The sequence below is a fragment of the Herbaspirillum sp. 1173 genome (genome assembly GCF_031455335.1).
Lineage (GTDB): Bacteria > Pseudomonadota > Gammaproteobacteria > Burkholderiales > Burkholderiaceae_D > Herbaspirillum > Herbaspirillum huttiense.
The window spans coordinates 1-57671 of the sequence record NZ_JAVDSP010000010.1; the positions used below are offsets into that span (position 1 = coordinate 1).

The 57671-nt window shown below is 62.2% G+C and carries 48 protein-coding genes and 2 tRNA genes; 27 read left to right on the forward strand and 23 right to left on the reverse strand.

Annotated elements, in window-relative coordinates; all coding sequences use genetic code 11:
- Positions 1-561: 561 nt before the first annotated feature.
- Positions 562-1338, reverse strand: a complete 777-nt coding sequence (locus tag J2X56_RS23145) for an enoyl-CoA hydratase (RefSeq protein WP_121045845.1) — start codon at positions 1336-1338, stop codon at positions 562-564.
- Positions 1339-1552: 214 nt separating this feature from the next.
- Between J2X56_RS23145 and J2X56_RS23150 the strand changes: the two genes are divergently transcribed.
- On the forward strand, positions 1553-1990 hold the full coding sequence (locus J2X56_RS23150; RefSeq protein ID WP_039786852.1) for a universal stress protein: 438 nt from the start codon (positions 1553-1555) through the stop codon (positions 1988-1990).
- A gap of 89 nt (positions 1991-2079) precedes the next feature.
- Here the strand turns inward: J2X56_RS23150 and J2X56_RS23155 are convergent, their stop codons facing one another.
- Positions 2080-3312, reverse strand: a complete 1233-nt coding sequence (locus J2X56_RS23155) for a murein transglycosylase A (protein WP_088756147.1) — start codon at positions 3310-3312, stop codon at positions 2080-2082.
- Between J2X56_RS23155 and J2X56_RS23160 the strand changes: the two genes are divergently transcribed.
- Positions 3311-3490: a hypothetical protein gene (locus J2X56_RS23160; RefSeq protein ID WP_034340164.1), complete on the forward strand. Its 180-nt coding sequence runs from the start codon at positions 3311-3313 to the stop codon at positions 3488-3490. The two genes, J2X56_RS23155 and J2X56_RS23160, sit on opposite strands and share 2 nt — an antisense overlap.
- A 32-nt stretch (positions 3491-3522) precedes the next feature.
- Here J2X56_RS23160 and apaG read toward each other — a convergent pair whose 3' ends face one another.
- A complete protein-coding gene (gene apaG / locus J2X56_RS23165; protein WP_039786847.1) occupies positions 3523-3897 on the reverse strand; it encodes a Co2+/Mg2+ efflux protein ApaG in 375 nt (124 codons plus the stop codon).
- Between the two features lie 262 nt (positions 3898-4159).
- On the opposite strand from apaG, the gene rpe reads away from it, so the two are divergent.
- From rpe to trpC, 6 genes are all read left to right on the forward strand, one after another.
- A complete protein-coding gene (gene rpe, locus J2X56_RS23170; protein WP_034340160.1) occupies positions 4160-4825 on the forward strand; it encodes a ribulose-phosphate 3-epimerase in 666 nt (221 codons plus the stop codon).
- Positions 4826-4874: 49 nt separating this feature from the next.
- Positions 4875-5555 carry a phosphoglycolate phosphatase gene (locus tag J2X56_RS23175; RefSeq protein ID WP_034340158.1) on the forward strand — a complete coding sequence of 227 codons (681 nt, stop codon included), beginning with the start codon at positions 4875-4877 and terminating at the stop codon, positions 5553-5555.
- A gap of 352 nt (positions 5556-5907) precedes the next feature.
- Positions 5908-7404, forward strand: a complete 1497-nt coding sequence (gene trpE / locus J2X56_RS23180; RefSeq protein ID WP_034340156.1) for an anthranilate synthase component I — start codon at positions 5908-5910, stop codon at positions 7402-7404.
- Positions 7405-7980 carry an aminodeoxychorismate/anthranilate synthase component II gene (locus J2X56_RS23185; RefSeq protein WP_121045844.1) on the forward strand — a complete coding sequence of 192 codons (576 nt, stop codon included), beginning with the start codon at positions 7405-7407 and terminating at the stop codon, positions 7978-7980.
- A 26-nt stretch (positions 7981-8006) separates the two neighbouring features.
- Positions 8007-9044, forward strand: coding sequence for an anthranilate phosphoribosyltransferase (gene trpD / locus J2X56_RS23190; protein ID WP_034340151.1), 1038 nt, complete (start codon positions 8007-8009; stop codon positions 9042-9044).
- 37 nt (positions 9045-9081) lie between these two features.
- Entirely contained in the window at positions 9082-9882 is an 801-nt protein-coding gene (gene trpC, locus J2X56_RS23195; RefSeq protein WP_121045843.1) for an indole-3-glycerol phosphate synthase TrpC, read from the forward strand.
- A gap of 87 nt (positions 9883-9969) precedes the next feature.
- Here the strand turns inward: trpC and J2X56_RS23200 are convergent, their stop codons facing one another.
- Positions 9970-10749, reverse strand: coding sequence for a 3-oxoacyl-ACP reductase family protein (locus tag J2X56_RS23200; protein ID WP_121045842.1), 780 nt, complete (start codon positions 10747-10749; stop codon positions 9970-9972).
- Positions 10750-10904: 155 nt separating this feature from the next.
- Here J2X56_RS23200 and J2X56_RS23205 point away from each other — a divergent pair, with 155 nt between their 5' ends.
- Positions 10905-11831, forward strand: coding sequence for a LysR family transcriptional regulator (locus J2X56_RS23205; RefSeq protein ID WP_121045841.1), 927 nt, complete (start codon positions 10905-10907; stop codon positions 11829-11831).
- Between the two features lie 17 nt (positions 11832-11848).
- Here J2X56_RS23205 and J2X56_RS23210 read toward each other — a convergent pair whose 3' ends face one another.
- The 8 genes from J2X56_RS23210 to J2X56_RS23245 all read right to left on the reverse strand — a co-directional run bounded on the left by J2X56_RS23210 (position 11849) and on the right by J2X56_RS23245 (position 22707).
- Complete coding sequence (locus J2X56_RS23210) at positions 11849-13333, reverse strand: MFS transporter (protein ID WP_409025225.1); 1485 nt, start codon at positions 13331-13333, stop codon at positions 11849-11851.
- 128 nt (positions 13334-13461) lie between these two features.
- Complete coding sequence (gene ubiB, locus J2X56_RS23215) at positions 13462-15036, reverse strand: ubiquinone biosynthesis regulatory protein kinase UbiB (RefSeq protein WP_310163053.1); 1575 nt, start codon at positions 15034-15036, stop codon at positions 13462-13464.
- On the reverse strand, positions 15037-15651 hold the full coding sequence (locus tag J2X56_RS23220) for an SCP2 domain-containing protein (protein WP_199725157.1): 615 nt from the start codon (positions 15649-15651) through the stop codon (positions 15037-15039).
- Positions 15652-15830: 179 nt separating this feature from the next.
- Entirely contained in the window at positions 15831-16805 is a 975-nt protein-coding gene (locus tag J2X56_RS23225; RefSeq protein ID WP_121045838.1) for a Tim44 domain-containing protein, read from the reverse strand.
- A gap of 128 nt (positions 16806-16933) precedes the next feature.
- Complete coding sequence (ubiE, locus tag J2X56_RS23230) at positions 16934-17668, reverse strand: bifunctional demethylmenaquinone methyltransferase/2-methoxy-6-polyprenyl-1,4-benzoquinol methylase UbiE (RefSeq protein ID WP_039786819.1); 735 nt, start codon at positions 17666-17668, stop codon at positions 16934-16936.
- Positions 17669-17749: 81 nt separating this feature from the next.
- On the reverse strand, positions 17750-18172 hold the full coding sequence (locus J2X56_RS23235; protein WP_121045855.1) for a gamma-butyrobetaine hydroxylase-like domain-containing protein: 423 nt from the start codon (positions 18170-18172) through the stop codon (positions 17750-17752).
- A gap of 77 nt (positions 18173-18249) precedes the next feature.
- Entirely contained in the window at positions 18250-18702 is a 453-nt protein-coding gene (locus J2X56_RS23240) for an HIT family protein (RefSeq protein WP_121045837.1), read from the reverse strand.
- A gap of 3 nt (positions 18703-18705) precedes the next feature.
- The gene (locus tag J2X56_RS23245; RefSeq protein ID WP_121045836.1) at positions 18706-22707 is read right to left on the reverse strand and encodes an FAD/FMN-binding oxidoreductase; all 4002 of its coding nucleotides are present in this window, start codon (positions 22705-22707) and stop codon (positions 18706-18708) included.
- A 385-nt stretch (positions 22708-23092) separates the two neighbouring features.
- On the opposite strand from J2X56_RS23245, the gene J2X56_RS23250 reads away from it, so the two are divergent.
- A complete protein-coding gene (locus tag J2X56_RS23250) occupies positions 23093-23230 on the forward strand; it encodes a hypothetical protein (protein WP_166675521.1) in 138 nt (45 codons plus the stop codon).
- Positions 23231-23299: 69 nt separating this feature from the next.
- Here J2X56_RS23250 and J2X56_RS23255 read toward each other — a convergent pair whose 3' ends face one another.
- A complete protein-coding gene (locus tag J2X56_RS23255; RefSeq protein WP_121045834.1) occupies positions 23300-23791 on the reverse strand; it encodes a YqaA family protein in 492 nt (163 codons plus the stop codon).
- A 337-nt stretch (positions 23792-24128) separates the two neighbouring features.
- Here J2X56_RS23255 and ilvA point away from each other — a divergent pair, with 337 nt between their 5' ends.
- From ilvA to rapZ, 6 genes are all read left to right on the forward strand, one after another.
- Positions 24129-25664, forward strand: a complete 1536-nt coding sequence (gene ilvA, locus J2X56_RS23260; protein ID WP_310163069.1) for a threonine ammonia-lyase, biosynthetic — start codon at positions 24129-24131, stop codon at positions 25662-25664.
- An 84-nt stretch (positions 25665-25748) separates the two neighbouring features.
- Positions 25749-26624, forward strand: coding sequence for an NADPH-dependent 7-cyano-7-deazaguanine reductase QueF (gene queF, locus J2X56_RS23265; RefSeq protein ID WP_134134391.1), 876 nt, complete (start codon positions 25749-25751; stop codon positions 26622-26624).
- Between the two features lie 319 nt (positions 26625-26943).
- On the forward strand, positions 26944-27558 hold the full coding sequence (locus J2X56_RS23270) for a hypothetical protein (RefSeq protein WP_121045832.1): 615 nt from the start codon (positions 26944-26946) through the stop codon (positions 27556-27558).
- Positions 27559-27883: 325 nt separating this feature from the next.
- The gene (locus J2X56_RS23275) at positions 27884-28357 is read left to right on the forward strand and encodes a PTS sugar transporter subunit IIA (protein WP_034330862.1); all 474 of its coding nucleotides are present in this window, start codon (positions 27884-27886) and stop codon (positions 28355-28357) included.
- Between the two features lie 72 nt (positions 28358-28429).
- Positions 28430-29368: an HPr(Ser) kinase/phosphatase gene (gene hprK / locus J2X56_RS23280; RefSeq protein WP_034330851.1), complete on the forward strand. Its 939-nt coding sequence runs from the start codon at positions 28430-28432 to the stop codon at positions 29366-29368.
- Positions 29369-29475: 107 nt separating this feature from the next.
- Positions 29476-30342 (forward strand): RNase adapter RapZ, encoded by an 867-nt coding sequence (gene rapZ / locus J2X56_RS23285; RefSeq protein ID WP_034330860.1) that lies wholly within the window; start codon positions 29476-29478, stop codon positions 30340-30342.
- Positions 30343-30420: 78 nt separating this feature from the next.
- On the opposite strand, the gene mutY is transcribed toward rapZ, so the two are convergent.
- Positions 30421-31563, reverse strand: coding sequence for an A/G-specific adenine glycosylase (gene mutY, locus J2X56_RS23290; protein WP_310163082.1), 1143 nt, complete (start codon positions 31561-31563; stop codon positions 30421-30423).
- The gene (gene mutM / locus J2X56_RS23295) at positions 31560-32381 is read right to left on the reverse strand and encodes a bifunctional DNA-formamidopyrimidine glycosylase/DNA-(apurinic or apyrimidinic site) lyase (RefSeq protein WP_209584681.1); all 822 of its coding nucleotides are present in this window, start codon (positions 32379-32381) and stop codon (positions 31560-31562) included. The genes mutY and mutM overlap by 4 nt, the downstream gene beginning before the upstream one ends.
- Positions 32382-32604: 223 nt before the next feature.
- Here mutM and J2X56_RS23300 point away from each other — a divergent pair, with 223 nt between their 5' ends.
- From J2X56_RS23300 to J2X56_RS23325, 6 genes are all read left to right on the forward strand, one after another.
- Positions 32605-34407, forward strand: coding sequence for a tetratricopeptide repeat protein (locus J2X56_RS23300; protein WP_310163085.1), 1803 nt, complete (start codon positions 32605-32607; stop codon positions 34405-34407).
- Positions 34404-35027 carry a lipoprotein insertase outer membrane protein LolB gene (lolB, locus tag J2X56_RS23305; RefSeq protein WP_121045828.1) on the forward strand — a complete coding sequence of 208 codons (624 nt, stop codon included), beginning with the start codon at positions 34404-34406 and terminating at the stop codon, positions 35025-35027. Before J2X56_RS23300 ends, lolB begins: the two co-directional genes overlap by 4 nt.
- 63 nt (positions 35028-35090) lie before the next feature.
- Positions 35091-35960: a 4-(cytidine 5'-diphospho)-2-C-methyl-D-erythritol kinase gene (ispE, locus tag J2X56_RS23310; protein WP_209569220.1), complete on the forward strand. Its 870-nt coding sequence runs from the start codon at positions 35091-35093 to the stop codon at positions 35958-35960.
- A 79-nt stretch (positions 35961-36039) separates the two neighbouring features.
- Positions 36040-36116, forward strand: a tRNA-Gln gene (locus tag J2X56_RS23315).
- A gap of 130 nt (positions 36117-36246) precedes the next feature.
- On the forward strand, positions 36247-37197 hold the full coding sequence (locus J2X56_RS23320; RefSeq protein WP_008332043.1) for a ribose-phosphate pyrophosphokinase: 951 nt from the start codon (positions 36247-36249) through the stop codon (positions 37195-37197).
- A gap of 137 nt (positions 37198-37334) precedes the next feature.
- A complete protein-coding gene (locus tag J2X56_RS23325; protein ID WP_121045826.1) occupies positions 37335-37940 on the forward strand; it encodes a 50S ribosomal protein L25/general stress protein Ctc in 606 nt (201 codons plus the stop codon).
- A gap of 93 nt (positions 37941-38033) precedes the next feature.
- Here the strand turns inward: J2X56_RS23325 and J2X56_RS23330 are convergent, their stop codons facing one another.
- The 6 genes from J2X56_RS23330 to J2X56_RS23355 form a co-directional block, all read right to left on the reverse strand.
- A complete protein-coding gene (locus tag J2X56_RS23330; protein WP_199725156.1) occupies positions 38034-39833 on the reverse strand; it encodes a M61 family metallopeptidase in 1800 nt (599 codons plus the stop codon).
- Between the two features lie 221 nt (positions 39834-40054).
- A complete protein-coding gene (locus J2X56_RS23335) occupies positions 40055-41518 on the reverse strand; it encodes a glutamate synthase subunit beta (RefSeq protein ID WP_121045824.1) in 1464 nt (487 codons plus the stop codon).
- A 108-nt stretch (positions 41519-41626) separates the two neighbouring features.
- Positions 41627-46303, reverse strand: coding sequence for a glutamate synthase-related protein (locus J2X56_RS23340; RefSeq protein WP_088756119.1), 4677 nt, complete (start codon positions 46301-46303; stop codon positions 41627-41629).
- A gap of 185 nt (positions 46304-46488) precedes the next feature.
- On the reverse strand, positions 46489-47220 hold the full coding sequence (locus J2X56_RS23345; protein ID WP_121045823.1) for a transposase: 732 nt from the start codon (positions 47218-47220) through the stop codon (positions 46489-46491).
- 182 nt (positions 47221-47402) lie between these two features.
- Positions 47403-48380 (reverse strand): TerC family protein, encoded by a 978-nt coding sequence (locus tag J2X56_RS23350; protein WP_121045822.1) that lies wholly within the window; start codon positions 48378-48380, stop codon positions 47403-47405.
- A 65-nt stretch (positions 48381-48445) separates the two neighbouring features.
- On the reverse strand, positions 48446-48763 hold the full coding sequence (locus J2X56_RS23355) for a zf-TFIIB domain-containing protein (RefSeq protein WP_121045821.1): 318 nt from the start codon (positions 48761-48763) through the stop codon (positions 48446-48448).
- 176 nt (positions 48764-48939) lie between these two features.
- On the opposite strand from J2X56_RS23355, the gene nhaR reads away from it, so the two are divergent.
- Positions 48940-49881, forward strand: a complete 942-nt coding sequence (nhaR, locus tag J2X56_RS23360) for a transcriptional activator NhaR (RefSeq protein ID WP_134134399.1) — start codon at positions 48940-48942, stop codon at positions 49879-49881.
- Between the two features lie 368 nt (positions 49882-50249).
- Here the strand turns inward: nhaR and J2X56_RS23365 are convergent, their stop codons facing one another.
- Positions 50250-51113, reverse strand: coding sequence for a LysR substrate-binding domain-containing protein (locus tag J2X56_RS23365; RefSeq protein WP_121045819.1), 864 nt, complete (start codon positions 51111-51113; stop codon positions 50250-50252).
- Positions 51114-51230: 117 nt separating this feature from the next.
- Between J2X56_RS23365 and J2X56_RS23370 the strand changes: the two genes are divergently transcribed.
- Positions 51231-52454: an MFS transporter gene (locus J2X56_RS23370; RefSeq protein WP_204727087.1), complete on the forward strand. Its 1224-nt coding sequence runs from the start codon at positions 51231-51233 to the stop codon at positions 52452-52454.
- Positions 52455-52536: 82 nt separating this feature from the next.
- Here J2X56_RS23370 and J2X56_RS23375 read toward each other — a convergent pair whose 3' ends face one another.
- Positions 52537-54039, reverse strand: coding sequence for an AMP nucleosidase (locus tag J2X56_RS23375; protein WP_310163106.1), 1503 nt, complete (start codon positions 54037-54039; stop codon positions 52537-52539).
- 569 nt (positions 54040-54608) lie between these two features.
- Between J2X56_RS23375 and J2X56_RS23380 the strand changes: the two genes are divergently transcribed.
- The 3 genes from J2X56_RS23380 (at position 54609) to J2X56_RS23390 (ending at position 57629) form a co-directional block, all read left to right on the forward strand.
- Positions 54609-55676 (forward strand): type II asparaginase, encoded by a 1068-nt coding sequence (locus J2X56_RS23380; RefSeq protein ID WP_310163109.1) that lies wholly within the window; start codon positions 54609-54611, stop codon positions 55674-55676.
- Between the two features lie 165 nt (positions 55677-55841).
- Positions 55842-57470 (forward strand): glucan biosynthesis protein D, encoded by a 1629-nt coding sequence (locus tag J2X56_RS23385; protein WP_310163112.1) that lies wholly within the window; start codon positions 55842-55844, stop codon positions 57468-57470.
- Between the two features lie 82 nt (positions 57471-57552).
- Positions 57553-57629 (forward strand) — tRNA-Arg (locus tag J2X56_RS23390).
- Positions 57630-57671 lie beyond the last annotated feature (42 nt).

The following is a 57671-nucleotide window of genomic DNA, read 5'->3' on the forward strand; positions in this document are numbered from 1 at the left end:
GAGCATTTAATATTTAAAGTTTCCAGAACCGAAGTTCTGTCGCACTTCATTAAACGCCCACGCTTATCGGCTGTTAATTTTTAAAGATCTGTCTGTCGCAAATGCGCTTGGCGCTGTTTGCATCGCCGCGAATCGTTTTGTTCGTCAGCAGCAGAGAAACGAGATTATGTAGCAGTTTGTTTATCGCGTCAACTACTTTTTTGCGATTCGTTTTAAATCTTTTCGTCTCGCTTAACTTCCGCTTTGACTACTTCCAATTAAAACGCCTTACAACCTGCTTCACTACTCCTTGCTTCGCCGACATCCGTCGCTCTGTTTTTCAACTTCACTTCGTGTGCCGCGTCAGCAGGCGGCGAACTATAGCAACGCACTACATGCCGCGCAAGCACTTTCGAAAAAATCTCGAAAATAATACAAGTGCGGTGCTTCGCCATCGACGCCAAATTCCCACAAACCCCTGACTGGAAGCGGTTTCCGCAGGATATGAATAAATAGTAAATCATTCAGAAAAAAGGGCCGCCCTGACGGGCGCCCCTTTCTTCTCCATGGAAAGAAAAATGATCAGGCGTTCTTGAACACCGCCGGCCGCTTTTCCAGGAAGGCCTTCATGCCCTCCTTCTGGTCCTCGGTAGCGAAGCAGCTATAAAAGAGCGCGCGCTCATACTTCATCCCCTCGGACAAGGTGGTCTCGTAGGCACGATTGACCGAATCCTTCACCATCATCGCCACCTGGCGCGGCATCTCGGTAATGGTCACCGCAACCGCCATGGCTTCTTCCATGAGCTTGTCGGCCGGCACGATGCGCGACACCAGCCCGGCGCGCTCAGCCTCCTGTGCATCCATCATGCGTGCCGTCAGCGCCAGGTCCATGGCCTTGGACTTGGAGACCGCCCGCGGCAGGCGCTGCGTACCGCCAGCGCCCGGGATGATGCCCAGCTTGATCTCCGGTTGCCCGAACTTCGCATTGTCGGCCGCGATGATGAAGTCGCACATCATCGCCAGCTCACAGCCACCGCCCAGCGCATAGCCCGCCACTGCGGCAATCACCGGCTTGCGGATGCGGCGCAGGGTCTCCCAATTGCGGGTGATGAATTCCCCATTGAAGACATCCATATAATCAAACCCGGCCATCACGCTGATATCAGCCCCCGCAGCGAAGGCCTTCTCACTGCCGGTCACGATGATGCAGCCGATCTCTTCCTGAGCATCGAAGGCCAACAATGCCGTTCCCAGCTCGCTCATCAGAGCGTCGCTCAAGGCATTGAGCGCCTTGGGACGGTTCAGGCGGATCAGGCCGACCTTGTCATGGGTCTCGACCAGGATGTTTTCATAGCTCATAGTGGGTCTCCTTCTTATGAATGAATCGGCAATCCGCCCGGGCGTGGCAGCAACCGGCACGGCGAACCGCAAGAATAAGCCAAAAATAATGCGCCAGTCCGACCTGGCGCAATGACTGCCAAGAATTTCATGCGGGCAAGGCACCACGGGACTATATTGGAGTCATTCCCTGTGCGCAGCGGCGCATTCCCTATCCCTATATGAGGAGGCGAACATGTTCAAGAATATCCTGGTCCCCACGGACGGCTCCGAACGCTCGGACAAGGCCATCGCGACGGCCATCGACTACGCCAAAAACAGCGGCGCAAGCATCGTCGGCATCTCGGTGGCCGAACCCTACCCCTTCTCGCCGCTGGCCGAGAGCTCGATGGCGATCGATCCCGCCCTTTATGAAGAAAACGTCAAAACCCTGGCCAATCAGCACATCAAGAAGATCGCAGATGCTGCGGCCGCCGCCGGCGTACCCTGCCAGACGGAGATCGTGATGTCCTTCAATCCCGATGAAGAAATCATCAAGGCTGCGACACTGCACGGCTGCGACGCCATCTTCATGGCCTCCCACGGGCGCAGCGGCCTCTCGCGCATCTTCCTGGGCAGCAAGACGCAGAAGGTGCTGACGCATTCGACCATCCCGGTGCTGGTACTGCGCTGATCCTTGTACATAAGCTCCTCAATCGGCAAAAAAGCCTGACCCCTCGACAGGATCAGGCTTTTTCATTGCCGCAAGGAAAGCAGGGAAATTCAGTTGCCTCCCGGCGGCGTCATCCCCTTGGGCAGCAGCACCCACATCATGCCGCGCTGCTTCATGGCCCCCGCGCGATCCTCGGCCTCGTCGCCAAAGCCCCAGAAATAGTCCGCCCGCACCACGCCACGAATGGCACCGCCCGTATCCTGCGCCACCACCAGCCGTTGCAGCGGACGGTCACTATTGGGCAGCGTGGTCGCCAGGAACACCGGCGCCCCCAGCGGCACATGCTGCGGGTCGATGGCGATGGAACGCTGCGGGGTCAGCGGGATGCCTTGCGCCCCCTTGGGTCCCTTGGAAGGATCCGGCAGCTTTTCTTCCTTGAAGAAGACATAGCTGGGATTGGCATTGAGCAACTCTTCCTTGCGCGCCGGATTGGCCTGCACCCAGGCCTTGATGTTCTGGGCGGATGCCTGGGAGAGCTCCATCTCCCCCTTGTCCACCAGATAGCGTCCGATCGACTTGTAGGGACGGCCATTCTGGTCCGCATAGGCCAGGCGAATGGTCTCGCGCGACTCCGGCAGATACACGCGGCCCGAGCCCTGCACCTGCAGGAAGAAGGCCTCCACCGGATCATCCACCCAGACGATTTCCTTGCCGGACAAGCTATTGCCCTGCATCAACTCGGCGCGCGTCGGATACGGCACCACCTTGCGTCCGACCACCTTGCCGCGCAGGCGCAGGTTCTTCAGTTCGGGATAGACGCTGGCCATGTCGATGGTCAGCAGGTCGTCCGGCGCCTGGTACAGCGGTGTCTGATACGGCCCGGCGCGGCGGCGCGAACCGCGCAGCAGGGGCTCGTAGTAGCCGGTCACCAGCCCGGTGTCGGTGCCATCAGGATTGAACAGCTGATACGGTGTGAAATAAGTCTCGAAATACTGGCGCAGGAAGCCCAGGTCATTGGCATTGACCTGCTGCGCCGCGCCACAGGCGGCGCGCCACTCGGGCTTGCGAATCATGACCGAGCAGGAAGACTGCAGCGCTGGCCAGGCCTCGCGCAGGTCGTCATTGTTCCAGCCCGGGAGCTGGGCGAAGGTGGTAGCACGCATGGCCGGGCCCGGCTGGGCCACTGGCTTGGGCGACGGCTGGCTCGGAGCCGGCGTGGTGAGCGGCGTGGTCTGGCAGGCCGCCAGCAGGACAGCGACCGAGACCGCCATCGCAGGTACACTAAGACGCCGCAGCGCCGACAGCTTGGCAAAACGATTCAATGACATTGGAGACAAATTCATGTTGTGGTTGATCCTGGAGGCCAGTGCCGCCTTCTTCGTGCTGGTCTTCATCGTCTGGTGGACCATGTTCTCGGGCCGCAAGGAACACAATGGCCGGCCCGTCAGCGCCAGGCAGAAAGAAGCGCAGGAAAAGAAACAGCAGCCAGCGCGAGAGACGACAGACAGCGACCCGCGCTGAAAAATCCGTCGTCCCGCCTCAGGAAGAAAAATTCAGTGCAAGGTGCGCGGCAGTGAAAGCACGAACTCGGGGATGCGCACGTCAAATTGCTCGCCATCCTCGGCCACGCAGAAATATTCACCATGCATGCTGCCCTGGGGGGTCCCGAGCGACGTACCGCTGGTGTACTCGAACTGCTCGCCGGGCTGCAGGAAGGGCTGATGCCCGACCACGCCCAGGCCGCGCACTTCCTGCGCGTGGTTGTTGGCGTCGGTGATGACCCAGTGGCGCGAGATCAACTGGGCAGGGACCGTGCCGGTATTGACGATGGTGATCGCATAGGCGAACACGTAATGCGAACGCGATGGATCGGATTGTTCCTCCAGGTACTGGGTCTTGACCGTCACCGTGAACTCATACGCTGCCATGGAATTTCCTGTGTTGTGAAGGGGACTGCCGCCGCGCCGGCGATCTGCAATCGGGCTTGCCCGCGCGGCTACCCCGGATTGCACACGAATTCAGCCGGCTGCGCAAGCCGATGCGTTCCGCCTGCTCTGCCCGTTCCGGGCCAAGCCAGCCAGCTCATCGGCCGGGCCGGCGACCGCTGCAGCAAGGTAGAATAGCGGTTTTGCCGCCTTCGCGCCTGCGCCCGACGGCCAATGTCGATTCAGCCATCCTTTGTTTACAGCCATGCCGACCTTCCGTATCGCCCCCAGCATCCTGTCCGCCGATTTCGCCCGCCTGGGTGAAGAAGTGCGCAATGTCGTCGCCGCCGGTGCCGATTTCATTCACTTCGACGTGATGGACAACCATTATGTCCCCAACCTGACCATCGGCCCGCTGGTGTGCGAAGCCATCCGCCCGCACGTGCAAGTGCCGATCGACGTGCACCTGATGGTCAAGCCGGTGGACCGCATCATCCCCGATTTCGCCAAGGCCGGTGCCAACCTCATCACCTTCCACCCGGAAGCCTCCGAACACATCGACCGCTCCCTGCAACTGATCCGCGACAACGGCTGCAAGGCCGGTCTGGTATTCAACCCTGGCACGCCGCTGCATTACCTGGATCACGTGATGGACAAACTGGACATGGTCCTGATCATGTCGGTGAACCCCGGTTTCGGCGGCCAGTCCTTCATTCCGGAAGCCCTGAAAAAGATCGCCGAAGTGCGCCGCCGCATCGATGAATCCGGCCGCGACATCCTGCTGGAAGTCGATGGCGGCATCAAGGTCGAGAACATCGCCGCGGCCGCCCGCGCCGGTGCCGACACCTTCGTGGCCGGTTCGGCCATCTTCGGCAAGCCGGACTACAAGGCCGTCATCGACGCCATGCGCGCCGAACTGGCCCAGGTCTGATCGCACCTCCCCTTCGTCAGACGAACAAACAACGAGGTTTACCGGGCATATGAAGAATCTGACCAACATCAAGGCCGCCATCATCGACCTCGACGGCACCATGCTGGATACGGCCGCTGACTTCCACGTCGCGGTCAACCGCATGCGTGAAGAATTGGGACTCACGCCCCTGTCCCAGGAAACCATCGTCAACTTCGTCGGCAAGGGGACCGAGAACCTGATCCGGCGCGTGCTCGCCGTGGACTATGCCGAGGATGAGGCGGCGCAATACTTCCAGCAGGCGCTGGACAGCTACACCGAGCACTACCTGGCCATCAATGGCGACTATTCCTCGCTCTACCCGGGCGTGGTCGAGGGCCTGCAAGCCCTGCGCGCCAAGGGCCTGCGCCTGGCCTGCGTGACCAACAAGCCGCTGGCCTTCGCCGTACCGCTGCTGCAGAAGAAGGGGCTGCGCGATTTCTTCGAGATCGTCTATGGCGGCGATTCCTTCCCGAAGAAGAAGCCCGATCCCATGCCCTTGCTGCAAGTCTGTGAGGATTTCGCCCTGCAACCCGCGCAGGTCGTGGCCATCGGCGACTCCAGCAACGATGCCCAGGCCGCCCGCGCGGCCGGTTGCCGTGTCCTGAATGTTCCGTATGGATACAATCACGGTGAATCTATACACGACGTCGATTCGGATGGTATAGTTTCGACGCTTGTAGAAGCAGCGCAGCAAATCTCGGTGGACTGACAGCCCGTCAGCTCACCGGTCGACAGACCGAAGATCCAATCGCGACCCACATCAATGTTTCGTAACAACAAACGAACCGCTCAACCGACAGCCGCCCCTGAGGCCTGGCTGTGGCGACGCTGGCAATTCCAGGCGCAGTAATTGACGCCTGGACCTGGCCGCACCTGCGTGCCAGGTCGTTTGTTGTGGTACCGCATCCTCCGCATTTCCCGTAATTCTCATAACGACACCGCTGACGAGAGTCCGCACCTGTCTGCTGCATCCGCGTGCATCGCGTCCATGGCTTCATGGCGTCTGCGCGCCGGTCTGCGGCCAGGCCCGCGTACCCTACAATGGCGGTCTGGAGTGACACATGACCGAACTCGAATTCAAATCGCTGGCCGCCGAAGGCTACAACCGCATCCCTCTGATCGCCGAAGCCTTCGCCGACCTGGAAACTCCGCTGACGCTCTATCTCAAGCTGGCCCAGAGCCACAACACCGGCAAGAACACCTTCCTGCTGGAGTCGGTGGTCGGTGGTGAGCGCTTCGGGCGCTATTCCTTCATCGGCCTGCCCGCCTCCACCAAGATTCGCTGCAGCGGCCAGCAGATCGAGGTACTGAAAAATGACGAGGTCATCGAGACCGCTCAAGGCAATGCGCTGGAATTCATCGCCGAGTATCAATCCCGCTTCAAGGTCGCCATCCGTCCCGGCATGCCGCGCTTCTGCGGCGGCCTGGCCGGCTACTTCGGCTACGACGCCGTGCGCTACATCGAAAAGCGCCTGGAAAACAGCGCCCCGCAGGATACGCTGGGCCTGCCCGACATCCAGCTGCTGCTGACCGAAGAACTGGCCGTCATCGACAACCTCTCCGGCAAGCTCTACCTGATCGTCTACGCCGACCCTACCCAGCCGGAAGCCTTCTCCCGTGGCCGCCAGCGCCTGCGCGACCTGCGCGCCATGCTGCGCCGCCCGGCCGATGCACCGGTGACCACCGGTTCGGTGCGTACCGAGACCATTCGCGAATTCCCCAAGGACGAATACCTCAAGGCCGTGGCCCGCGCCAAGGAATACGTGATGGCCGGCGACCTGATGCAGGTGCAGATCGGCCAGCGGCTCAGGAAATCCTATGTGGATTCGCCGCTGATGCTGTACCGCGCGCTGCGTTCGCTGAACCCCTCCCCTTACATGTACTTCTACAACTTCGGCGACATGCAGATCGTCGGTGCCTCGCCGGAAATCCTGGTGCGCAACGAATCCATCGGCGAAGGCCAGAAGAAGATCACCATCCGCCCGCTGGCCGGCACCCGCCCACGCGGCTCCACCATCGAGCGCGATGAACAGCTGGCGCGCGAACTGCTGGCCGATCCCAAGGAAATCGCTGAACACGTGATGCTGATCGACCTGGCCCGCAACGACATCGGCCGCATCGCCACCACCGGCAGCGTCAAGGTCACCGACCAGATGGTGATCGAAAAATATTCCCACGTGCAACACATCGTCTCCAACGTCGAGGGCATCCTCAAACCCGGCATGTCGAACCTGGATGTGCTCAAGGCCACCTTCCCCGCCGGCACCCTCTCGGGCGCCCCCAAGGTGCGCGCCATGGAAATCATCGACGAACTGGAACCGACCAAGCGCGGCATCTACGGCGGCGCCTGCGGCTATCTCTCCTTCGGCGGCGAGATGGACGTGGCCATTGCGATCCGTACCGGCGTCATCAAGGACGGCACGCTGTACGTGCAGGCGGCCGCCGGCATCGTGGCCGACTCGGTGCCGGAAATGGAATGGGAAGAAACCGAAAACAAGGCGCGTGCCGTATTGCGCGCTGCTGAACAAGTGCAAGATGGCCTGGACGGAGAAATCTAAATGCTGCTGATGATCGACAACTACGACTCCTTCACCTACAACCTGGTGCAATACTTCGGCGAGCTGGGCGAAGAGGTGCTGACCATCCGCAATGACGAGATCACGCTGGATGACATCAGAAAACTGAACCCGGAACGCATCTGCCTCTCCCCCGGCCCCTGCAGCCCCAAGGAAGCCGGCATCTGCGTGGACCTGCTCAAGGAATTTTCCGGCAAGCTGCCCATCCTCGGTGTCTGCCTCGGCCACCAGGCCATCGGCGAAGCCTTCGGCGGCAACATCATCCGCGCCAAGCAGGTCATGCATGGCAAGACGTCCAAGATTGCGCACACCGGCGTTGGCGTCTTCAAGGACCTGCCCACTCCCTATACCGTGATCCGCTATCACTCGCTGGCCATCGAACGCGCCACCCTGCCGGATTGCCTGGAAGTGACCGCCTGGACCGATGATGGCGAAATCATGGGCGTGCGTCACAAGGAGTTCGACCTGCAAGGCGTGCAGTTCCACCCCGAGTCCATCCTCTCCGAGCACGGCCACGCCCTGCTCAAGAACTTCCTGACCGGCAGCGCCCACGGCTGAGACCATTAGACAAATCGAGACAAGACATGCCCATCACTCCCCAAGAAGCGCTGCTGCGCTGTATCGAGCATCGCGAAATCTTCCATGATGAAATGCTGACGCTGTTCCGCCAGATCATGAGCGGCGAGATGTCGCCGGTGATGATCGCGGCCCTCACCATGGGCCTGCGCGTGAAAAAGGAAAGCATCGGCGAGATCGCCGCCGCGGCCCAGGTCATGCGCGAATTCGCTACCAAGGTGCCGATGGCCGACACCTCGCGCCTGCTCGACATCGTCGGCACCGGCGGCGATGGCGCGCACACCTTCAACATTTCCACCGCCTCCATGTTCGTGGCAGCCGCCGCCGGTGCGCGCGTGGCCAAGCATGGCGGACGCAGTGTGTCCTCCTCCTCGGGCAGCGCCGATGTGCTTGAAGCCCTGGGCGCAGACATCAACCTGCAACCCGAACAAGTGGCGCAATCGATCGCCCAGACCGGCATCGGCTTCATGTTCGCCCCCAACCACCACGCCGCCATGAAGCATGCGGCGCCGGTGCGCAAGGAGCTGGGCGTGCGCACCATCTTCAACATCCTCGGTCCGCTCACCAATCCGGCCGGGGCTCCCAACATCCTCATGGGTGTGTTCCATGCAGACCTGGTCGGCATCCAGGTGCGCGTACTGCAACGCCTGGGCGCGCAGCACGCCATCGTGGTCTGGGGCCGAGACAACCTGGATGAAGTCACGCTGGGCGGTGCCACCATGGTGGGCGAGCTGGTCAACGGCGAGATCCGCGAATACGAGATCCATCCGGAAGATTTCGGCCTGTCCATGTTTGCCAGCCGCAACTTGCAGGTCGGCAACGCCACCGAGTCGAAGGAGAAAATCTTCGAAGCCCTGCGTGGGGAACCCGGTCCGGTGCACGACATCGTAGTCATCAATGCCGCCACCGCGCTCTATGCGGCCGGCGTTGCGCCCTCGATCGCCGAGGGCCTGCAGACGGCGCGTGCCACCATCGCTTCCGGTGCGGCGCGTGCCAAGCTGGACCAGTTCGTCCAGGTGACCCGCCAGCTCGGCGGCAAGCACTGATCTCCGCCCCTCAACTCAGACCCCTGACAGGAGCCCCATGTCCGACATCCTCAACAAGATCCTCGACGTCAAGGCCGAGGAAGTCCGCATCGCCAAGCAGCAGCGCGACCTCGCCAGCCTGCGCCGCGATGTGGAAACCGATAGCGAATTGCGCTCGGAACTGCGCAATTTCGAAGAGAGCCTGCGCAGCAAGATCGCCAACGGCCAGGCCGGCGTGATTGCCGAAGTCAAGAAAGCCTCGCCTTCCAAGGGCGTGATCCGTCCCGACTTCAAGCCGGCCGAGATCGCGGTGAGCTATGCCGAACATGGCGCGGCCTGCCTGTCGGTACTGACCGATGAACAATTCTTCCAGGGCTCGCCGGACTACCTCAAGCAGGCGCGCGCCGCGTGTGCCCTGCCGGTGCTGCGCAAGGATTTCATGATGGATCATTACCAGATCTATCAAGCGCGCTCCTGGGGCGCGGACGCCATCCTGCTGATCGTGGCTGCGCTGGACCATGGCCTGATGGCCGACATGGAAGCCTGCGCCCATGAGCTGGGCATGAGCGTGCTGGTGGAAGTCCACGATCAGGCTGAACTGGACGCGGCCCTCAAACTGAAGACCCGCCTGTTGGGCATCAACAACCGCAACCTGCGCACCTTCGAGACCACGCTCGACACCACGCTGAACCTGCTGCCGCGCATCCCCCCGGAAAAGCTGGTGGTCACCGAATCGGCGATCGCCACCCCGGACGATGTCAAGCGCATGCGCGATGCCGACGTGCATGCCTTCCTGGTCGGTGAAGCCTTCATGCGTGCCCCGGAGCCGGGCGTAGAATTGGCTCGCCTGTTCGCCTGATTCCCCCTCTCACGAAAAAACCTCGCCCGGTGCAGACCGGTGCGAGGTTTTTTTTCGTCCTGAGAGTGACGGTGACCTGAGCAGCGATCAAGCCGAGAAACCGCCATCGATCATCAGGTTGGCACCGGTGATGTAGCCCGCTTCCGGACCTGCCAGATAGGCCACGAAGCTGGCGATTTCCTCAGCCTTGCCATAGCGCGGCAGTGCCATCAGGCCGGTCAGGGAAGTGGCGAAGTCGCTGTTGGCCGGGTTCATGTCGGTATCGACCGGACCGGGCTGGACGTTGTTGACGGTGATGCCGCGCGAACCAAGGTCGCGGGCCAGACCCTTGGTCAGGCCGACCAGCGCCGACTTGCTCATGGCATACACGGCACCGCCGGCAAAGGGGATGCGGTCGGCATTGGTGCTGCCGATGCTGATGATGCGGCCGCCTTCGCCCATGTAGCGCACGGCGGCCTGGGTCGCCACCACCACACTGCGCACGTTCACGGCCAGGGTGCGGTCCAGGTCTTCCAGCTTGAACTCATCGATGGGGCCCATGGCCAGCACGCCCGCATTGTTCACCAGGATATCGAGCCGGCCGAAGGTCTCCGCGGCCAGGCGGATGGCTTGCTGCAGGGCGGCTGCATCGGCGCTGTCGGCCTGGATCGCCAGCGCGCGGCCACCGGCGGCTTCCACGCGGGAGACCAGGGCTTGCGCCTTGTCCGGCGAAGTGACGTAGGTGAAGGCGACGGTGGCGCCCTCGGCGGCCAGGCGCTGCACGATGGCCGCGCCGATGCCGCGCGAACCGCCTTGCACGAAGGCCACCTTGGAGGCCAGGGTGGATGCGGATGGGGATGCGGCGGCGTTCTGGATTTGCTTGTTCATGATCTTGCTCCTTGAAAGTGATGGGTTGGTCCCGTCGGCCTGCAGCGGCGTGCTGCTGTGTGCGTCCGGGTTGAAGCAAGTATCGGCGTTTGATTATGTGGCGACTAGCTGGCAATCCCTATCTTCTTTTTAAACCAATGGTTTAGAATCGAGCGATGGAAACCATGACCAGCATCGAATGCTTCGTCGCTGCGGCCCACGCCGGCAGCTTTTCGGCGGCGGCACGCCAGCTCGGCCTGACGTCGGCGGCCGTGGGCAAGAACGTGGCACGGCTGGAGACTTCACTGGGCGTGCGCCTGTTTCACCGCAGCACCCGCAAGCTCTCGCTGACCGAAGCGGGCGAACGCTTCCTGCAGGAAGTGGGTGGCGGCCTGCAAGCCATCCGCAGCGCCGTGGCCAATCTCGCCAGCGCTGGCGGGCAGCCAGCCGGCACGCTCAAGGTCAGCATGGGAACGGGATTCGGGCGGCAATACATCGTGCCCTTGTTGGGAGAATTCCTGGGGCGCTATCCGGGCATCCAGCCGGACTGGCATTTCGAGAACCGCTCGGTGGATCTCATCACCGAGGGCTTTGATGCCGCCATCGCCGGCGGCACCGAGCTGTCGCCCGGCGTGGTGGCGCGCGAGCTGGCCCCGGCGCATCGGGTGCTGCTGGCTTCGCCCGCCTATCTGGAGACGCATCCCGCCTTGCGCTCGCCGGCCGACCTGGCCGAGCATGCGGGCATCCTGATCCGCTCGCCCCAGACCGGGCGCGTACGGCCCTTCTCGCTACGCGACCACGACGGCCAGCAGGCACCGGTCACGCTGCAGCAACGCATGACCATGAGCGATGCCAATGCGGCTTGCGAGGTGGCCGAAGCGGGGCTGGGCATCACGCTGGTGTCGATGCCGCATGCCCTGCTCTATCTGGATCGCGGCACGCTGGTGCGGGTGCTGCCGGACTGGTACGTGGATACCGGCATGCTCTCGCTCTACTTCACCGCGGCGCGGCTGCTGCCGGCCAAGACCCGGGTATTCGTCGATTTCGTGGTCGAGCACTTCCGCCGCGAGCGGCTGGCGGAGCGCTTTTCGGCGCACCGCTGAATACACGTCCGAGAAGTTCAGCGCTTGCCTTGCGCGGCGCGCATCCCGCCGCCAATATTGCTGCCAGCGTCCCGCGCCAGGCCGCGATAACCGATCACTGAAATCAACGTCACCACACCAGCCATCGCAAAGGCCCACTGAAAATCGCCCAGCGTGAAATGCGCGCCGGTGGCATCGATCTCCTCGCCGCGGATCGCCGCCGCGATACGCAAGGCCAGCGCACCGAAGGCGATGCCCATGCCGATGGTCATCTGCTGCGCGACGCTCCAGAGCGTGCTGGCCGAGGATTTGCGGGCATCGCTGATATCCGCATACGCCAGCGTGGCCAGGGTCGAGAACTGCATCGACCGCGACAGCCCGTAGCAGAAGATCACCCCCAGGATCACCGGCAGCGGCGTGCCCGGCGTGAGCAGACCGCAGGCGATGATGAGGCAACCGGCGATGGCCGCATTGTTGACCGCCACGCTACGGAAACCGAAACGCTGCAGGATGCGCGTGGTGAATGCCTTCATGCCGAGATTGCCGAGAGCGGTGGCCAGCAGCAGCAAACCCGACTGGAACGCCGTCAGGCCGAAACCGATCTGGAACATCAGCGGCATCAGGTAAGGCACTGCATCCACGCCAATCCGCGTGAGTGAACCCGTCAGCACCGTCACCGAATAGGTCGGAATGCGCAGATTGGAAAAATCCAGCAGCGGATGTTCGATGCGCTGCATGTGCCGCCACGCGCAGTACCCGAGCGCCACGCCGAGGGCCACGAAGCCAAGCGCCACCTTGATGTTGGATTCCATATGGCTGGCGATCTCGGTGCCATACAGCAGCGAGGTCAGCGCCGCGCCCGAGAGCAGGAAACCGATCACGTCCAGCGGCCGCTTGCTGTGGCCATGTTCATTGCGCACCACGCGCATGACGGCAATGAAAGCCGCAAACCCGAACGGCACGTTCATCAGGAAGATCCAATGCCAGGAAGCATAGGTGGTGATGAAGCCACCGATCGATGGTCCCACCACCGGCGCCACGATGGCCGGCCAGGTGATGGTGGCAATGGCTTTCATCAGTCTGTCCTTGCCGGTACTGCGCACCACGATCATGCGCCCGACCGGTACCATCATTGCGCCACCCAGGCCTTGCAGCACCCGCGCTGCGGTGAACTCCCACACGTTCTGCGAATAGCCACACAAAACGGAAGCCAGCGTGAAGATGGCAATGGCGATACCGAACACGGTGCGCGAACCGAAGCGGTCGGCTACCCAGCCGCTGATGGGAATGAAGACGGCCAGCGTCAGCATGTAGGCCGTCATGCCCAGGCTCAGTTCGTTGGGACCTACGCCGAAGGACTGCGCCATCTGCGGCAAGGCCGTGGCGATGATGGTGGTGTCGAGATACTCCATGAAGAAAGTCGCCGCCACGATGTAAGGCAACATGCGCACGCGTGCATCGGACAGGCTGTTGTCGTTGGTTCCCACGGTGTTCTTGGCCTCTGTTGTTTTGGGTTGAACCATGCGAAACGCCGGCATAGGCCGGCGCTTGCTGAAGACAGTTTTAGATAGTTACCAAATTAACCAAACTATCTAAATCATCCAAATCATCCAAATCATCCAAATCATCTAAATGATTTAAATCATTTACATCAATAGAACTTCAGGAAATGCATCAGCACCTGGATCACGATGATGCCGCCGATGAGCCCCCCGCCGAAATAGACGATCACACCCAGCAGCATGTTGGTGCGCCGCTGCTCGGCCAGCAGCTTGCGGATCAGTTCGGTGTTCTGCGGCTGGCTCTCGCCGTCGGTGTAGCGCGTCAGCGCCTGGTGCGCCAGGCGCGGCAGCTCCGGCAGCAGGCGGCTGTAACGCGGCACTTCCACCTTCAGCTGTTCGACGAAACCGCGCCAGCCGATCTGCTCGCTCATCCAGCGTTCGAGATAGGGCTTGGCGGTCTTCCACAGGTCCAGGTCCGGATCGAGCTGGCGGCCCAGGCCTTCGACGTTGAGCAGCGTCTTCTGCAGCAACACCAGTTGCGGCTGCACTTCCACGTTGAAACGGCGCGAGGTCTGGAACAGGCGCAGCAGCACCTGGCCGAAGGAGATGTCCTTCAACGGACGGTCGAAGATCGGTTCGCAGCAGGCACGCACGGCCGCTTCGAGTTCATCGACGCGGGTTTCCTTGGGCGCCCATCCGGATTCGATGTGGGCCTCGGCCACGCGCTTGTAATCGCGGCGGAAGAAGGCCAGGAAATTCTGCGACAGGTAATCCTTGTCGTAATCATTGAGCGTGCCGACGATGCCGAAATCCAGCGCGATGTAGCGGCCGAAGGTTTCCGGGGCTACCGACACCAGGATGTTGCCGGGGTGCATGTCGGCGTGGAAGAAGCCATCGCGAAACACCTGGGTGAAGAAAATCTCCACACCTTCGCGCGAGAGCTTGGAGAGATCGACCCCTTCGGCGCGCAGGCGCTCGGTCTGCGAGATCGGGATGCCATACATCCGCTCCATCACGATCACCGAGGATGAACAATAATCCCAATACATCTCCGGCACCATCAGCAGCGTGGACTCGGCGAAGTTGCGGCGCAGCTGGCTGGCATTGGCCGCTTCGCGCATGAGGTCCAGCTCGTCGTGCAGGTACTTGTCGAACTCGCCCACGACTTCCTTGGCCTTCAAGCGACGTCCATCGGCCCACAGGCGTTCCAGCCAGTCGGCAGCCACATGCATCAGACCGATGTCGTGATCGATGATGTCGCGCATGCCGGGACGCAGCACCTTGACGGCCACTTCCTTGCCATCCTTCAGGGTGGCGAAGTGGACCTGCGCAATCGAGGCCGAGGCCACCGGGGTGCGTTCGAAGCTGGCGAAGAGCTGGTCCGGATGCGCGCCCAAGGACTTTTCGATCTGCTTGACCGCCAGTTCCGATTCGAAGGGCGGCACGCGGTCCTGCAGCAGCGTCAGTTCATTGGCGATATCGGGCGGCATCAGGTCGCGCCGGGTCGAGAGCACCTGGCCGAACTTGATGAAGATGGGACCGAGATCCTCCAGCGCGCGACGCAGGCGCTCACCGCGCGGCGCAGTCAGGTCGCGCCAGAAGAAAATGCGGTTGATGATGCGGGCGATGCGCGGCGGCGCAAATTCGGAGGCGATGATTTCATCCAGGCCGTAGAGAATGGCGACACGGATGATCTTGAGCAGACGCATGGAACGCAGCAGCATTTAACGACGCTCCAGTTTCTCGATGCGTTTGGACAGGCGTTCCAGATCATCGCGCAGGCGCACGACGTCGGCAGAAAAATCCTGCAACTGGCGGGGGCGGATCAGCATCGGTTGTTCTTCCAGGAAATACTCGGCAAGGTTTTCGGTCAGCTTGCGCTGCGTGGTGCGTGCGGCGTCGAACAGGCCCCGCGCGCCGGAGACGATGCGGGTCGCAGCGACATCGCCGACCACGCGGGAGAGGTCATCCTCGGCATCCCAGCGCAGCTTCTGGCTCAGCTGCGAAATCACATTGGCGAAATCGGCATCGCCTTCCAGCTTGACGTAAGAGACGGCGCGCTCGCGGTTGGCGGCGATCAGCGGCAGGTCGGACAGCTTCAGGCGGATGGTGACGTTGGCCAGCGCATCGGCCGGCACCTCCTGCAGGTAGCCATCGCCGGTCACCTTCAGGCGCAATTGCATGACGCCGGTATCGATGCAGGCGACCTTGCCGGCATGGGCCATGAGGGTGTCGCGCGCCCACGGTTCCTGGGCCAGCAGGTGGTTGATCACCGCAGCGGCAGGTTTCATCGGATCGAGGCCGGAGACAAGAGTGGACGGATCGGGCAGCACGGACATGGATTCCAGAATCGGGGTGGATCGGAGGACTACGGGTTGAGTACGCCGGAGCAGAAAGAATTCCCTCCGCCAAAACAAAACCGCCCGCAAAAGCCGGGCGGTTTCAAGTGTACCAGCTTGGCGCACTGGCAAGGTTCAGGCACTGCGGCTGGCTTGATCCAGCGCGCCTTGTGCCTGCATCAGACCTGCTGGATACCCGCCAGCACCCAGCCGCCGCTGCCGTTGAGCGGCTTGGAGAGATTCCAGATCTCGGCGAAGGGTTCGGCCGAGGCATCCGGCGCTTCCTTGATGAGACCCTGGAAGCGCACCGTGGCCAGGTAATCGAAGGCCATGGTCTCGATGCCCAGCAGTTGCGCGTCGAGCTGCACGACATCGGTGGCATTGGGCGCTGCGCCACGTTCGCTCAGCTGCATGCGCAGTTCGGCGAACATCTCGGGCGTGGTGAATTCACGGATGTCGTTGACGTCGGCGCGATCCCACGCCGCCTGCAGGCGGATGAAATAGGTCTTGGCATTGCGCACGAATCCGGCCGTATCAAAGCCATCGGGGATGCCCCATTGCTGGATCTGCGCCGGCTGGGCCGTGCCGCCGTAGCCATTGCCTTGCAGGGCGGCAGGCGACGCGTGCGGGACCGCCGGCGGCGGATTGATGTCGCGCAGCCCGGAACCGATTTCCGGGGTGGCACCGGCAGCGCTGCCGATGGGGCTCACGCCCGGCATCGGTGTGGCATAGGCCGGGTTGTTGTTCTGCGCTTCACGGCCACGGGCAAACAGGCGGATCAGGAAGATCACCGCCGCGCACAGCAGCGCAATGGTCAGCAGCGAACCCAGCATGCCGCCGAGCGCGCCACCGATCCCGAAGTGCGACATCAGCGCACCGAGGCCGAAGCCCAGCAGTGCACCGCCCAGCACATTGCGCCAGGGACTGGCGGGCTTGGGCATGGGAGCGCTTTGCGGCGCGGCGGCCGGTGCGGCAGGACGGGAAGGCTGGCTATAGGACGGCGAAGACGGAGCAGAGGGGGCCGCCTGGCGCGAGTAATTGGAGGATTGCTTGCCGAAGGAACCACCGCCACCCAGGCGCTTGGCCTCGGCGGGCGACATGATGAGGGAGAGCGAAGTGATCGCCAGCAGCAGTGCGAGGAATATTTTTTTCATGGGCTTGCCTCTTGTGGATGATGCCGAAGTGGCGAGCGGGCCGAGGGAAAAGCAAGCCGCCACATCGGAGCCATCATTGTCGCCGGGCAGAATTAAGCCAGCCTTAATGCTGGCGCGCCCAGCATTAATCACATCTTAATGCCCGTATGCAGCGCAGCCACACCGGCGGTCAGGTTGAAATACTGTACGCGATCCAGGCCGGCCTGTTCCATCATCTGCTTCAGGGTTTCCTGGTCGGGGTGCATGCGGATCGATTCGGCCAGGTAGCGATAGCTGTCGGCATCGTTGGCGACCTTCTTGCCCAGCCACGGCAGGACCGAGAAGGAATAGACGTCATAGGGCTTCTTCAGCGGTTCCCAGACCTTGGAGAATTCCAGCACCAGCAGCTTGCCACCGGGCTTGAGCACGCGGCGCATTTCGGCCAGGGCGGCATCCTTGTGGGTCATGTTGCGCAGGCCGAAGGCCACCGAGACGCGGTCGAAATAATTGTCCGGGAAGGGCAGTTTCTCGGCATCGCACAGCATGGTCGGGGTGACGATGCCCTTGTTGAGCAGACGGTCGCGGCCCACACGCAGCATGGATTCGTTGATGTCAGTAAGCCAGACTTCGCCGCTCGGACCTGCCTGCTTGGCGAAGACCTTGGAGAGGTCACCGGTACCACCGGCGATGTCGAGCACCTTGAAGCCCGGACGCACGCCGGCCTGGGCGATGGTGAAGGCTTTCCAGATGCGATGCAGGCCCGCCGACATGAAGTCGTTCATCACGTCGTACTTGGCAGCGACGGAGTGGAACACTTCCGCGACCTTGCGGACCTTTTCTTCTTCTTTGACGGTTTCGTAACCGAAGTGGGTGGTGTTGGTCATGGCTGGGCCTGTAACGATGAAGACGACATTATAAGAGACGGGCCAGCGCAGAGCTTGCCCTGGATCAGCAGGAGGCGCGCCTCAGTGCGAATGGCCGCAGCCATGGCCGCCTGCCGCCTCGGGCTGGTGATCGCGCCCGCTTTCACGGGTGAAGCCGGCCGCTTCCAGTTTCTGCAGATAGGCTTCCCACAGGGCCGCCTGGTCACGGCCGAGCTGGTAGAGGTAATCCCAGGTGAAGATGCCGCTGGCGTGGCCGTCCGAGAACAGCGGTTTGACGCCATAGTTGCCGACCGGTTCGATGCCGTGGATCTCGACGTCGCGCTTGCCGGTCTGCAGCACTTCCTGGCCCGGTCCGTGGCCGCGTACTTCGGCCGAGGGGGAAAGGACGCGCATCAGTTCAAAGGGCAGGGAAAACATCACGCCGTCATCGAACTCGACTTCGACCACGCGCGAGAGCTTGCGTACCTTGAAGGACACCGGAACCGGAGAAGACGGGGCGCTCATGGGCTCTCCCTTGTTGAAATTGGTGAGAAGAAACATCGCGCCCGGCGGCGTCACCGCACGCCGGGCTGCTGCCAGCATCAGGCCGTCAGGCCTGCCGCATCGAGATGCCGGCGCACGGCTTCGCGCAACTGCGGCAGCAGTGCACGGCGGGCGGCCAGCGAGCCCTCATCGGCCGCACGGCGCGGCTCGGCCCAGACCGGGCTGGGGAAATGGCGATCATCGGTAAAGCGCGGGATCACATGCCAGTGCACGTGCGGGGTCATGTTGCCCAGCGTGGCCAGGTTGACCTTCTCGGGCTGCATCACCTCGCGCTGGGCGGCCTCGACCGCCCACACCGCATTGGCCAGCAGGGTGCGCTGCGCCGGGGCAAGGTCGGTCATTTCCTTCACGTGCGCATGGCAGATGACCCGGCAGAAGCCCGGATAGTCGGCCTCATCGACCAGCACCACGCGAAACGCGGGATGCTGCCACAGCACCTCGCCACCATCGCCGGCACACAGCTCGCAAGCGGGAACCACGGAGGCACTCATGGCTTACACCAGGATACGTTCGATGCCGCCATTGTTGGCGCGCTCGACGTATTCCGGCATCCAGTTTTCGCCCAGCAGGTGACGCGCCATTTCCACCACGATGTAGTCGGCGGTGGTGCCGGCATCCTCGTTGTAGCGCGACAGGCCCTGGAAGCAGGACGGGCAGGAGGTCAGGATCTTGACGTCGCCGGTAAAGCCATCGGCGCGGACCTTGTCGCTGCCCTTCTTCATTTCCTCTTCCTTGCGGAAGCGGACCTGGGTCGAGACATCCGGACGCGACACACCGAAGGTGCCCGACTCGCCGCAGCAGCGATCGTTCTTTTCGATCTTCTGCGCGTCCACCGTGGTGATGAGCGAGTTGACGGTCTTCAATGGATCCTGCTGCTTCATCGGGCTGTGGCAGGGGTCGTGGTACATGTAGCGGGTACCGGTCACGCCTTCGAGCTTGACGCCCTTCTCCAGCAGGTATTCGTGGATGTCGATGATGCGGCAGCCGGGGAAGATCTTCTCGAATTCATACCCCTGCAGCTGGTCGTAGCAGGTACCGCAGGACACCACGACGGTCTTGATGTCGAGGTAGTTCAGCGTATTGGCCATGCGATGGAACAGCACGCGGTTGTCGGTGATGATCTTCTCGCCCTTTTCGAAGTCGCCGGTACCACGTTGCGGATAACCGCAGCACAGGTAGCCCGGCGGCAGCACCGTCTGCACGCCCACGTTCCACAGCATCGCTTGCGTGGCCAGGCCGACCTGCGAGAACAGGCGCTCCGATCCGCAGCCCGGGAAATAGAACACCGCTTCCGTATCGGCCGTAGTGGTCTTGGGGTTGCGGATGATGGGGACGATCTTGTCGTCCTCGATATCCAGCAGCGCGCGTGCGGTCTTCTTGGGCAGGTTGCCCGGCATCTTCTTGTTGATGAAGTGGATCACCTGCTCCTTGACCGGCGGCTTGCCGACGGTGGCGGGCGGTTTCTGGGTCTGCTTCTTGGCAAACTTCTTCATCAGGTCGTTGCCCAGGCGCTGCGCCTTGAAGCCCCACTGCGTCATCACCTTGCGGGTGGCGTTGATGGTGGCCGGGTCGGTGGCATTGAGGAAGAACATGGCCGCATTGGTGCCGGCATTGAAGGACTTCTTGCCCATCTTGCGCAGCAGGTTGCGCATGTTCATCGAGACATCGCCGAAGTCGATATCGACCGGGCAAGGCGTGACGCACTTGTGGCACACCGTGCAGTGGTCGGCCACGTCCTCGAACTCTTCCCAATGCTTGATGGAGACGCCGCGACGGGTCTGCTCTTCATAGAGGAAGGCTTCCACCAGCAGCGAGGTCGCCAGGATCTTGTTGCGCGGCGAGTACAGCAGGTTGGCGCGCGGCACGTGGGTCGAGCAGACCGGCTTGCACTTGCCGCAGCGCAGGCAGTCCTTGACGCTGCTGGCAATGGCACCGATGTCGCTCTGCTGCATGATCAGCGACTCGTGGCCCATCAAACCGAACGACGGCGTGTAAGCGTTGGACAGGTCCGCTTCCATGCCGGGCAGGTTCAGGAGCTTGCCCTTGTTGAAGCGGCCTTCCGGGTCCACGCGCTTCTTGTATTCGCGGAATTCGCCGATCTCGTCTTCGGTCAGGAATTCCAGCTTGGTGATGCCGATGCCGTGTTCGCCCGAGATCACGCCATTGAGCGAACGGGCCAGCTTCATGATGCGGGCCACGGCGACGTGGGCATCCTGCAGCATTTCGTAGTGGTCGGAATTGACCGGGATGTTGGTGTGCACGTTGCCATCACCCGCGTGCATGTGCAGGGCCACGAAGACGCGGCCGCGCAGCACGCGCTTGTGGATGGCCTGGCATTCTTCCAGGATCAGCTTGAAGGCCGCGCCCGAGAATATCTGGCGCAGTTGCGCCCGCACTTCCTGCTTCCAGGAGATGCGCACGGTGCGGTCCTGCACCACGTGGAAGACGGCGGCTTCGGGCTGGTCGATCAGGCGCTGCTCAAACACCGGCAGCATCTTTTCCAGGCCCAGTGCGGCCAGTTCGCCCTTGGCTTCATCCAGCGGCTTGTCCAGGTTGGCCAGCAGGTAGGACCAGCGTGCGTGGGTCTGTTCCAGCAGGCTCTCGGCCTGGTGGACGCGGTCTTCCAGCATTTCGGCGGCGGGGATGTCGTCACCCTCGGCGTCGTCGCTCTTGCCCAGCGGCAGGTTGCCCTTGACGAAGAAGCTGTCCAGTTCGGCCAGCAGTTGCAGTTTGTTCTTGATCGACAGCTCGATGTTGATGCGCTCGATGCCGTCGGTGTATTCGCCCATGCGGTTCAGCGGGATCACCACGTCTTCATTGATCTTGAAGGCATTGGTGTGCTTGGCGATGGCCGCCGTGCGCGAACGGTCCAGCCAGAATTTCTTGCGCGCTTCCGGGCTCACGGCCACGAAGCCTTCACCCACGCGGTTGTTGGCCATGCGGATGACTTCCGACGCGGCAGCGGCCACGGCATTCTCGTCGTCACCGACGATGTCGCCGATCAGCACCATCTTGGGCAGCACGCCGCGCTTGGACTTGGTGGCATAGCCGACCGCGCGCAGGTAGCGCTCGTCCAGGTGTTCCAGGCCGGCCAGGATGGCGCCGCCCTTTTTGGTTTCGGCGTCGAGGTAATCCTTGATTTCGACGATCGAGGGAATCGCATCGCGCGCCTGGCCGAAGAATTCCAGGCAGACCGTGCGGGTCTGCTTGGGCATCTTGTGCAGGATCCAGCGGGCCGAAGTGATCAGGCCGTCACAGCCCTCCTTCTGCACGCCGGGCAGGCCCGAGAGGAACTTGTCGGTGACGTCCTTGCCCAGGCCTTCCTTGCGGAATTTCTTGCCGGAGATTTCCAGGATCTCGGTCTTGAAGACTTCGGTCTTCTGGCCCTTTTCGCCGGGATGCGACCACTCCAGCTTGAAGCGTGCCACTTCGACGTCGTGGATCTTGCCCAGGTTGTGGTCCAGGCGGGTCACTTCCAGCCAGTCACCCTGCGGATCCACCATGCGCCAGCTGGCCAGGTTGTCCAGCGCGGTGCCCCACAGCACGGCCTTCTTGCCGCCGGCGTTCATGGCGACGTTGCCGCCGATGCAGGAGGCTTCAGCCGAGGTCGGGTCCACCGCGAAGACGAAGCCGGCCTTCTCAGCCGCATCCGAGACGCGCTTGGTGACCACGCCGGCCCCCGAGTAGATGGTGGCGTAGGGCTTGTCCAGGCCGGGCAGGATTTCCATCTCGACCGCGCCCAGCTGTTCCAGTTTTTCGGTATTGATGACGGCCGACATGGGCGTCAGCGGAATCGCACCGCCGGTGTAGCCGGTGCCGCCGCCGCGCGGGATGATGGTCAGGCCCAGTTCGATACAGGCCTTGACCAGGCCGGCCATCTCGTCTTCGCTGTCCGGGGTCAGCACCACGAACGGGTACTCGACGCGCCAGTCGGTGGCGTCGGTCACGTGGGAGACGCGCGAGAGGCCATCGAACTTGATGTTGTCCTTGGCGGTATAGCGGCCCAGTACCTTGGTGGCGCGCTTGCGCAGGTCATAGGTCTGGCGGAATTCTTCGGCGAAATCGCCGATGGCCTTGCGGGCCGCCTTCAGCAAGGCTTCCACGCTGGCGCTGCGGCGCTGGGCCTCGGCGTCGCCGGATTCGGCCAGGTCGGTGGCCAGGCGGCGCTTGTCGACTTCGCTCAGGCGATGGTTCAGCGCCTCGATCAGGGCGGCGCGGCGCTTGGGGTTGTCCAGCAGGTCGTCCTGCAGATAGGGATTGCGGCGGACCACCCAGATATCGCCCAGCACTTCATACAGCATGCGCGCCGAACGGCCGGTCTGGCGCTTGCCGCGCAGCTCGTCCAGCAGGGACCAGGAGGCTTCGCCCAACAACCGGATCACGATCTCGCGATCGGAGAAGGAAGTGTAGTTGTAAGGGATTTCGCGCAAGCGCGGTGTCGCTGCGCCATGCGGCGCGTCTGTAAGCAAAGCCTGGATCTGTGCGGGGGCGTTCATTGATGTATGAGGTAAATCTGCTGCCGGAGGTGCATTTTAGCCTATTGGCAAAACTCGCGATGGCCCGACCCGGGTTTTGGGCGCGCTTGCATGAGCTTTGAGAGACCTTGTGCGGCGGATCGGCGACGTTTGCAGCGAGCAGCGCGGCAATAGCCTCTACCAATTGGATTCATAATAACAATCAATTTCTAAAAATCGATTGCCAAAATCTATAATTCATCTCAACCACTCAGCCATCAGGGACATGCCCTGACCCATCCCGCCAAGGAGGCCCCATGTTGCAAACCCTGATGACCGAATTCCTGGAAAACCTGGCCATTACCCTGGCCGACTATGCGCAATGCAAGGCCTGAGCGGGCCGCGACGACGCTACAAGGAGATCACCATGCATACCGCCATCCTCAATGAAGACACCGGCCTGACCATGAAGCTCAAGACCCGCCACCTGGCCGTGCTGGGTGTGACGGCGACCTTCCTGGCAATCCGCCTGATCGAGAATCTGGTGCCGACTTTGGCAGGATGATTCACCTGCCTCCCGGAAACCCTGCCACGGCGCCCTTGCGGCGCCGTTTTGCTTCATCTTTTCAGGAATTTACGCCAGCCAGCTGCCCAGCTTGTGCCAGAAGCCATCCGGCACGTTCAGCAGCAGCCAGGTCATGAGCACGTAGCGGATGAACTTGCCGATGGCCATATAGAACACCGAAGGCCAGAACGGCAGCCGCAGCCAGCCGGCCAGGGTGCAGATGGGATCGCCGATGCCGGGCAGCCAGGCCAGCAGCATGGTCTTGGCACCGAAACGCTCCAGCCAGTGGAACCAGCGCGAGGAGCGCTCCTTGGCAAAGGCCTGCTTGGCCCCATAGCCCATCCAATAGTCGACGATACCGCCCAGGGTGTTGCCGAAGGTGGCCACCAGGATCACCGGCCAGAACATCTCCGGACTGGCCTTGATGACGGCAAACACCGCCGGTTCAGAACCCAGCGGCAGCAGGGTGGCCGAAATGAAGCTGATCAGGAACACCGAGGTCAGGCCGACGGTAGGAATGGCGAGGATATTGAGCAGCCAGAGGACGGCGGATTCGATCATGCAGGAGGCAGGTAGGTGGAATCGGCTGGCCGCAGCCAGGAGGAAAACTTGCCACCCGTCAAGCCGGTGTGGTGGCGCAGCGTGCATTCTAGCTGGTGCCGCCGGGCCTGAATTCAAGAAGTGAAGAAAGATTCATCTCCGGGATCAGACACGCCAAGCTTGCCGTCGCCTTGGCCGGCTCCCTTATAATGTCCAGTTCCCCTGGCCCGGACCGGTGACCTGCCGGCCCGGCCCAGGAGGAAATCCCCAGCGGCTTACCCAGCCTTGATTCCTTTTACCCTGAATGCGATATGACCGCGCCTGAACCCGCTGCTGCTCGCCTGACTTCACTTCATTGATGACCAACATGAGTAACGATTATCTGAAAAAGATCCTGACCGCCCGCGTCTACGACGTCGCCCAAGAAACCCCGCTGGAACTGGCGAATACGCTGTCGCAAAGGATTGATAATCGAATTTACTTCAAGCGTGAAGACATGCAGAGCGTGTTCAGCTTCAAGCTGCGCGGCGCCTACAACAAGATGGCCCACCTGACGCCGGCGCAACTGAAGCGCGGCGTCATCTGCGCCTCGGCCGGCAACCACGCCCAGGGCGTGGCGCTCTCCGCAGCACGCCTGGGCTGCCGCGCCGTGATCGTCATGCCCACCACCACCCCGCAGGTGAAGATCGATGCCGTCAAGGCGCGCGGCGGTGAAGTGGTGCTCTTCGGCGACTCCTTCACCGATGCCTACGAACATGCCTTGACGCTGGAAAAGAAGCAGAAGCTGACCTTCGTCCACCCCTTCGACGATCCCTACGTGATCGCCGGCCAAGGCACGGTGGGGATGGAAATCCTGCGCCAGCACCCGGAGCCGATCCACGCCATCTTCGTAGCCATCGGGGGTGGCGGGCTGATCGCGGGCGTGGCCTCCTACGTCAAGGCAGTGCGCCCGGACATCAAGATCATTGGCGTACAGACCACCGACTCCGACGCCATGGCACGCAGCCTCAAAGCCGGCCGCCGCGTGGCGCTGCCGGACGTGGGCCTGTTCTCGGACGGCACGGCGGTCAAGCTGGTAGGTGAAGAAACCTTCCGCATCGCCAAGGAACTGGTCGATGAAATCATCATCGTCGACACCGATGCCGTCTGCACCGCCATCAAGGACATCTTCCAGGATACCCGCAGCATCGTCGAACCCGCCGGCGCACTGGCCGTGGCCGGTGCCAAGGCCTATGTGGAACGTGCCAAGGCCAGCAAGAAGCCGATCAAGGGCGAATCCCTCGTCACCATCGCCTGCGGTGCCAACATGAACTTCGACCGCCTGCGCTTCGTGGCCGAAATGGCGGACAACGGCGAGGCCCGTGAAGCGGTCTTCGCCGTCACCATTCCCGAAGAACGCGGCAGCTTCCGCCGCTTCTGCGAAACCGTGGGCCCGCGCAACGTCACCGAATTCAACTACCGCATCAGCGATGCCAAGGCGGCACATGTGTTCGTCGGTATCCAGGTATCGGCAGCGGATGAAGCAGGCAAGATCGCGCGCAATTTCGAGAAGGCAGGCTTTGGCGTGCTGGACCTGACCCATGATGAACTGGCCAAGGTCCACATCCGTCACCTGGTGGGCGGCAAGAGTGACCTGGCAGGCGATGAACTGCTGTATCGCTTTGAATTCCCGGAGCGTCCGGGCGCGCTGATGAAGTTCCTTTCCAGCATGAATCCGGGCTGGAACATCAGCCTGTTCCACTACCGCAACCAGGGCGGCGATGTCGGCCGCATCCTGATCGGCCTGCAGGTGCCAAAGAAGGAAATGAAGGAATTCCGCGCCTTCCTGGCCCAGCTGGGCTATCGCCACTGGGACGAAACCAAGAACCCGCTGTACAAGCTCTTCCTCGGCTGATCAAGGCCGACGCCGCGCGCCATTTCAACTGCGCGCGGCGGCAACATCACAGAACGTCACCCGCAGCACCGCAGGAGTATTCACATGGACCACACCAACCCGTCCGCATCCACCGTCGGCCATTCGCCGGAAAGTTCACCCCTGGGCAAGAGTTCGGAATATCCGACCCATTACGATCCCAGCCTGCTGTTCCCGATTCCGCGCGCGCCCAAGCGCGCCGAATTGCAGATCAGCGGCACCCTGCCCTTCTTCGGCGTGGACCTGTGGACGGCTTATGAAATCTCCTGGCTGAACCTGCGCGGCAAACCCCAGATCGCCATCGCCACCTTCATGGTGCCGGCCGATTCGCCCAACATCATCGAGTCGAAGTCCTTCAAGCTGTATCTGAACTCCTTCAACCAGGAGCGTCTGGAAAGCGCCGACCAGTTGATCGACAAGATGCGCACCGACCTCTCGGCCGCCGCCGGTGCCAGTGTGCAGGTGACGCTGACCGAATCCTCGCAGTTCGGGCAGATGCAGTTCGGTGAACTCTCGGGCCTGCTGCTGGACCGGCTCGATGTGGAAATCGAACCGGCCACCGGCGCGGCCCATCCCGATGGCAGCCTGCTGCGCGCCAATACCGACGAAGCCACGGTGGAAGAAACCCTGGTGTCGCACCTGCTCAAGTCCAACTGCCCGGTGACCAGCCAGCCCGACTGGGGCAGCGTGCAGATCCAGTACGTGGGCGCGCCCATCGACCAGGAGCGGCTGCTGAAGTACATCATCGGCTTCCGCGAACACAATGAATTCCACGAGCAATGCGTGGAACGCATCTTCACTGACATCCTGCGCCACTGCAAACCGCAGAAGCTGGCGGTCTATGCCCGCTACACCCGGCGCGGCGGACTGGACATCAATCCCTGGCGCAGCAATTTCTCCAGCGGCAAGCCGCCTTCGCAACTGCGCAACGCGCGCCAGTAAGCGTCGACGATTCATCCCTGCAGGCTGTTCTCCGTGGTGCCAACGCCACGGAGTGTCAGCAAATTGTTACAAAATCTTGCACCCAGCGGTGTCGTTGTCCCGTGGGGACAGCCATGGCCGCCATGATTTGGTAACATCTTGCGCTTCAGCAAGATCCACCTAGCGGGATATTTTTGCCACGATGGCAGTCCACACAAGCTGTGGATGAGCTGGCCGGCGACTCGCCTTTTGCCTGTTTCGCGGTCACCGGGCCGCCTGCACATCCCCTCGCTTACCCACTTGCCGTCGCGTTTTTTTGCTTTTCCCTTCAATAACAACCATGAAAACCACCACCCAGCTCCGGTGCCAGGCCGAAACCTTCACTTTTGGCGCGATGTTGCGCAAAGCCGCCCTCGTCTCTGCCGCCACCTTGGCCCTGGCCCCCGCCGTCCACGCCGAAGACAACCAGTACAGCCTCTGGCAACAAACCAAGGACCACGCCTCCAGGATCTGGAACCAGGGCGATGACGCCATCTACCTGTCCGGCGTGGCGCACCACGGCCGTAGCACCTACAGCCGCGACAAGCTCAATGAACTCAACGAGCATGCCTGGGGTGCCGGTTACGGCAAGACCCTGCGCAACGAGCAGGGCAATGATGAATCCCTGTACGGCTTCGTGATCAAGGATTCGCACCGCCATCCGCAGTACATGGCCGGCTATGCCTATGAATGGGTATTCCCGATCGCCAAGACCGGGCTGGAACTGGGCCTGGGCGGCACCGCCATGCTGATGAGCCGTCAGGATTACTTCCACAGCATCCCCTTCCCGGTGCCGCTGCCGCTGGCCTCCATCGGTACGCAGAAGGCCAAGATCATGTTCGCCTACGTGCCGCGCCTGTCGGCCAACAAGAACAATGGCGACGTGCTGCTGATCTTCGGCCGCATCGAGATGTAATGCACTTCAGCCCGCCGGTGCATGCCGGCGGGTCTGCTTTGCGGCATTCGTCCCGGCCGATGCGACCGGGCAACAGATGAGCCGCCCTTTCCTGCCGCGCTTTTTTTCCACACATCGTCACACATCATCGCCAACCATCACGGCGTGATATCCCTTGCGGCAACTTGTTGCCAACGATCATCGATCTTTCGTATGCAACTCGTGGCAATTCGGGGTTTTCTGCCCGAAATCCCCTCCTGTTCAGCGCTTTCAAAGCCTTCCGGCATCGGCAAAGAAGCCTATAATCCTGCTCAAAGCTTCAGTCCGTAGCAATTCCTTGAGCGTCATGACTAATCTCGCAAAAATCCTGTCTCCAGAAAACGTGGTTCTGGATCTGGAAGTGTCCAGCAAAAAAAGAGCTTTCGAACAAGCCGGCCTGACCTTCGAAAACAACAGCGGCATCGCGCGCTCCACCGTTTCCGAAAACCTGTTCGCACGAGAGCGTCTGGGTTCGACCGGACTGGGGCATGGCGTGGCCGTGCCGCACGGCCGCATCAAGGGCTTGAAGGCGCCGCTGGCGCTGTTCATGCGCCTGGCCGCACCGATTCCCTTTGAGTCGCCTGACGGCCAGCCGGTCAAGCTGCTGGTGTTCCTGCTCATTCCCGACAACGTGACGCAGCAGCATCTGGAAATCCTCTCGGAAATCGCCGAGATGTTTTCCGATGATGCCTTCCGCAATGAACTCACCGTCGAGTCCGACCCTGCCGTGGTGCATGCCCGCATCGTGACCTGGCAGACCTCGATGGAAAAAGCCGGCTGAGGCCGGCACAATCAGGCTGCACCAAGCCGGCGGCAATTCCGCACCCTATCCTGTGAGCAGATCCGGATCTCCATGCCCAATTATTCCGCGTTGTCGATTCAGCAGCTGTACGAAGAAAACCGTGAATCCCTGCAACTGGGCTGGTTCGCCGGCTTCCCCGGCGGCGAGCGCCTGATCTCGGGCGATGCCGTCTCGGCCTCCGACCAGGTCGGCCACCTGAACCTGATCCACCCTGGCCGCCTGCAGGTCTTCGGCCATCAGGAAATCGAGTACTACAACCGCCTCTCCAACACCTCGCGCGCCTACCAGACCGCCGAGCTGGTGGCCGGCGAGCCGCCCGCCTTCATCATCGCGCAGGGCCTGTCGACCCCGCCCGATATCCTGGCGGTGTGCGATGAAAAGAACATCCCGCTGTTTTCCACGCCGTTGCCGGCCGCGCAGGTGATCGATTATCTGCGCGTGTATCTCTCCAAGAAACTGGCGCAGCAGATCACCATGCACGGCGTGTTCATGGACGTGCTGGGCGTGGGCGTGTTGATCACCGGTGAATCGGGACTGGGCAAGAGCGAACTGGGTCTTGAACTGATCTCGCGCAGCCACGGCCTGGTGGCCGATGATGCGGTGGAGTTCGCACGCATCGCGCCCAACATGATCGAGGGCCGCTGCCCGCCGCTGTTGGCCAACCTGCTGGAAGTGCGCGGCCTGGGTCTGCTGGACATCAAGGCCATCTTTGGCGAGACCGCCGTGCGCCGCAAGATGCGCCTGAAGCTCATCGTCCACCTGGTCCGCCGCAGCACGCTGGAAGAAAACTACGAACGCCTGCCGCTGGATGCGCAATATGAAGAAGTGCTGGGCCTGCCGATCCGCAAGGTGGTCATTCCCGTGGCGGCCGGCCGCAACATCGCGGTGCTGCTGGAAGCCGCCGTGCGCAACACCATCCTGCAACTGCGCGGCATCGATACCCTCAAGGAATTCATCGAACGCCAGCGGCGCGCCATGAACGGCGAATAAGCCGGACAAGCCGGACGCAATTTTCCTGCTCGTCGGGAAAACTTTCGGTGGCGCATTGGCCTACCCGTGCCGCCACGCAGGTGCGGGTGATGCGTTATGATTCCGCCATGCGAATCGTTCTGATCACCGGCATTTCCGGCTCCGGCAAATCGGTAGCACTTCACGTGCTGGAAGACGCCGGCTATTTCTGCGTCGACAATCTCCCGCCCTCCCTGCTGTGCGACCTGGTGCAGACCCGCATCAAGGAAGGTGCAAGCATGCTGGCCGTGGCCACCGATGCCCGCAGTGCCGATTCACTGGCCACGCTGCGCACCGACATCGAGCAGTTGCGCGCCGATGGCCATGACGTCAAGGTGTTCTTCCTGACCGCCTCCGACGAAACCCTCATCACCCGCTTCTCCGAGACGCGCCGCAGCCATCCGCTGTCGCACCGCCTGCTGCCGGGCCGCCCGACCTCATCGGACCGCCTGACCCTGACCGAGTGCATCGCGCTGGAAAAGGAGATGCTGGGCGACCTGCAGGACATCGGCCTGGTCATGGATACCTCGCAGCTCAGCTCCAACAAGCTGCGCCGCTGGATCAAGGACCTGGTGGATCTGGAACGCTCGCCGCTGACCCTGCTCATCGAATCCTTCGGCTTCAAGCACGGCCTGCCGCTGGATGCCGACCTGGTGTTCGACGTGCGCATGCTGCCCAATCCGCACTATGACGCCGAACTGCGCCCGCTGACCGGACGCGATGCACCGGTGATCGAGTTTCTGGTGGCCTATCCGGAAGTGGCCGAGATGTACAACGACATCCGCGGCTTCGTCGAAAAGTGGCTGCCCTCCTTCAAGAACGACAACCGCAGCTATCTCACCGTGGCCATCGGCTGCACCGGTGGCCAGCATCGTTCAGTCTATCTGGCTGAGCAACTGGCCAGCCATTTCCGCGCCACTGAACAGGTGGTGTGCAGGCATCGCCAGCTGAACTGACAGGTGCGCGCTTCCGAAGTGTCAGGTGCGGGGACTTGAAGTGTCAGGTGTGAGACCCGCAACTGTCAGGTGAACTGTTCAGGCGGTGGCCAGCAGATCGTCCGCCCGCAAGACCCCCAGCAAGAGTTTCTTGACCGGTGCCGGCAAGGGCGCATCGGCCAGCTTGCGCGCCGGATACCACACCAGCCCGCCCTCGGCGATGCGATGGCTGCGGCTCTTCAGGGCCACCTGGAACGGTGCAACATGCAGCTTGAAGTGCGTGAAGACGTGCGAGAACGGCTGCAGCTTGCGGCAGCCATCCAGTTCGCCATAGGACGCCACCAGGGTGCGCACGGCCGTGTCGAAGTGTTCGGCATTGCCGACGCCGATTTCCGGCAGGGACAGCAGGCCGCCCCAGATGCCGCTGTCGGGGCGCTGCTCCAGCAGCACATCCTCGCCCTGGGTGATGACCAGCATCACCGTTTCCTTTTCCGGCACGGCTTTCTTCGGTTTGCTCACCGGCAGTTCGGCCACGCGATCCTCGGCCAGCGCCACGCAGCGTCCGGCCAGCGGACAGCGCGTGCACGCCGGCTTGCCGCGCACGCACAGCGTCGCGCCCAGGTCCATCAGGCCCTGGGTGTAGGACTCGATATCCTCTTCCGGCAGCAGGGCCACCGCACGCAGCCACAGCTGGTCTTCGACCGGCTTGGCACCGGGATAGCCATCCACGCCGAACACGCGCGCAAAGACGCGCTTGACGTTGCCGTCGAGGATGGCCGCGCGGCGTCCATAGGAAAAGGCGGCGATGGCGGCTGCAGTCGAGCGCCCGATGCCGGGCAGGTCGGCCAGCAGCGCCGGATCATCCGGGAAGCGGCCACCGTATTCAGCCACCACCCGCTGCGCACACTTGTGCAGGTTGCGCGCGCGCGTGTAGTAACCCAGGCCGCTCCACAGCGCCATCACGTCCTCAGAGGGGGCGGCGGCCAGCGCGAAGACATCCGGACAGCGCTCCAGGAAGCGCTGGTAATACGGAATCACGGCAGCAACCTGCGTCTGCTGCAGCATGATCTCGGAGAGCCACACGCGATAGGCATCGCGCGTGTTCTGCCAAGGCAGCTTGTGACGGCCATGCTGCTTCTGCCAGGCGATGACCTCCGCCGAAAAGGAGGGATCTTCATACTGTGCGCCCGCGTTCTCGGCGGTGGACGCCTTCTTGCGGCGCGATTCGACAAGTCCCTTCATTTCTGGCAACTCACGCAGTAGAAGGTGGAGCGCTGGCCCTGCTTGATCTGGCGGATCGGCGCCGCGCAGATGCGGCAGGGCTCGCCGGTACGGTTGTAGACGAAATAATTCTGCTGGAAGTAACCCGACTGACCGTTGACTGCAATGAAGTCGCGCAGCGTGCTGCCACCCTGCTCGATGGCGGCGGCCAGCGTTTCGCGGATGGCTTCGGCCAGGCGCTCATAGCGCGCCAGACTGATCTTGTACGCCGGAGTCTTGGGATTGATGCGGGCCTTGAACAGGCTTTCCGACGCATAGATGTTGCCGACCCCGACCACGATGTCGCCCGCCAGCAGCACTTGCTTGATGGGCGCGCTGCGGCCGCGCGTCTGGTTGAACAGCTCGCGCGCGCTGAACTTGTCTTCCAGCGGCTCCAGCCCCAGGCTGCGCAACAGCAGGTGCTCTTCGATGTCGCCGTCGCTGAGGTCATGCCACAGGATGGCACCGAAGCGGCGCGGGTCGGTCATGCGCATGACCTGGCCGCCGACTTCGAGGTCGAAGTGGTCGTGCTTCTGTGGCGTGATGCCCGGCGGCAGGATGCGCAGGTGGCCGGACATGCCCAGGTGCACGATGAGCGTGCCATGGTCGAAATGGATCAGCAGATATTTGCCGCGTCGCCCGGTGCTGCGGATCACGCGCCCGGCCAGGAGCGCATGCAAGCCCTCGGGGAAAGGCCAGCGCAGGCCGGTATGACGCAGCACGACGCCGCTGACGGTGCGCCCTTCCAAATGGGGCGCGACCCCGCGGCGGGTGACTTCGACTTCTGGTAATTCAGGCATGGGCTTGCGGATCGCGGTGATCCGGGAGGACGAGCGGGAAGCTGCATATGATAATGCACTTGCTGAAATCAAGACCTGAAGCCGCGTGTGCAACCTCGGGACAGAAGCTTGTCAAAGATGGATTACACTGCGTTATCCGTAGCATCGTCAGTCTCAATGCCGTCAGCAACGCCACGGTTGTTGCGCGTAAAATCGAACCTCTCCGAATCGTCAGGATGACATCTTGAAAAAAACCATCGCCCTCCTCACCAGTTCCCTGCTGCTGACTGCCTGCGCGAGCTTCCAGCAGCCCGGCGACAAGGCGAACGCCCAGGCGGCCACTGACCAGAAGACGGCTTCCTCCAAGCCGGCCAACCGCAAGAAAGCCCCCAAGGCCAAGGTCCAGCAGCAGGAAGACGCGCTGCCGGCCATGGAGCTGAGCGAGGACATCCTTTACAAAGTGCTGACAGCCGAGATCGCCTTCCAGCGCGGCCAATGGCAATCGGCCTACGTGACCATGCTGGCTGCGGCCCAGCAGACGCGCGATCCGCGCCTGGCCAAGCGCGCCGCCGAGATGGCCGTGGCCGCGCGCCAGGCCGGCGAAGCGCTGGTGGCGGTGCGCCTGTGGACCGAACTGGCGCCGCATTCGGATGAAGCCCTGCAAAATTATCTGGGCCTGATCATGCTCTCGGACAGCGTCGACGAAATCGAACCGCTGCTCACCCAGCGCCTGGCCGATGCCGCCCCGCAAGCGCGCGGACCGATGCTGCTGCAGATCCAGCGTCTGCTGGCGCGGGCCAAGGACAAGCAGGCCAGCTATACCATCCTGCAAAACATCAGCAAGCCTTATGGCAACCTGATGGAAACCCACCTGGCCCTGGCCCAGGGTGCCTTCGGCATGGGCGATGGCGCCACCGCCCAGCGCGAAGCCGCCGCGGCCATGAAGATCAAGCCCGATTCGGAACTGGCCGTGCTCACCGCCGCTCAGGTCGCCTCCAACAACAAGGACGCGACCAAGCTGGTGACCGATTTCCTGCGCAAGTATCCGGATGCGCGTGAAGTACGCGTGGCCTATGCCCGCAGCCTGGTCGAGCAGAAGGACTTCAAGCTGGCCCGCACCCAGTTCGAGACCCTGTTGAAGGAAGACGGCGAAGACGCCACCACCCTCTTCGCGCTGGGCGTACTGTCGGCCCAGACCGACCAGTTGAAGGATGCCGAATACTATCTGCAGCGCTACCTGCAGGTGCTCTCGGCCCAACCCGAGGAAGACCGCGATCCCAGCCAGGCCCTGCTGCTGCTCTCGCGCATCGCCGAGGAGCGCCGCGACCTGGATTCGGCCCTGCGCTACTTGGACCAGGCAGAACCCGGCACCGAAGGCTATCTGAACATCCAGGTCCGCCGCGCCCAATTGCTGGCCCGCAAGAACGACATCGAAGGCGCGCGCAAGGCGCTGGAAGATGCGCAAGCCGAATCGACCAACGATGGCGAGCAGCTGCAATTGCTGCTGGCCGAATCGAGCCTGCTGCGCGATGCCAACCGCAACCAGGAAGCGGCCGACGTGCTCAAGGGCGGCCTGCAGCGCTTCCCCAACAATACCGACCTGCTCTACGACTACTCCATGGTCCTGGAAAAGCTGGGCAAGTTCGACGAGATGGAAAAGTCGCTCCGCCGCGTGATGCAGCTGGCACCGGGCAACCAGCACGCGTACAACGCGCTGGGCTATTCGCTGGCCGATCGCAACATCCGCCTGCCGGAAGCGCTGGAACTGATCCAGAAGGCGGCCGACCTGGCCCCGGAAGATCCTTTCATTGCCGACAGCCTGGGCTGGGTGCTGTTCCGCATGGGCCGCGCCGAACAGGCCGAAACCCAGATGCGCCGCGCCTATGGCCTGCGCCCCGATGTGGAGATCGGCGTGCACCTGGGCGAAGTCCTGTGGACCAATGGCAAGCAGGACGAAGCCCGCAAGGTCTGGCGCGAAGTCAGCCTCAAGGAACCCAACAATGAAGTCCTGAAAAGCACGCTGTCGCGTCTCAATGTGAAGTTATGAGCAAAACACGCGCTTTCCCGGGGGCTGCTGCCCTCTGCCTGGCCGCTCTGCTCGGCGGTTGCGCCACGGTGTCGCAGGATGCCGTGGCACCGGACGCCACCGCACCGGCTTACCAGTCCAGCATCGAGATCGATGGCCGCATCTCGGTGCAGTACGAGCAGGATGACCGTCCGCAATCGCTGCATGGCAGCTTCTTCTGGAAGCAGACCCCGCAGGAGCTGAACCTGGAGATGTTCTCGCCCTTGGGCCAGACCGTGGCCACCATCAACGTCAAGCCCGGCATCGCCACGCTGGTGCAGTCAGGCCGCGCACCGCAGGTGGCCGCCGATGTGGATGCCCTGGCCGCGCAATCGCTGGGCTGGCCGCTGCCGGTCTCGGGCATGCGCCAGTGGCTGCAGGGCAGCGGCATTGATGCCAGCGGCAAGCCCTTCGTGGCCAAGGCTGGCGAGAACGATGCCAGCTTCACCACCCGCGATGGCTGGCGCGTGACCTATGCCAACTGGGAGAGCGATGCCGCCAGCGGCCAGACGCGCCCCAAACGCATCGACCTCACCCGCAGCACGACGCAGGCCGGCAAGGTGGCGATCCGCATCGCCATCGATGGCTGGAAGAAGCCTTGATGGAATGCCTGATGGCAGAACCTGCACCGCGTTTGATCCACAACTGAAGAATTCGTACTGCGCATGACCACCACCCTCACCGCCTGCCCGGCGCCGGCCAAGCTCAACCTGTTCCTGCACGTGACCGGCCGCCGCCCGGATGGCTATCACCTGCTGCAATCGGCCTTCCAGTTGATTGACCGCTGCGACACGCTCGATTTCAGCCTGCGCGAGGACGGGCAGATCCGCCGTACCAATGAGGTCCCCGGCGTGCCCGAGGAGTCGGACCTGGTAATCCGCGCCGCGCACCTGCTGCGCGAGGCCAGCGGCCGGCCGCAACCGGGTGCCGACATCACCGTGCACAAGGTGCTGCCGATGGGTGGCGGGGTCGGTGGCGGCTCCTCCGATGCAGCAACGACATTATTGGTCTTGAATCATTTATGGAAATGCGGATACAATCGCGCCTCGCTGATGGAGATGGGCCTGAAGCTGGGTGCTGATGTTCCCTTCTTCCTGTTCGGCCGCAATGCATTCGCCGAAGGTGTGGGTGAAGAATTGTCGGCACTGCGTACCGCGGATTGCTGGTATGTGGTGATCGAACCGGGCGTATCTGTTCCAACTTCAATAATTTTTTCATCAAAGTTGTTGACAAGGGATACGAAACCAATCAGAATAACGGACTTTCCTGATGCGACGAAACAAGTTGCTTCCAGCTTCGGGAAAAACGATCTGGAAATGGTGGCAACCGCACATTTCCCCGAAGTGGCAGCAGCAATCGAGTGGCTGGGAAAATTCGGGAGTGCGAGGATGACCGGATCTGGCGCTTGTGTGTTTAGTGCATTCGAACACGAACATCAGGCAGACGAAGTGCTCAAGCAATTGCCTTCGCGCTGGATCGGCTGGAAAGCCAAAGCGATGCAGGAACATCCTCTCGCCCATTTAGTGCAGTCGTAATAGAGAATTAGAGAATTGGTTTGACGAAGACGCAGCGCCTGATGATGAGCGCGCCTGCACGGCAAACAGCAAGTTGCGTAGGGGAATCGCCAAGCTGGTTAAGGCACCGGATTTTGATTCCGGCATTCCAAGGTTCGAATCCTTGTTCCCCTGCCATTTAATTCGGACAGGCCTTGTTTGATCAGGCCCGGGTCCAGTCAGAAAAATAAGCCGTCAATGTGAGACCGAACAAGTCAAGCATTGTCGGCTTTTCGACTTTTTAACGATTGCATTCAGGGATACCCACATGGCACTTGAGAACCTGATGGTTTTTACGGGCAACGCCAACCCCGAACTGGCGCGCGGCGTCGCTGAGAAACTCGGTATCCCGCTGGGCAAGGCCAATGTTTCGAAGTTCTCCGACGGCGAAGTGATGGTCGAGATCAATGAAAACGTTCGCGGCAAGGACGTCTTCGTGCTGCAGTCCACCTGCGCACCGACCAATGACAACCTGATGGAAATCATGATCATGGTCGATGCCCTGAAGCGCGCATCGGCTGGCCGCATCACCGCCGCCATCCCCTATTTCGGCTATGCCCGCCAGGACCGCCGCCCGCGTTCGGCGCGTGTGGCCATCTCGGCCAAGGTCGTGGCCAACATGCTGCAGGAAGCCGGCGTCGAGCGCGTCCTGATCATGGATCTGCACGCAGACCAGATTCAGGGCTTCTTCGATATCCCGGTGGACAACATCTACGCCTCGCCGATCCTGCTGGGCGACCTGGTCAACAAGAACTACGACGACCTGCTGGTCGTGTCGCCCGACGTCGGCGGCGTGGTGCGCGCCCGTGCGCTGGCCAAGCGCCTGAATTGTGACCTGGCCATCATCGACAAGCGCCGTCCGAAGGCCAACGTCTCCGAAGTGATGAACATCATCGGTGAGGTCGAAGGCCGCAACTGCGTCATCATGGATGACATGGTCGATACCGCCGGCACCCTGACCAAGGCCGCTGAAGTGTTGAAGGAACGTGGCGCCAAGAAGGTCGTGGCTTACTGTACGCACCCGGTGCTGTCGGGTCCGGCCATCGATCGCATCGCCAATTCGCCGCTGGATGAACTGGTCGTCACCGACACCATTCCGCTGTCGCCTGCTGCACGCGGCTGCCCGAAGGTACGTCAGCTGACCTGCGCCGACCTGCTGGCCGAGACCTTCAAGCGCATCACCAAGGGTGACTCGGTGATGTCGCTGTTTGCTGAATAAGATTTTGCATTCGCCTCGCTGCGGTTTTTCGCAGCGAGGTTTTTTCGTATTCCCTGGTCGCGGGGAATATTTATCTCACGGGGCAACCGTCGATGGAATGATTCCACGACGAGCCCCGCCAACATTGGAGTTATCACATGAAAGTCATCGCCTTTCCGCGTAATGAACAGGGCACCGGAGCGAGCCGCCGCCTGCGTCGCGCGGGTCAAACCCCGGGTATCGTCTACGGTGGCACCGCTGCCCCGCTGAACATCGCTGTTGACCACAACGCGCTGTACCACGCCCTGAAGAAGGAAACCTTCCACTCGTCCATCCTGGACCTGGAAATCGACGGCAAGGTCGAGCAAGTGCTGCTGCGTGACTTCCAAGTCCACGCGTTCAAGCAACTGGTCCTGCACGTTGACTTCCAACGCGTGGATGCTTCCCAGAAGCTGCACACCAAGGTGCCCCTGCACTTCGTGAACGCCGAGATCTCGCCGGCCGTCAAGCTGAACGCCGGCATCATCAGCCACGTGGCTGCTGAACTGGACGTGACCTGCCTGCCGAAGAACCTGCCTGAGTTCATCGAAGTCGACCTGTCCAAGCTGGACGTCGGTCAATCGATCCACCTGGCTGACCTGAAGCTGCCCAACGGCGTGACCGCCGTGACCCAGGAAAACCTGACCATCGCCACCGCCACCGTGCCGGCTGGTCAAGTGGCCGCTGAAGGTGAAGCTGCTGGCGGCGCTGAAGAAGCCAAGTAATTCGCTTTTTCCGCTGCAAGAAAAAACCCGCCAATTTGCGTTGGCGGGTTTTTTTTCGTCTGGCGTGATGGCGACGGGCATCGTCGCATCAAATCAGCGGCCCTTCAGGGTGAGCCATGCCTGGCGCTGGCGCAGCACTGCCACCGGCTTGGCCAGCGGCTTGAGCGTGACCTGCGGTGCGGTATCGGACTTGAGCCTGAGACTGAACTCCATGAGCTCATCACGGCGGAAAGCGTGGATGCGCACGGTGTCATTGAAACGATAGCGCGCCAGCAGACCATCGGGGCCCGCAGCCGGTACGCGCAGGCCATCGATGGCGACCAGTTTGTCGCCAGCCGACAGACCCGCCTGCATCGCGGGACCGCCCTCATAGACGGCGGCCAGCTTGGCATCGCCGCCTTCCTTGCCGATGCGCGCACCGAGCCATGGCTTGGCGTCGGCCGGTACGCTGGCCTCATAAGCCACACCGAAGGCGGGCAGCAGATCGACCAGCGGCACGTCCTCGGTACCACGGATGTGACGGTCATGGAAACGCTTGAGATCAGCGCCGCTCAACTCTTCCATGATGGCCAGGATCTCGTCTTCCGGCACGCCCTGCTGCTTGCCGTCGTAGAAGTCGCGGCCATAGCGTGTCCACAGCCCGCGCATCACGTCATCCAGCGAACGGCGGCCACGGGTCTGGGTGCGGATGGTCAGGTCCAGCCCCAGCGCCACCAGCGAGCCCTTGGTGTAGTAGCTGACGATGGCATTGCTGGCGTTTTCATCCTGACGGTAATACTTCACCCAGGCATCGAAGCTGGACTCGGCCACGCTCTGCTTCTTGCGGCCGGTGCCGCGCAGGACGCCCGTGACCGTCTTGCCGACCAGCTTGAGGTAATTGTCCAGATCGATGACCCCGGTACGGACCAGGAACAGGTCATCGTAATAACTGGTAAAGCCCTCGAAGAGCCACAGCAGCGAGGTGTAATTTTCCTGACGCAAATCGTAGGGCGCGAACACCGCCGGCTTGATGCGCTTGACGTTCCAGGTGTGGAAATACTCATGGCTGCACAAGCCCAGGTAAGTGCGGTAGCCATCGGTCTGTTCCGGCTTGCCCTTGACCGGCAGGTCGGCCCGCGAGCAGATCAGCGCAGTCGATGCACGGTGCTCCAGACCACCGTAGCCGTCACCCACGGCCAGCGTCATGAAGACATAGCGATCCATGGGGGCACGCTTGCTGCGCGGCTCGAAGAAGGCGATCTGCGCCTCGCAGATCTTCTTCAAGTCATCGCACAGGCGCGCCAGGTCGAGATTGGGCACGCGGCCCGTGATGACCACATCGTGTGGCACGCCATGCGCCTGGAAAGTGGCCAGGGCAAAGTCGCCGATCTCTACCGGATGATCAATCAGCGCATCGTAGTTCGGTGCAACGTAAGTCCCGAAACCATAGCGCTTGGCCTTGAGTTCCGGCATGGCCGTGGCCACGCGCCAGCGCTTGAAGTCATCCCCTTCCGGACGGGCGATGTCCACCACGTGCTCGCCCTCCTCGAAACCATGCGCGGCCAGGAAGACGCTGGTGCCATTGAAGAAGCCATGCGTGCGGTCCAGGTGGGCCGTGCGCACCGACAGGTCCCAGGCATACACCTGATAGTGCAGCGTGAGCGCACCCTTGCAAGGGGCGGCTTGCCAGGTGTGCTTGTCCAGTTTCTTCACTGCCACCTTGCGGCCATTGGATTCGCCACGCAGCTGCACGATGTTCTTGCCGAATTCACGAATCATGTAGCTCCCCGGAATCCAGGCAGGCAGCGAGAAGACCTGGCCGTCAGCGGCCGGGCTATCCACGGTGACGCTGACGTCGTAGAGATGGGAGGCAGGATCGAGGGAAGTGATGCGGTAGCGGATCGGGGTTGCCATTGCGATGTGCGTAGGGATGATGCCGGCAGGCGGCGATGGGCCATTTTACACGCGCGGCCAAAGGGCATGGGGCTTGGGGCGCAGGCATGGCAAGAAACACATGACGAAAAAAAACCGGACCGGCTTGCGCCGATCCGGGTCCAGGGTCAAACGAAAACTGCGTACTGCTTGATACTTTTTAAATCATATAAATCATTCAGCGTTCAATACGAGGCGAGCGATCAGCGCGGCAGCAGCGAAGAACCCATCAGGAATTCATCCACCGCACGTGCGCACTGGCGGCCTTCGCGAATCGCCCACACCACCAGCGACTGGCCACGGCGCATGTCACCTGCAGCAAAGACCTTGTCCACCGACGTCTTGTAGCAGCCTTCGCCATCGGTCGTGGCCTTGGCATTGCCGCGTGCATCCTTCTCGACACCGAAGGCATCGAGCACCTGCTGCACCGGCGAGACGAAGCCCATGGCCAGCAGCACCAGGTCAGCCTTGATCTCGAATTCCGAATCGGGCACTTCGACCATCTTGCCGTCCTTGAACTCGACGCGCGCCGCGATCAGCTTCTCGACCTTGCCGCCCTTGCCTTCCAGGCGCTTGGTGGTCACCGCGAAATCACGTGCGCAACCTTCTTCGTGCGAGGAAGAGGTACGCAGCTTGATCGGCCAGTAGGGCCAGACCAGCGGCTTGTTTTCGGATTCCGGCGGTTGCGGCATCAGTTCGAACTGGGTCACCGAAGCCGCACCGTGACGGTTGGAGGTACCGACGCAGTCGGAGCCGGTGTCGCCACCGCCGATGACGACCACGTTCTTGCCGGTGGCCATGATCTGGCTCTTGAGCTTGTCGCCGGCATTGACCTTGTTCTGCAACGGCAGGAAGTCCATGGCGAAATGCACGCCCTTCAGTTCGCGGCCCGGCACCGGCAGGTCACGCGGGGATTCCGCACCACCAGCGATCACGACGGCGTCGAATTCCTTCTTCAGCTCTTCCGGGGTGACGCTTTCCTTGGACCAGTTGTTGACGGTCTCGGGGAATTCCTTGCCGACGAACACGCCGGTACGGAAGCTCACGCCTTCGGCCTTCATCTGTTCGACGCGCAGGTCGATGTGCGACTTTTCCATCTTGAAGTCGGGGATGCCATAACGCAGCAGGCCGCCGACGCGATCATTCTTTTCAAAGACGGTCACGTCGTGACCGGCGCGCGCCAGCTGCTGGGCAGCGGCCAAGCCGGCAGGACCGGAGCCGACCACGGCGACCTTCTTGCCGGTCTTGACCGCAGCAGGTTGCGGCACGACCCAGCCGTTTTCCCAGCCCTTGTCGATGATGAAGTGCTCGATCGACTTGATGCCCACGGCGTCATTGTTGATGCCCAGAGTGCAGGCGGCTTCGCAGGGTGCCGGGCAGATGCGGCCGGTGAACTCGGGGAAGTTGTTGGTCTGGTGCAGGGTGTCCAGGGCTTCCTTGTAGTTGCCGCGATAGACCAGGTCATTCCAGTCGGGAATGATGTTGTTGACCGGGCAGCCGTTGTTGCAGAAGGGGATGCCGCAGTCCATGCAACGTGCGCCCTGGATCTTGGCGTCAGCGTCGCTCAGGTGCAGGACGAATTCCTTGTAATGCTTGGTACGCGCGGCAGGTGCCTCGCTGGCCTCTTTCAGGCGCTGGTACTCCATGAAACCGGTTGCTTTTCCCATTTTCCTCTCACATTCTCGCTAAGGATGCGGCGGGCGGCGCTCTTCACTTTTCGCGCCACGCCCGCCGGCGTGCTTGATTGATTAGTCCGATTGATGCCTGGCTGAAAATCAGGCAGCGACCTTTTCCTTCTTCGTTTCGGCAGCGGCGGCCAGTTCGGCCAGCGCACGCTTGTACTCGGTCGGGAACACCTTGACGAACTTGGCGCGCGACGCCGCCCAGTTATCCAGCAGGTAGCGCGCACGCGTGCTGCCGGTGTACTTGAAGTGGCGTTCAATCAAGCCGCGCAGGATGGCTTCGTCGGTCTGGCGCTCGCCACCGCGCAGCAGGCTGTGCCAGATGTCGCGGCCCAGGGTCTGCTCCTGCTCGGTGTCGGACAGGACCTTCTCCAGGCTGACCATCGAGGTATTGCACTTGCCGGCGAAATCGCCTTCCGGGTCATACACGTAAGCGATACCACCCGACATGCCCGCTGCGAAGTTGCGGCCGGTATTGCCCAGCACCACCACGGTGCCGCCGGTCATGTATTCGCAACCGTGGTCGCCGGTGCCTTCCACCACTGCAGTGGCACCGGAGTTGCGCACGGCGAAACGCTCGCCGGCCACGCCGTTGATGAAGGCTTCACCGCTGATGGCACCGTACAGGACGGTATTGCCGGAGATCATGTTGTCCACCGCACGGCCACGGAACTCGGTGTTGGGACGCACGATGATGCGGCCACCCGACAAGCCCTTGCCGACGTAGTCGTTGCCTTCGCCGACCAGGTCCAGGGTCACGCCCTTGGCCAGGAAAGCGCCGGCGGACTGGCCTGCGGTCCCTTGCAGCTGGATGTGGATGGTGTCGTCCGGCAGGCCTTCATCGCCATAACGCTTGGCCACTTCACCCGAGAGCATGGCGCCGACGGTACGGTTGAGGTTCTTGATCGGGGAGATGAAGGAAACCTTCTCGCCCTTTTCCAGCGCGATCTTGGCTTGCGCGATCAGCTTGTGGTCCAGTGCCTTGTCCAGGCCGTGGTCTTGCACGTCGGTGTGGTACACCGGCAGGTTCGACTCGGGCTGGTGGAAGATGCGGCTGAAGTCCAGGCCCTTGGCCTTCCAGTGCGCGATGGCCTTGGAACGGTCCAGCAGGTCAGCGCGGCCGATCAGTTCGTCGAACTTGCGGATGCCCAGCTGGGCCATGATCTGGCGCGCTTCTTCAGCGATGAAGAAGAAGAAGTTGACCACGTGTTCCGGCTTGCCGGAGAACTTGGCGCGCAGCACCGGATCTTGCGTAGCCACGCCTACCGGGCAGGTGTTCAGGTGGCACTTGCGCATCATGATGCAGCCTTCGACCACCAGCGGTGCGGTGGCGAAACCGAATTCGTCCGCGCCCAGCATGGCACCGATGACCACGTCACGGCCAGTCTTCATCTGGCCGTCAGCCTGCACGCGGATGCGGTTGCGCAGGCCGTTCAGGACCAGGGTCTGCTGGGTTTCAGCCAGACCCAGTTCCCACGGGGAACCGGCGTGCTTGATCGAAGACAGCGGCGAAGCACCGGTACCGCCATCGTGACCGGCGATGACCACGTGATCCGACTTGGCCTTGGCCACGCCGGCAGCAACGGTACCCACACCCACTTCGGAGACCAGCTTGACCGAGATGGAAGCGCGCGGGTTGACGTTCTTCAGGTCGTGGATCAACTGGGCCAGATCCTCGATGGAGTAGATGTCATGGTGCGGCGGCGGCGAGATCAGGCCCACGCCCGGCACCGACACGCGCAGCTTGGCGATGTATTCCGAGACCTTGTGGCCGGGCAGCTGGCCGCCTTCGCCAGGCTTGGCACCCTGGGCCATCTTGATCTGGATCTGGTCGGCCGAGATCAGGTATTCGGCGGAGACGCCGAAACGGCCCGATGCCACCTGCTTGATGCGCGAGCGCAGCGAGTCGCCTTCCAGCAGGGGAATGTCGACTTCGATGTGTTCGCGGCCGATTTCGGACGCCAGGGTCGCACCTTGCTTGATGGGGATGCCCTTCAACTCGTTGCGATAACGGTTGACGTCCTCGCCACCTTCACCGGTGTTGGACTTGCCGCCGATGCGGTTCATCGCGATGGCCAGCGTGGCGTGGGCTTCGGTCGAGATCGAGCCCAGCGACATGGCACCGGTGGCGAAGCGCTTGACGATTTCCTTGGCCGGTTCCACTTCATCGATCGAGATCGCCTTGGAGGGGTCGATCTTGAACTCGAACAGGCCGCGCAGCGTCATGTGGCGCTTGGACTGGTCGTTGATGATCTGGGCGTATTCCTTGTAGGTGTTGTAGCTGTTCGAACGGGTCGAGTGCTGCAGCTTGGCGATCGCGTCCGGGGTCCACATGTGCTCTTCGCCACGGATGCGGAAGGCGTATTCGCCACCGGCGTCCAGGGCGTTGGCCAGCACCGGGTCGGCGCTGAAGGCGGCGGTGTGCAGGCGCAGCGCTTCTTCGGCCACTTCGAACACGCCGATGCCTTCGACGTTGGACGCGGTGCCCTTGAAGTACTTGTCCACCAGTGCCTTCGACAGGCCGATGGCTTCGAAGATCTGCGCGCCGCAGTAGGACATGTAGGTCGAGATGCCCATCTTGGACATGACCTTCAGCAGGCCCTTGCCGACCGCCTTCTGGAAGTTGTAGATGGCCTTCTCAGGCGACAGGTCGCCCGGCAGACCCTTGGCCAGATCGGCCAGCGTGTCCATGGCCAGGTACGGGTGGATCGCTTCGGCGCCATAGCCTGCCAGCAGGGCGAAGTGGTGCGTTTCGCGGGCCGAACCGGTTTCCACCACCAGGCCGGTGGAGGTGCGCAGGCCCTTGCTGACCAGGTGCTGGTGGATGGCCGAGGTGGCCAGCAGTGCCGGGATCGGCAGCTGGTCGGCATCGACCTTGCGGTCCGAGATGATCAGGATGTTGTGGCCCGACTTGACCGCATCCACGGCCTTGGCGCACAGCGAAGCCAGGCGCGCTTCGATGCCTTCCTTGCCCCAGGCGACGGGGTAGCAGATGTTCAGTTCGTAGGACTTGAACTTGCCGCCGCTGTGCGCGCTGATGTTGCGCAGCTTGGCGATGTCGTCATAGTCCAGCACCGGCTGCGACACTTCCAGGCGCATCGGCGGGTTGATGTTGTTGGTGTCCAGCAGGTTGGGCTTGGGGCCGATGAAGGACACCAGCGACATGACCAGCGCTTCGCGGATCGGGTCGATCGGCGGGTTGGTCACCTGCGCGAACAACTGACGGAAGTAGTTGTACAGCGGCTTGTTCTTGTTGGACATGACCGCCAGCGGCGAGTCATTGCCCATGGAGCCGATGGCTTCCTCGCCACCGCTGGCCATGGGGGCCATCAGGAACTTGACGTCTTCCTGGGTGTAGCCGAAGACCTGCTGCAGGTCCAAGAGCTTCAGGGACGAGGACGGCTGGCGCGGCTCTTCCTTCAACTCGTCCAGCTTGACGCGTACCGAGTTGATCCACTGCTTGTAGGGCTTGGCGTTGGCGTAGGTGTCCTTCAGTTCCTTGTCGTCGATGATGCGGCCGGCATCCAGGTCGATCAGGAACATCTTGCCCGGCTGCAGGCGCCACTTCTGGATGATCTTGGACTCGGGAATGGGCAGCACGCCGGATTCGGAAGCCATCACCACCAGGTCGTCATCGGTGACGATGTAGCGCGCCGGACGCAGGCCGTTGCGGTCCAGCGTGCCGCCGATGTGGCGGCCGTCGGTGAAGGCCAGCGCAGCGGGGCCGTCCCACGGTTCCATCATGGCGGCGTGGTATTCGTAGAAGGCGCGGCGGTTGTCGTCCATCGAGGTGTGGTTTTCCCAGGCTTCGGGGACCATCATCATCATCGCCTGCGGCAGCGGATAGCCGGCCATGACCAGCAGTTCCAGCGCGTTGTCGAAGCTGGCGGTATCGGACTGGCCTTCATAGATCAGCGGGAACAGCTTCTTGAGGTCCGAACCCAGCACGGCCGACTGCATCACGCCTTCGCGGGCGCGCATCCAGTTGAAGTTGCCCTTGACGGTGTTGATTTCACCGTTGTGGGCGATCAGGCGGTACGGGTGGGCCAGCGGCCATTCCGGGAAAGTGTTGGTGGAGAAGCGCTGGTGCACCAGGGCCAGCGCGGAGACACAGCGCTCGTCCTGCAGGTCCTTGTAGTACACGCCGACCTGGTCGGCCAGCAGCAGGCCCTTGTAGACCACGGTGCGGGCCGACATCGAGGGCACGAAGAATTCCTTGCCGTGCAGCAGGTTCAGGGCCTGGATGGCGTGGCCGGAGGACTTGCGGATCACGTACAGCTTGCGTTCCAGCGCGTCGGTGACCATCACGTCGGGGCCGCGGCCGATGAAGATCTGGCGGATCACCGGCTCTTTTTCGCGTACGGTCGGCGACATCGGCATGTCGCGGTCCACCGGCACATCGCGCCAGCCCAGCACGATCTGGCCTTCGGCCAGCACCGCGCGTTCGATTTCCTGTTCACAGGCAATGCGGGAAGCGTTTTCCTTGGGCAGGAAGATCATGCCCACGCCATATTCACCGGGCGGCGGCAGGTCCACGCCCTGCTTGGCCATCTCTTCACGGTAATACTGGTCGGGGATCTGGATCAGGATACCGGCACCGTCACCCATCAACGGGTCGGCACCGACAGCACCCCGGTGATCCAGGTTCTTCAGGATGAGCAAACCCTGGTCAACGATGGAATGGGTTTTCTTGCCCTTGATGTGGGCGATGAAACCGACGCCACAGGCGTCATGTTCATTTGCTGGGTCGTAAAGGCCTTGCGCGTGCATAACGGTACTCCACCACATTGACAGTAAGGATTTGAAGAATAGTGCACTGCACCCAATAGTTCAATGAAAATAATTAGGGTCTGAGTGCAATTAAAATCCCCAAGATTTTCTGGATTTTTCTAATGGGGACAGAGTGAAGCAATGCAGATTCAAGTCCCTGATTAAAAAGACTTATTTTTGAAAGCTTACGATTCTTGCCGGACGGATACTTCATCCGCCTCGCCCGCAATGCGAACGATGGCGGGACGGCCACGCTTGGCCGGACTGACGCGCCGGTGGGTCTGGCGCTCCAGCCCCTGCTTGAAATCTTCCGAACCCAGCGCCCAACCCTTGAGCGTGGCATCGGTGATGCGCTCCACTTCGGCGCGCGCCAGTCCTTCTTCGGTGAGCTGGCGATAAGCGATCTCACGATCGAAGGGAGTGTTGCCAATCGACCAATATTGAGGATGGTCGGTGATCAGCCCATCCTGCTTGGCCCCGATGTGATGCATGTAGCTGGACCACGGATAATCCCCCGGGCTGGCCGCCAGGCCATTGCGCACCGGGTTGAGCTCGATGTAGCGGCAGATGGCCAGCAGGTAGAGCTCGGGGTCGATGACGGTGGCGCGGTAACGCCCCTGCCACAGCGTGCCGCTGCGTCCATGCTTCTGGTTGAAATACGGGACGTAGTGACGTCCGATCCATTGCATCATCCGTGCCAGGCCTTGATCGTCGGCCGGAGTAGCCAGCAGGTGCAGGTGATCCGGCATGAGCACATAGGCATGGACGGCCACCTTGAATTGTCTTGCAGCCTCCTTGAGCCAGCCGAGGAAGGCCAGATGGTCATCAGCATCACGGAAGATGGACAGGCCGTCATGGCCACGCTGGATGATGTGGTGCGGCTGGTGCGGAACGACGAGTCGGGGAAGGCGGGCCATGGCAGACGCTGCAAACCGGTTGAGTGGAGCAGACATTCTAATGCACTCCGTCCCCAATAAACGCGCGATGCCGAATTTGCATCGTTTTATCCACTTCGTTCACTCGCGCATAAAAAAACCGGCCAGATCGCTCCAGCCGGTCAAGCCCCACGTTGAATTGTTCACATCTCCATCAAAGCCGCTTATACCGCCGTGGTTTCCTTGTCCTTGCCCTTGGTCAGGACCAGGCTGGCGATGATGGAGATCACCAGGATGGCACCGACGATGGACAGCGAGACCAGCACCGGCACGTGGAACCAGTAGGACGCCAGCATCTTGCCGCCCACGAACAGCAGCACCAGGGCCAGGCCATACTTGAGCAGGTGGAAGCGCTCTGCCGAATCAGCCAGCAGGAAGTACAGCGCACGCAGACCCATGATGGCGAACATGTTCGAGGTGAAGACGATGAACGGATCCTTGGTGATGGCGAAGATCGCCGGGATGCTGTCCACCGCGAAAATCACGTCGGAAATCTCGATCAGCAGCAGCACCAGCATCAGCGGGGTGAAATAGCGCACGCCATTGATGCGGGTGGTGAAGTTTTCACCGTCATAGTTGTCACTGATCTTCATATGGCCGCGCAGCCAGCGCAGCAGCGGGTTGTCACCCAGATCAGCTTCCTTGTCGGCAAAGATCAGCATCTTGATGCCAGTAAACACCAGGAAGGCACCGAACACGTACAGGATCCAGCTGAACTGCGCGATCATCCAGGCACCCAGCAAAATCATCACGGCGCGCATGACGATGGCACCGATGACGCCGTACAGCAGCACGCGGCGCTGCATTTCAGCCGGCACCGCGAAGTAGCTGAAGATCATCAGGAACACGAAGATGTTGTCGACCGACAGCGCCTTCTCGATCAGGTAACCGGAGAGGAACTCGGCGCCCTTCTGGTTGGCGAACTCGCGGCCGACGTTGGCATCGAGGTACCACCACATCAGGCCGGCGAACAGGAAGGCCAGCGACACCCATACCACCGACCAGCTCAACGCCTCCCTGGGCGACACCCGGTGGGCGTTGCGGCCACCCAGGGCAAACATGTCCACGGCCAGCATCCCCAGCACGAAGACGATGAAACCTATCCACATGGGCAGGCTTGCGAAACTCTCTACACCGTTCACGTCATACCTCTCTTCTTGTTCACCCGCCGGCGGCGGGCTCGGTTATCGGTTTTGGGAAAAAATCTTCAATCGAAGTCGAAGATTTCACCCAGGAAGCCTTTTTTCTTGCGCTTGTATTCATATCCATGGCCACTGCGACCATAGCGGGCATCGTACCCGCCCTGCGGGGGCATCGGTGGCGTGTGCGGCGCAGGCGGCATGTGCGTCCGCGCTGCCTGTACCGGAGCAGGGGCGCTCACCTGGCTGGCGGCCGAGCGTTCGATGAGCTTGTCCAGCTCGCCGCGATCCAGCCACACACCCCGACATTGGGGGCAATAATCGATCTCGATGCCCTGACGTTCCGAGATCAGCAGGTTGTGCACTGTACAAACGGGACATTTCATCAGGCTTCTCCTTCATTCAGCGTTGGCAACGATACCCGGCACGGCGACAACTCCCCACCGCACCTAACAAGGCGCTACTGTAGGCCAAACCAGACTGAATGAAAATTCGAATATTTTGAGATAATACTTCGGAAAAACCGAAGTATTGCAATCGCCCCGCAACCAGGAAGCAGCCCATGGCCAGCCTCAACTACAAGCATCTCCACTATTTCTGGACGGTCGCCAAGACCGGCGGCGTGGCGCGCGCCAGCGAGCGGCTGCACCTGACCGCGCAGACCATCAGTGGCCAGATCAGCCTGTTCGAGGAATCCCTGGGCTACAAGCTCTTCAAGCGCGTGGGCCGGCGGTTGGAACTCAATGATGAAGGCCGCATGGTGTTCGATTACGCCGAACGCATCTTCAGCCTCGGCGAGGAGCTGGAAGAAGCCCTGCGCCTGCGCCCCGGCGGACGCACGCTGCAACTGCGCGTGGGCGTGGCCGATGCCGTGCCCAAGGCGATTGCCTACCTGCTGCTGGAAAGCGCACTGGCAATGCAGGACCCGATCCGCATCATCTGCCGCGAAGGCAAGCTGGACGTACTGCTGGCCGACCTGGCCATCCACAAGCTGGACATCATCATCGCCGACAGCCCGATGCCGCCCAATGTGGACGTGCGCGGCTACCACCACCTGCTGGGCGAATGCGATACCAGCTTCTTTGCCACGCCCGAACTGGCCAGGCGCTATCGCAAGGGCTTTCCGCAGAGCCTCGATGCCGCGCCCTTCCTGATGCCAGGGGAAGATGCGGCGGTGCGTCCGCGCCTGCTGCGCTGGTTCGAGAAGGAAGGCATCCGCCCACAGATCACGGGGGAATTCGACGATGGAGCCCTGCTGCTGGCCTTCGGCGACGCCGGCGCGGGCATCTTTGCGGCCCCCACGGCGATTGCCGGGCAGATCCGCAAGCAATATGGACTGGTGGAGATCGGCAAGACCGACGCCATCCGCGAGCAGTTCTATGCGATCTCGGTCGAACGCAGGCTGAGCCATCCCGCCGTGCTGGCGATCCAGACGGCGGCGCGTGGCAACCTCATCGTGGGCAGCACGCCACCCCGGCCCGACGGCAAGACCGGGACCCGGTGATGAGACCGGCGGGCACAAGGATGCAGGATGCGGAAAAAAACGAAAATATATGCACCTTGGTACATATCCCTTGCACACATGTGGCAAACTGACTCGTCATACCAGTGCAGTCGTAAATGACGGGAAATGCAGGGCTGAAAATGGGATGAAAAAACGCGGTACAAAAGAAAAACCCCACGGCCCTTGCGAGTCGTGGGGTAAATCCCATTCTCGGGGGGGAGAATGGAGGGGGAACTTCAATATAGGGAAATAGCCGAGCTGTCGCAGCCGTTTTTACAAATGGTTACACCCTCTTCATATGCTGCAACCGCAAACATATTTGTGGCGTGGAGGTTCATATCAAAACAATCCGGTATGAATCCAATATATCAAAGACTTGCCACAAGTAAAGAACGCAAGGCCAGCAGTGAAGCCGAGCTGCGTTCCCGCCGGCTGATCAGGAAGGTGGTCACGCGGCCATCGCGGCCCAGCGAATGGGTGGCAAATCCATGCGGTTCCATCTGCATCGCGATCACCGAACGCGGCACCACCGCCACCCCGGCACCAGCGGCCACGCAGGCCAGGATGGCGTGATAGGAGGCCAGTTCCAGCGTGCGTACCGGCACCCCGCCCTTGCCTTGGCCGGCGAACCAGCTTTCTGCATGGCGGCGGTAGGCGCAGCCCTGCTCGAAGACGATCAGGGTATCCAGCATCACATCCTCGGGCGAGCGCACCCGGCGATGGCTGCGCGGCGTCACCAGCAGCAGTTCTTCCTTGTACAGCGGTGTCGCGGACAGGGCGCCATCCTCGATGGGCCCGGCCACCAGCGCCGCATCCAGCTTGCCGGCGCGCACCCCGGCGATCAGTACGTCGGTCGGCCCGGTCGACAGTTCAAGCCGCACTTCGGGCCAGCGCTGGTGGAATTCGGCCAAGGGTGCCGGCAAGCGGCTGGCGGCGGCGCTTTCCATGGAGCCGATGCGCAGGCGGCCACGCGGATTCTGCGGCGACACCACCTCGCGCGCCTCCTGCACCAGGTCGAGGATGCGCTCGGCGTAATCCAGCAGGGCTTCGCCCGAGGCGGTCAGCACCAGCCGCTTGCGGTCGCGCACGAACAGCGGCACGCCGATGGATTGCTCCAGCTGCTTGATGCGCGTGGTGACATTGGACTGCACCCGGTTGAGCCGCTCGGCGGCTCGGGTCACGCCGCCTTCGGCGACGACGGTGCGGAAGATTTCCAGTTCGGCCAGTTCCATGGCTGCTCCAGTGGATGTTCTCGAATCAAGATGAAGTCATCCCGATTATTCATTTTTTGGAATGACTGAAAGACGATAGCATAGACCCCTGTTCACCTCACGCCTTTGCGCTTGCCCATGACCCAGCCCGCCGCCTCACACCCCAGCGCCTCCCTTCACGCGCTGGCCTGGAAAGTCTGCCTGTCCGGCATGGTGGCCCTGTCGGTGGCGATGGGCATCGGCCGTTTCGCCTTCACGCCGCTGCTGCCGATGATGCTGCATGAAGGCAGCCTCTCGCTGCAGATGGGCGGCTGGCTGGCCACCGCCAATTACCTGGGCTACTTCGCCGGTGCCATGCTGTGCGCCTTCCATCGCAGCAAGCGCGGCGTGGCCATGCTGCGCGCCGGGCTGGTGGTGACCATCCTGCTCACGCTGGGCATGGGCGTGCTGCATCAGGACTGGATCTGGCTGTGGATGCGCTTTCTCTCGGGCGTGGCCAGCGCCTATGTGTTCGTCTATACCGCCGGCTGGTGCCTGCAGCAGCTGACGCAGCTGGGCCGTCCGGAACTGGGCGGCGTGATCTTCTGTGGTCCCGGCCTGGGCATCGCGCTGACCGGCCTGCTCTCGGGCCCCATGATTGCGGCCGGCTGGCTGGCGGCGGGCGGCTGGATAGCCTTCGGCGTGATCGCGCTGGGGCTCACGGCATTGGTGTGGAAGTCGTTCAGCTTCGATGCCGGGCGCGGTCTCAACGTGCATCCGCATGACAGCAATGCAGCACAGGCTCCGGTCCCGGAATCGGCGAGCCGGAAGCGGGAAGTGATGATCCAGGTGATTGCCTACGGCATCGCCGGATTCGGATATATCATCACCGCCACCTTCCTGCCGGTGATCGCGCGCCAGGCGCTGCCGGGCTCGGTGTGGCCGGATTACTTCTGGCCCATCTTCGGCTTGTCGGTGGCGGCCGGGGCCTTCAGCGCCACGCGGCTGTCGGTGCAGGGCGACCAGCGCCTGCTGCTGACCGGGGCTTACCTGATGCAGGCGGCGGGAGTGCTGGTGTCGATCCTGTTCCCCACTGCACCCGGCTTTGCGTTGAGCTGTCTGCTGCTCGGTCTGCCCTTCACCGCCATTACCCTGTTCGGCATGCGCGAAGCACGCCGCCTGCGGCGCGAACAGGCCAGCAGCCTGATGGCCCTGATGACCGCCGCCTACGGCATCGGCCAGATCGCCGGCCCGCCGCTGGCCACCGCCCTGGTGCACGGCAGCGGCTCCTTCACGCCCTCACTGTGCGTGGCGGCGGTGACGCTGCTCATCGGTGCGGGACTCTACTATCGACTCACGATCACGCATCGCCTGCCGCGCTGATCCGCTCTTCGACGCATCATGAAAAACGCCCGCGACATCGACTGTCTCGGGCGTTCGTCCTTGCAGCCACCAGCAATGTAGATCAGCGGAAGGCCGGCTCCGCGAAGCTGCGCAGCTTGCGGCTGTGCACCTGCTCGATGCCATTGTTGCGCAACAGCTCCAGCGCGCGAATGCCGATCTGCAAGTGCTGCGCCACGCGCTGCTCGTAGAAGGTATTGGCCATGCCGGGCAGCTTGATCTCACCGTGCAGCGGCTTGTCCGAGACACACAGCAGCGTGCCGTAGGGAACCCGGAAGCGGAAACCGTTGGCCGCCACCGTCGCGCTTTCCATATCCAGCGCGATGGCGCGGCTCTGCGAGAAGCGCAGCAGCGGCATGCGATGGTCGCGCAGTTCCCAGTTGCGGTCATCGACCGAGGCCACGGTGCCGGTACGCATGATGCGCTTCAACTCATAGCCATCGAGCTGGGTGATGCTGGCCACCGCATCCTGCAAGGCCAGCTGCACTTCAGCCAGTGCCGGGATCGGCACCCACAGCGGCAGGTCATCATCGAGCACGTGATCGTCCCGCACATAGGCGTGTGCCAGCACGTAATCGCCCATGCGCTGCGAGGCCGACAAGCCGGCGCAGTGGCCCAGCATCAGCCAGCCGTGCGGACGCAAGACGGCCACGTGATCGGTCACCGTCTTCGCATTGGACGGACCCACGCCGATATTGACCAGGGTGATGCCGCTACCATCGGCGCGCTGCAGGTGATAGGCCGGCATCTGCGGCTGCCGTGCTGGTGCCACACCGGAAACTGGCCTGGTCTCTGTACCGGTCTGGTTGGCACTCCAGGTGGTGACATTACCGGGCTCGACGAAGGCAGTGTACTGGCGGCGATAGGCCAGTTCATCCGGATCATCGGTCGGCTCCATCAGGCGCCGGCCCAGGCGCACGAATTCATCGACGTAGAAAGCGTAGTTGGTGAAGAGCACGTAGCGCTGGAACTGGTCCGGCGAGGTCGCCGTGTAATGGCGCAGGCGATGCAGCGAGTAATCGATGCGCGGCCCGGTGAACAGCGCCAGCGGATGCGGCCCTTCGCGCCAGGCACCGTTGTCCACTTCATAGGTGCCGTTGGCGATGCGGTCATCCATGGTCGCCAGGTCGGGCAGGTCGAAGTAATCGGGCAGCGTGCGCAGGTGTTCCGGGTCCAGGCTGCCTTCCACGTGTATGCCTTCGGGGAAGGCGAAGTGCACCGGGATCGGCAGCTCGCTCACGCCCACTTCCAGCGGCACCTCATGGTTCTGCAGCACAAGCTTGAATTGCGCCAGCAGGTATTGATGGAACAGCTTGGGACGCGTGAGCGTGGTCTCGTAGCAGCCGGGACCGGCCACGAAACCGAAGGACTGGCGGGTATCGGTGTGGGTGGATTTTTCGGTGGTGATGCGCACGAAGGGATAGCAGGCACGCACCCGCTGCGGCATCCCCTGGCCGCTGGAGAACTGGCGGAAGGCATCGCGCAGGATAGCCGTGTTGTGTTCGTAGATCTCCAGCACGCGCTCATAGGCGGCTTCGGGGTTGGTGAATTTTTCTGTGGCAAACATCGTGGTTCTCCATCATTGCCGCGCGCCGCACCGGTGTGACAGCCAATGCGCTGGGGCGGCGCGGCCGGTTGGACCGGTCATTCATCGAAAGAACTTGTGCGCGGCACCATCTTACCTGAGAGCGCTGCTTTCCACGCAGCTGCGCCATGCCGCGATCAAGCAGGACAATGCCGCGCTTGTCAGGCTTTGCTGCACTCTGATTCGGTGATATCTTCCGAGTTCTTCGGCGCGATTTACTTATTTTTTCAAGCGCGCCTTCCCTGCCCGCCAGCCCTGCGCCGGCGCACCCCGGCCACCTGCGTCAGCGCGCTGTCAGTTGCGGGTCTTTTTTCCCTTTTCGATCACCCCAACCGGTCCAAAACGCACCAAACGTGCGTGCACCCCCGTCGCAAAGGCCCGTCCCATGCGGCTTTCTCACCCGATAAAAAAACCTTTGATTGCCAGGCGAGCCGGTGCTATCGTGTCGGCGCTTTTGGCGGGATGAGATCGCGCGGCAAGACGTGAGACATCTTCGCAAGGCTACCAATAAAACTAAGAAAATCCATTCAACCACTCGTTCAGAGGCAAACATGTTCATCAGAAAAATCTTCCAGCAGATGCTGGTCCTGCTCTGCCTGGCCGCGGCCGCAGCCGCACAAGCACAAAACCTGCCCAACGTGGTCATCCTGGCCACCGGCGGCACCATCGCCGGTACCGGTGCCACCAGCACCACCACCGTCGGCTACACCGCCGCCAAGGTCGGCGTGGATGCGCTGATCGCCGCCGTTCCCGAACTCAAGAAGGTCGCCAACGTGCGCGGCGAGCAGGTCATGCAGATCGCCAGCGAGAACATGAACAACGAGGCCTGGCTGAAGCTGGCCAAGCGCGTCAACACCCTGCTGGCGCAGAGTGACGTCGATGGCATCGTCATCACCCACGGCACCGATACCATCGAAGAAACCGCCTACTTCCTGGACCTGGTGGTCAAGAGCAAGAAGCCGGTGGTGATCGTGGGCGCGATGCGTCCCTCCACCGCCATCAGCGCTGACGGCCCGATCAACCTGTACAACGCCGTACTGCTGGCCGGCTCCAAGGAAGCCGTCGGCAAGGGCGTGCTGGTGACCCTGAACGACCAGATCAATGCTGGCCGTGAAGTGACCAAGACCAACACCTCCACCATGGACACCTTCAAGACGCCGGAACTGGGCTTCCTGGGCTACATCCAGGGCAGCAAGCCGTACTTCTATCGCCAGTCCACCCGCAAGAACACGGCCGACACCCCGTTCGACATCATGAACCTGGACAAGCTGCCGCAAGTGGACATCGTCTACGGCTACGCCAACATGAACCCGATCGCCCTGAACGCCTTCGTGGCCGCTGGTGCGCAAGGCATCATCCACGCCGGCGTGGGTGACGGCAGCCTGAACAACACCGTCGTACCGTCGCTGACCGAGGCCCGCAAGAAGGGCGTCGTGATCGTGCGTTCCAGCCGCGTCGGCCAGGGCATCGTGGCGCGCAACGGCGAAGCTGACGATGACAAGCTGGACTTCGTGGTCTCCGATACGCTGAACCCGCAGAAGGCGCGCATCCTGCTGATGCTGGCCCTGACCAAGACCACCGACAGCAAGGAAATCCAGAAGATGTTCTGGGAGTACTGATCCTGCCGGTCCGGCGACCCTGTCCGCCGGACCCAGCATCAATCAATCCTCAGTCCGAAAGCCCGCTGCCCGTGCAGCGGGCTTTTTTTACGCAGGAACCAAGCACGGCAGGCTTCACTCTGTAGAGTTCGTCTTGCCCCGGACCGCTTCACAGGAGAACATCGCATGCCCAGCCGCCGTCAATTCCTCGCCGCCGCCAGTGCCGCTTCGGCATTGGCCGCCCTCGGCCTCTCGCCGCGTGCGCTGGCGGCGCAGGGCTTGCGCCTGGGCCGTGCGCAGCCGTTTTCCTTCGACAGCCTGATAACGCGCGCCCGCGATATGGCCCGCACGCCCTACCAGGCCCCGCCGGCCGTCCCCGCAGACGTTCTGGACAAGATCGACTACGAAGCCCACGGCAAGATCCGCTTCAAGACTGCCGATGCGCTCTTCGCCCAAGGGCCCGGCGCGTTTCCGGTGACCTTCTTCCACCTCGGCAAGTTCTTCCGTGTACCGGTACGGATGTTCATCCTTGCTGGCCAGGGCGATGGCACTGTACCGGTACAGTCGCGCGAAGTGTCTTACCGCGATGACTATTTCGACATGCCGGCCGACAGCCCCGCCCATCAGCTTCCGGCAGGCAGCGGCTTCGCCGGTTTCCGCTTCCAGGAAAGCCGCCTGGCCGACCAGAAGGAGAAGGACTGGCATGCCAATGACTGGGTGGCCTTCCTCGGTGCCTCCTATTTCCGCGCCATCGGCGACCTGTACCAGTACGGCCTGTCGGCGCGCGGCATCGCCATCGATGTGGCCCAGGCCGACCGGCCTGAAGAATTTCCCGACTTCACGCAATTCTTCTTCGAACCCTCCGCCCCGGGCAGCGATACGGTGGTGGTGTATGCCCTGCTCGATGGGCCCAGCATCACGGGTGCCTATCGCTTCGCCATGCAGCGCAAGCTGGGCGGCGGCGTGCACATGGAGATCGACAAGTCGCTGTTCCTGCGGCGCGACGTGGCGCGCCTGGGCCTGGCCCCGGCCACCTCGATGTACTGGTTCTCGGAAACGGTGAAGGGCACCGGCGCGGACTGGCGGCCGGAGGTGCATGACTCGGACGGACTGGCGATCTGGAACGGCGCAGGCGAACATCTCTGGCGTCCGCTCAACAATCCGCCGCGCACCATGTCGTCGGCCTTCAGCGACCAGCACCTGCGCGGCTTTGGCCTGCTGCAGCGCGACCGCGATTTCGATCACTACCTCGACGGCGTGCATTACGAACGCCGCCCCAGCCTGTGGGTAGAACCGGTGGGCGACTGGGGCGAAGGCGAAGTGCAATTGATCGAGCTGCGCACCGATGACGAGATCCACGACAACATCGTCGCCATGTGGGTACCCAAGGCACCGGCGCGCGCCGGCAACGCCTATCGCCTGCGCTACCGGCTCTACTGGCAGCAGGACGAGCCCTTCCCTTCCCCGCTGGCACGTTGCGTGGCCACGCGCCTGGGACGTGGCGGCCAGCCGGGCCAGCCGAGGCCGCCGCAGGTGCGCAAGTTCATGGTGGAGTTCAAGGGAGAAGCGCTGGCGGGGCTGCCTTTCGGCGTGAAGCCGGAAGCGGTCATCACGGCTTCGCGCGGCAGCATTTCCTATGTCTATACCGAAGCGCTGCCCAACGGCGTGCCCGGCCACTGGCGCGCGCAGTTCGATCTCACGGCCAGCGGCGAGGAACCGGTCGAGCTGCGCCTGTTCCTGCGCCATCAGGGCCAGGCATTGAGCGAGACCTGGCTGTTCCAGTACCATCCGTTTGCCGCGCGGGAAGTCTATTGAAATGCGGTGAAATAGTTTTTTTGAAGGGCTGCGAAAAAATGTTTGTACTTTTTTGAAAAGCTCCTTATAATCTCGTTCTTTCGCGGCTGTAGCTCAGCTGGATAGAGTACTTGGCTACGAACCAAGGGGTCGTGGGTTCGATTCCTGCCAGCCGCACCATATGTAGTAGAAAAAGGGTCCATCGCAAGATGGGCCCTTTTT

Coding starts and splice junctions, on each gene's coding strand:
- J2X56_RS23145 (WP_121045845.1), bottom strand. CDS start 1,338: ATGAGCTATGAAAACATCCTGGTCGAGACCCATGACAAGGTCGGCCTG.
- J2X56_RS23150 (WP_039786852.1), top strand. CDS start 1,553: ATGTTCAAGAATATCCTGGTCCCCACGGACGGCTCCGAACGCTCGGAC.
- J2X56_RS23160 (WP_034340164.1), top strand. CDS start 3,311: ATGTTGTGGTTGATCCTGGAGGCCAGTGCCGCCTTCTTCGTGCTGGTC.
- J2X56_RS23155 (WP_088756147.1), bottom strand. CDS start 3,312: ATGAATTTGTCTCCAATGTCATTGAATCGTTTTGCCAAGCTGTCGGCG.
- apaG (WP_039786847.1), bottom strand. CDS start 3,897: ATGGCAGCGTATGAGTTCACGGTGACGGTCAAGACCCAGTACCTGGAG.
- rpe (WP_034340160.1), top strand. CDS start 4,160: ATGCCGACCTTCCGTATCGCCCCCAGCATCCTGTCCGCCGATTTCGCC.
- J2X56_RS23175 (WP_034340158.1), top strand. CDS start 4,875: ATGAAGAATCTGACCAACATCAAGGCCGCCATCATCGACCTCGACGGC.
- trpE (WP_034340156.1), top strand. CDS start 5,908: ATGACCGAACTCGAATTCAAATCGCTGGCCGCCGAAGGCTACAACCGC.
- J2X56_RS23185 (WP_121045844.1), top strand. CDS start 7,405: ATGCTGCTGATGATCGACAACTACGACTCCTTCACCTACAACCTGGTG.
- trpD (WP_034340151.1), top strand. CDS start 8,007: ATGCCCATCACTCCCCAAGAAGCGCTGCTGCGCTGTATCGAGCATCGC.
- trpC (WP_121045843.1), top strand. CDS start 9,082: ATGTCCGACATCCTCAACAAGATCCTCGACGTCAAGGCCGAGGAAGTC.
- J2X56_RS23200 (WP_121045842.1), bottom strand. CDS start 10,749: ATGAACAAGCAAATCCAGAACGCCGCCGCATCCCCATCCGCATCCACC.
- J2X56_RS23205 (WP_121045841.1), top strand. CDS start 10,905: ATGGAAACCATGACCAGCATCGAATGCTTCGTCGCTGCGGCCCACGCC.
- J2X56_RS23210 (WP_409025225.1), bottom strand. CDS start 13,333: ATGGTTCAACCCAAAACAACAGAGGCCAAGAACACCGTGGGAACCAAC.
- ubiB (WP_310163053.1), bottom strand. CDS start 15,036: ATGCTGCTGCGTTCCATGCGTCTGCTCAAGATCATCCGTGTCGCCATT.
- J2X56_RS23220 (WP_199725157.1), bottom strand. CDS start 15,651: ATGTCCGTGCTGCCCGATCCGTCCACTCTTGTCTCCGGCCTCGATCCG.
- J2X56_RS23225 (WP_121045838.1), bottom strand. CDS start 16,805: ATGAAAAAAATATTCCTCGCACTGCTGCTGGCGATCACTTCGCTCTCC.
- ubiE (WP_039786819.1), bottom strand. CDS start 17,668: ATGACCAACACCACCCACTTCGGTTACGAAACCGTCAAAGAAGAAGAA.
- J2X56_RS23235 (WP_121045855.1), bottom strand. CDS start 18,172: ATGAGCGCCCCGTCTTCTCCGGTTCCGGTGTCCTTCAAGGTACGCAAG.
- J2X56_RS23240 (WP_121045837.1), bottom strand. CDS start 18,702: ATGAGTGCCTCCGTGGTTCCCGCTTGCGAGCTGTGTGCCGGCGATGGT.
- J2X56_RS23245 (WP_121045836.1), bottom strand. CDS start 22,707: ATGAACGCCCCCGCACAGATCCAGGCTTTGCTTACAGACGCGCCGCAT.
- J2X56_RS23250 (WP_166675521.1), top strand. CDS start 23,093: ATGCATACCGCCATCCTCAATGAAGACACCGGCCTGACCATGAAGCTC.
- J2X56_RS23255 (WP_121045834.1), bottom strand. CDS start 23,791: ATGATCGAATCCGCCGTCCTCTGGCTGCTCAATATCCTCGCCATTCCT.
- ilvA (WP_310163069.1), top strand. CDS start 24,129: ATGACCAACATGAGTAACGATTATCTGAAAAAGATCCTGACCGCCCGC.
- queF (WP_134134391.1), top strand. CDS start 25,749: ATGGACCACACCAACCCGTCCGCATCCACCGTCGGCCATTCGCCGGAA.
- J2X56_RS23270 (WP_121045832.1), top strand. CDS start 26,944: ATGAAAACCACCACCCAGCTCCGGTGCCAGGCCGAAACCTTCACTTTT.
- J2X56_RS23275 (WP_034330862.1), top strand. CDS start 27,884: ATGACTAATCTCGCAAAAATCCTGTCTCCAGAAAACGTGGTTCTGGAT.
- hprK (WP_034330851.1), top strand. CDS start 28,430: ATGCCCAATTATTCCGCGTTGTCGATTCAGCAGCTGTACGAAGAAAAC.
- rapZ (WP_034330860.1), top strand. CDS start 29,476: ATGCGAATCGTTCTGATCACCGGCATTTCCGGCTCCGGCAAATCGGTA.
- mutY (WP_310163082.1), bottom strand. CDS start 31,563: ATGAAGGGACTTGTCGAATCGCGCCGCAAGAAGGCGTCCACCGCCGAG.
- mutM (WP_209584681.1), bottom strand. CDS start 32,381: ATGCCTGAATTACCAGAAGTCGAAGTCACCCGCCGCGGGGTCGCGCCC.
- lolB (WP_121045828.1), top strand. CDS start 34,404: ATGAGCAAAACACGCGCTTTCCCGGGGGCTGCTGCCCTCTGCCTGGCC.
- ispE (WP_209569220.1), top strand. CDS start 35,091: ATGACCACCACCCTCACCGCCTGCCCGGCGCCGGCCAAGCTCAACCTG.
- J2X56_RS23320 (WP_008332043.1), top strand. CDS start 36,247: ATGGCACTTGAGAACCTGATGGTTTTTACGGGCAACGCCAACCCCGAA.
- J2X56_RS23325 (WP_121045826.1), top strand. CDS start 37,335: ATGAAAGTCATCGCCTTTCCGCGTAATGAACAGGGCACCGGAGCGAGC.
- J2X56_RS23330 (WP_199725156.1), bottom strand. CDS start 39,833: ATGGCAACCCCGATCCGCTACCGCATCACTTCCCTCGATCCTGCCTCC.
- J2X56_RS23335 (WP_121045824.1), bottom strand. CDS start 41,518: ATGGGAAAAGCAACCGGTTTCATGGAGTACCAGCGCCTGAAAGAGGCC.
- J2X56_RS23340 (WP_088756119.1), bottom strand. CDS start 46,303: ATGCACGCGCAAGGCCTTTACGACCCAGCAAATGAACATGACGCCTGT.
- J2X56_RS23345 (WP_121045823.1), bottom strand. CDS start 47,220: ATGGCCCGCCTTCCCCGACTCGTCGTTCCGCACCAGCCGCACCACATC.
- J2X56_RS23355 (WP_121045821.1), bottom strand. CDS start 48,763: ATGAAATGTCCCGTTTGTACAGTGCACAACCTGCTGATCTCGGAACGT.
- nhaR (WP_134134399.1), top strand. CDS start 48,940: ATGGCCAGCCTCAACTACAAGCATCTCCACTATTTCTGGACGGTCGCC.
- J2X56_RS23365 (WP_121045819.1), bottom strand. CDS start 51,113: ATGGAACTGGCCGAACTGGAAATCTTCCGCACCGTCGTCGCCGAAGGC.
- J2X56_RS23370 (WP_204727087.1), top strand. CDS start 51,231: ATGACCCAGCCCGCCGCCTCACACCCCAGCGCCTCCCTTCACGCGCTG.
- J2X56_RS23375 (WP_310163106.1), bottom strand. CDS start 54,039: ATGTTTGCCACAGAAAAATTCACCAACCCCGAAGCCGCCTATGAGCGC.
- J2X56_RS23380 (WP_310163109.1), top strand. CDS start 54,609: ATGTTCATCAGAAAAATCTTCCAGCAGATGCTGGTCCTGCTCTGCCTG.
- J2X56_RS23385 (WP_310163112.1), top strand. CDS start 55,842: ATGCCCAGCCGCCGTCAATTCCTCGCCGCCGCCAGTGCCGCTTCGGCA.